The 55,980-nt window shown below is 62.5% G+C and carries 55 protein-coding genes and 1 tRNA gene (1 of these 56 only partly in view); 17 read left to right on the forward strand and 39 right to left on the reverse strand.

Going from position 1 to position 55,980, the window contains the following annotated elements:
- The 5 genes from ftsH to ptsP form a co-directional block, all read right to left on the reverse strand.
- Positions 1 to 1,762 carry the 5' portion of an ATP-dependent zinc metalloprotease FtsH gene (ftsH, locus tag QMG56_RS05410; RefSeq protein ID WP_230187892.1) on the reverse strand. 188 nt of this gene lie to the left of the window's left edge, so the window shows 1,762 of its 1,950 coding nt (coding positions 1-1,762); it begins with the start codon at positions 1,760 to 1,762; its stop codon lies beyond the left edge, outside the window.
- Between the two features lie 144 nt (positions 1,763 to 1,906).
- Positions 1,907 to 2,842 carry a tRNA lysidine(34) synthetase TilS gene (gene tilS / locus QMG56_RS05415; protein ID WP_281821558.1) on the reverse strand — a complete coding sequence of 312 codons (936 nt, stop codon included), beginning with the start codon at positions 2,840 to 2,842 and terminating at the stop codon, positions 1,907 to 1,909.
- Positions 2,843 to 2,959: 117 nt separating this feature from the next.
- Positions 2,960 to 3,871, reverse strand: a complete 912-nt coding sequence (locus QMG56_RS05420; RefSeq protein ID WP_281821559.1) for a tol-pal system YbgF family protein — start codon at positions 3,869 to 3,871, stop codon at positions 2,960 to 2,962.
- Between the two features lie 66 nt (positions 3,872 to 3,937).
- A complete protein-coding gene (locus QMG56_RS05425) occupies positions 3,938 to 4,795 on the reverse strand; it encodes a RodZ domain-containing protein (RefSeq protein WP_281821560.1) in 858 nt (285 codons plus the stop codon).
- A gap of 152 nt (positions 4,796 to 4,947) precedes the next feature.
- Positions 4,948 to 7,221, reverse strand: coding sequence for a phosphoenolpyruvate--protein phosphotransferase (gene ptsP / locus QMG56_RS05430; protein WP_281821561.1), 2,274 nt, complete (start codon positions 7,219 to 7,221; stop codon positions 4,948 to 4,950).
- Positions 7,222 to 7,372: 151 nt separating this feature from the next.
- Here ptsP and QMG56_RS05435 point away from each other — a divergent pair, with 151 nt between their 5' ends.
- Entirely contained in the window at positions 7,373 to 8,539 is a 1,167-nt protein-coding gene (locus QMG56_RS05435; RefSeq protein ID WP_281821562.1) for a pyridoxal phosphate-dependent aminotransferase, read from the forward strand.
- 141 nt (positions 8,540 to 8,680) lie between these two features.
- Here QMG56_RS05435 and QMG56_RS05440 read toward each other — a convergent pair whose 3' ends face one another.
- Entirely contained in the window at positions 8,681 to 9,694 is a 1,014-nt protein-coding gene (locus tag QMG56_RS05440; RefSeq protein ID WP_281821563.1) for a nitronate monooxygenase family protein, read from the reverse strand.
- Between the two features lie 127 nt (positions 9,695 to 9,821).
- Positions 9,822 to 11,081 (reverse strand): aspartate kinase, encoded by a 1,260-nt coding sequence (locus QMG56_RS05445; RefSeq protein ID WP_281821564.1) that lies wholly within the window; start codon positions 11,079 to 11,081, stop codon positions 9,822 to 9,824.
- Between the two features lie 95 nt (positions 11,082 to 11,176).
- Here QMG56_RS05445 and ubiG point away from each other — a divergent pair, with 95 nt between their 5' ends.
- Complete coding sequence (gene ubiG / locus QMG56_RS05450; RefSeq protein WP_281821566.1) at positions 11,177 to 11,938, forward strand: bifunctional 2-polyprenyl-6-hydroxyphenol methylase/3-demethylubiquinol 3-O-methyltransferase UbiG; 762 nt, start codon at positions 11,177 to 11,179, stop codon at positions 11,936 to 11,938.
- 120 nt (positions 11,939 to 12,058) lie between these two features.
- Entirely contained in the window at positions 12,059 to 12,421 is a 363-nt protein-coding gene (locus QMG56_RS05455) for a hypothetical protein (protein WP_281821567.1), read from the forward strand.
- 6 nt (positions 12,422 to 12,427) lie between these two features.
- On the opposite strand, the gene QMG56_RS05460 is transcribed toward QMG56_RS05455, so the two are convergent.
- The 4 genes from QMG56_RS05460 to QMG56_RS05475 form a co-directional block, all read right to left on the reverse strand.
- Positions 12,428 to 13,567 (reverse strand): ATP phosphoribosyltransferase regulatory subunit, encoded by a 1,140-nt coding sequence (locus QMG56_RS05460; RefSeq protein ID WP_281821569.1) that lies wholly within the window; start codon positions 13,565 to 13,567, stop codon positions 12,428 to 12,430.
- The gene (locus QMG56_RS05465; protein WP_281821571.1) at positions 13,564 to 13,953 is read right to left on the reverse strand and encodes an endonuclease domain-containing protein; all 390 of its coding nucleotides are present in this window, start codon (positions 13,951 to 13,953) and stop codon (positions 13,564 to 13,566) included. The genes QMG56_RS05460 and QMG56_RS05465 overlap by 4 nt, the downstream gene beginning before the upstream one ends.
- 57 nt (positions 13,954 to 14,010) lie before the next feature.
- Positions 14,011 to 15,591, reverse strand: coding sequence for a phosphoglycerate dehydrogenase (gene serA, locus QMG56_RS05470; protein WP_281821572.1), 1,581 nt, complete (start codon positions 15,589 to 15,591; stop codon positions 14,011 to 14,013).
- Positions 15,592 to 15,690: 99 nt separating this feature from the next.
- Positions 15,691 to 16,824, reverse strand: coding sequence for a phosphoserine transaminase (locus QMG56_RS05475; protein WP_281821574.1), 1,134 nt, complete (start codon positions 16,822 to 16,824; stop codon positions 15,691 to 15,693).
- A 183-nt stretch (positions 16,825 to 17,007) separates the two neighbouring features.
- On the opposite strand from QMG56_RS05475, the gene QMG56_RS05480 reads away from it, so the two are divergent.
- Complete coding sequence (locus tag QMG56_RS05480; protein WP_281821575.1) at positions 17,008 to 17,682, forward strand: extensin family protein; 675 nt, start codon at positions 17,008 to 17,010, stop codon at positions 17,680 to 17,682.
- 53 nt (positions 17,683 to 17,735) lie between these two features.
- The gene (locus tag QMG56_RS05485; RefSeq protein ID WP_281821576.1) at positions 17,736 to 18,614 is read left to right on the forward strand and encodes an LOG family protein; all 879 of its coding nucleotides are present in this window, start codon (positions 17,736 to 17,738) and stop codon (positions 18,612 to 18,614) included.
- Between the two features lie 9 nt (positions 18,615 to 18,623).
- On the opposite strand, the gene QMG56_RS05490 is transcribed toward QMG56_RS05485, so the two are convergent.
- From QMG56_RS05490 to QMG56_RS05505, 4 genes are all read right to left on the reverse strand, one after another.
- Positions 18,624 to 20,048, reverse strand: a complete 1,425-nt coding sequence (locus QMG56_RS05490; protein WP_281821577.1) for a UdgX family uracil-DNA binding protein — start codon at positions 20,046 to 20,048, stop codon at positions 18,624 to 18,626.
- Between the two features lie 58 nt (positions 20,049 to 20,106).
- Positions 20,107 to 20,463, reverse strand: a complete 357-nt coding sequence (locus tag QMG56_RS05495; RefSeq protein ID WP_230187876.1) for a hypothetical protein — start codon at positions 20,461 to 20,463, stop codon at positions 20,107 to 20,109.
- 104 nt (positions 20,464 to 20,567) lie between these two features.
- The gene (locus QMG56_RS05500) at positions 20,568 to 21,821 is read right to left on the reverse strand and encodes a putative DNA modification/repair radical SAM protein (RefSeq protein ID WP_281821579.1); all 1,254 of its coding nucleotides are present in this window, start codon (positions 21,819 to 21,821) and stop codon (positions 20,568 to 20,570) included.
- A 71-nt stretch (positions 21,822 to 21,892) separates the two neighbouring features.
- Positions 21,893 to 23,296 carry a methyl-accepting chemotaxis protein gene (locus tag QMG56_RS05505; RefSeq protein ID WP_281821581.1) on the reverse strand — a complete coding sequence of 468 codons (1,404 nt, stop codon included), beginning with the start codon at positions 23,294 to 23,296 and terminating at the stop codon, positions 21,893 to 21,895.
- Between the two features lie 122 nt (positions 23,297 to 23,418).
- On the opposite strand from QMG56_RS05505, the gene QMG56_RS05510 reads away from it, so the two are divergent.
- Positions 23,419 to 24,618, forward strand: a complete 1,200-nt coding sequence (locus tag QMG56_RS05510) for a serine hydrolase (protein WP_281821582.1) — start codon at positions 23,419 to 23,421, stop codon at positions 24,616 to 24,618.
- A 3-nt stretch (positions 24,619 to 24,621) separates the two neighbouring features.
- On the opposite strand, the gene QMG56_RS05515 is transcribed toward QMG56_RS05510, so the two are convergent.
- The 9 genes from QMG56_RS05515 to QMG56_RS05555 all read right to left on the reverse strand — a co-directional run bounded on the left by QMG56_RS05515 (position 24,622) and on the right by QMG56_RS05555 (position 32,032).
- A complete protein-coding gene (locus tag QMG56_RS05515; RefSeq protein WP_281821584.1) occupies positions 24,622 to 26,145 on the reverse strand; it encodes a fumarate hydratase in 1,524 nt (507 codons plus the stop codon).
- A 69-nt stretch (positions 26,146 to 26,214) separates the two neighbouring features.
- Positions 26,215 to 26,580 (reverse strand): DsrE family protein, encoded by a 366-nt coding sequence (locus QMG56_RS05520; RefSeq protein ID WP_281821585.1) that lies wholly within the window; start codon positions 26,578 to 26,580, stop codon positions 26,215 to 26,217.
- Entirely contained in the window at positions 26,573 to 27,334 is a 762-nt protein-coding gene (locus QMG56_RS05525) for a HesA/MoeB/ThiF family protein (RefSeq protein WP_281821586.1), read from the reverse strand. The genes QMG56_RS05520 and QMG56_RS05525 overlap by 8 nt, the downstream gene beginning before the upstream one ends.
- Positions 27,331 to 27,780 (reverse strand): dUTP diphosphatase, encoded by a 450-nt coding sequence (dut, locus tag QMG56_RS05530; protein WP_281821588.1) that lies wholly within the window; start codon positions 27,778 to 27,780, stop codon positions 27,331 to 27,333. The genes QMG56_RS05525 and dut overlap by 4 nt, the downstream gene beginning before the upstream one ends.
- Positions 27,761 to 28,987, reverse strand: a complete 1,227-nt coding sequence (coaBC, locus tag QMG56_RS05535; RefSeq protein ID WP_281821591.1) for a bifunctional phosphopantothenoylcysteine decarboxylase/phosphopantothenate--cysteine ligase CoaBC — start codon at positions 28,985 to 28,987, stop codon at positions 27,761 to 27,763. Before coaBC ends, dut begins: the two co-directional genes overlap by 20 nt.
- Positions 28,984 to 29,331, reverse strand: coding sequence for a DUF86 domain-containing protein (locus tag QMG56_RS05540; RefSeq protein WP_230187867.1), 348 nt, complete (start codon positions 29,329 to 29,331; stop codon positions 28,984 to 28,986). The genes coaBC and QMG56_RS05540 overlap by 4 nt, the downstream gene beginning before the upstream one ends.
- The gene (locus QMG56_RS05545) at positions 29,331 to 29,633 is read right to left on the reverse strand and encodes a nucleotidyltransferase family protein (protein ID WP_230187866.1); all 303 of its coding nucleotides are present in this window, start codon (positions 29,631 to 29,633) and stop codon (positions 29,331 to 29,333) included. Before QMG56_RS05545 ends, QMG56_RS05540 begins: the two co-directional genes overlap by 1 nt.
- Positions 29,634 to 29,637: 4 nt before the next feature.
- Positions 29,638 to 31,170 carry a 2-polyprenylphenol 6-hydroxylase gene (gene ubiB / locus QMG56_RS05550; RefSeq protein ID WP_281821593.1) on the reverse strand — a complete coding sequence of 511 codons (1,533 nt, stop codon included), beginning with the start codon at positions 31,168 to 31,170 and terminating at the stop codon, positions 29,638 to 29,640.
- 130 nt (positions 31,171 to 31,300) lie between these two features.
- On the reverse strand, positions 31,301 to 32,032 hold the full coding sequence (locus QMG56_RS05555; RefSeq protein WP_281821594.1) for a class I SAM-dependent methyltransferase: 732 nt from the start codon (positions 32,030 to 32,032) through the stop codon (positions 31,301 to 31,303).
- An 80-nt stretch (positions 32,033 to 32,112) separates the two neighbouring features.
- Here QMG56_RS05555 and mutM point away from each other — a divergent pair, with 80 nt between their 5' ends.
- From mutM to dnaA, 3 genes are all read left to right on the forward strand, one after another.
- Positions 32,113 to 32,925 (forward strand): bifunctional DNA-formamidopyrimidine glycosylase/DNA-(apurinic or apyrimidinic site) lyase, encoded by an 813-nt coding sequence (mutM, locus tag QMG56_RS05560; RefSeq protein ID WP_281821596.1) that lies wholly within the window; start codon positions 32,113 to 32,115, stop codon positions 32,923 to 32,925.
- A gap of 129 nt (positions 32,926 to 33,054) precedes the next feature.
- The gene (gene rpsT / locus QMG56_RS05565; RefSeq protein ID WP_230187862.1) at positions 33,055 to 33,318 is read left to right on the forward strand and encodes a 30S ribosomal protein S20; all 264 of its coding nucleotides are present in this window, start codon (positions 33,055 to 33,057) and stop codon (positions 33,316 to 33,318) included.
- A 449-nt stretch (positions 33,319 to 33,767) separates the two neighbouring features.
- On the forward strand, positions 33,768 to 35,198 hold the full coding sequence (gene dnaA, locus QMG56_RS05570; RefSeq protein ID WP_230187861.1) for a chromosomal replication initiator protein DnaA: 1,431 nt from the start codon (positions 33,768 to 33,770) through the stop codon (positions 35,196 to 35,198).
- On the opposite strand, the gene QMG56_RS05575 is transcribed toward dnaA, so the two are convergent.
- From QMG56_RS05575 to secB, 5 genes are all read right to left on the reverse strand, one after another.
- Entirely contained in the window at positions 35,195 to 36,454 is a 1,260-nt protein-coding gene (locus QMG56_RS05575) for an HD-GYP domain-containing protein (RefSeq protein ID WP_281821597.1), read from the reverse strand. The two genes, dnaA and QMG56_RS05575, sit on opposite strands and share 4 nt — an antisense overlap.
- Before the next feature lie 188 nt (positions 36,455 to 36,642).
- Complete coding sequence (locus QMG56_RS05580; RefSeq protein WP_281821599.1) at positions 36,643 to 37,305, reverse strand: DUF4136 domain-containing protein; 663 nt, start codon at positions 37,303 to 37,305, stop codon at positions 36,643 to 36,645.
- A gap of 141 nt (positions 37,306 to 37,446) precedes the next feature.
- Positions 37,447 to 38,451 carry a tryptophan--tRNA ligase gene (gene trpS / locus QMG56_RS05585; RefSeq protein ID WP_281821601.1) on the reverse strand — a complete coding sequence of 335 codons (1,005 nt, stop codon included), beginning with the start codon at positions 38,449 to 38,451 and terminating at the stop codon, positions 37,447 to 37,449.
- 8 nt (positions 38,452 to 38,459) lie between these two features.
- The gene (gene murJ, locus QMG56_RS05590) at positions 38,460 to 40,046 is read right to left on the reverse strand and encodes a murein biosynthesis integral membrane protein MurJ (protein ID WP_281821602.1); all 1,587 of its coding nucleotides are present in this window, start codon (positions 40,044 to 40,046) and stop codon (positions 38,460 to 38,462) included.
- A gap of 116 nt (positions 40,047 to 40,162) precedes the next feature.
- Positions 40,163 to 40,660 (reverse strand): protein-export chaperone SecB, encoded by a 498-nt coding sequence (gene secB, locus QMG56_RS05595; protein WP_230188015.1) that lies wholly within the window; start codon positions 40,658 to 40,660, stop codon positions 40,163 to 40,165.
- Positions 40,661 to 40,883: 223 nt separating this feature from the next.
- On the opposite strand from secB, the gene QMG56_RS05600 reads away from it, so the two are divergent.
- The 4 genes from QMG56_RS05600 (at position 40,884) to QMG56_RS05615 (ending at position 45,113) form a co-directional block, all read left to right on the forward strand.
- A complete protein-coding gene (locus QMG56_RS05600) occupies positions 40,884 to 41,540 on the forward strand; it encodes a Tim44/TimA family putative adaptor protein (RefSeq protein ID WP_281821603.1) in 657 nt (218 codons plus the stop codon).
- Positions 41,537 to 42,817 (forward strand): murein transglycosylase A, encoded by a 1,281-nt coding sequence (locus QMG56_RS05605; protein WP_281821604.1) that lies wholly within the window; start codon positions 41,537 to 41,539, stop codon positions 42,815 to 42,817. The genes QMG56_RS05600 and QMG56_RS05605 overlap by 4 nt, the downstream gene beginning before the upstream one ends.
- Complete coding sequence (locus tag QMG56_RS05610) at positions 42,792 to 43,331, forward strand: Smr/MutS family protein (protein ID WP_281821605.1); 540 nt, start codon at positions 42,792 to 42,794, stop codon at positions 43,329 to 43,331. The genes QMG56_RS05605 and QMG56_RS05610 overlap by 26 nt, the downstream gene beginning before the upstream one ends.
- Positions 43,332 to 43,439: 108 nt before the next feature.
- Complete coding sequence (locus tag QMG56_RS05615) at positions 43,440 to 45,113, forward strand: bifunctional diguanylate cyclase/phosphodiesterase (protein ID WP_281821606.1); 1,674 nt, start codon at positions 43,440 to 43,442, stop codon at positions 45,111 to 45,113.
- On the opposite strand, the gene dapE is transcribed toward QMG56_RS05615, so the two are convergent.
- Positions 45,089 to 46,243 carry a succinyl-diaminopimelate desuccinylase gene (gene dapE, locus QMG56_RS05620; protein ID WP_281821607.1) on the reverse strand — a complete coding sequence of 385 codons (1,155 nt, stop codon included), beginning with the start codon at positions 46,241 to 46,243 and terminating at the stop codon, positions 45,089 to 45,091. The genes QMG56_RS05615 and dapE overlap by 25 nt on opposite strands.
- 48 nt (positions 46,244 to 46,291) lie before the next feature.
- On the opposite strand from dapE, the gene QMG56_RS05625 reads away from it, so the two are divergent.
- Complete coding sequence (locus QMG56_RS05625) at positions 46,292 to 46,753, forward strand: cupin domain-containing protein (RefSeq protein WP_281821608.1); 462 nt, start codon at positions 46,292 to 46,294, stop codon at positions 46,751 to 46,753.
- A gap of 56 nt (positions 46,754 to 46,809) precedes the next feature.
- Here the strand turns inward: QMG56_RS05625 and QMG56_RS05630 are convergent, their stop codons facing one another.
- Complete coding sequence (locus tag QMG56_RS05630; RefSeq protein ID WP_281821609.1) at positions 46,810 to 48,246, reverse strand: FAD-binding oxidoreductase; 1,437 nt, start codon at positions 48,244 to 48,246, stop codon at positions 46,810 to 46,812.
- 74 nt (positions 48,247 to 48,320) lie between these two features.
- Between QMG56_RS05630 and QMG56_RS05635 the strand changes: the two genes are divergently transcribed.
- Both QMG56_RS05635 and QMG56_RS05640 read left to right on the forward strand, forming a co-directional pair.
- Positions 48,321 to 48,749 carry a hypothetical protein gene (locus QMG56_RS05635; RefSeq protein WP_309298541.1) on the forward strand — a complete coding sequence of 143 codons (429 nt, stop codon included), beginning with the start codon at positions 48,321 to 48,323 and terminating at the stop codon, positions 48,747 to 48,749.
- A 123-nt stretch (positions 48,750 to 48,872) separates the two neighbouring features.
- On the forward strand, positions 48,873 to 50,324 hold the full coding sequence (locus QMG56_RS05640; protein WP_281821611.1) for a DEAD/DEAH box helicase: 1,452 nt from the start codon (positions 48,873 to 48,875) through the stop codon (positions 50,322 to 50,324).
- Between the two features lie 21 nt (positions 50,325 to 50,345).
- Here the strand turns inward: QMG56_RS05640 and QMG56_RS05645 are convergent, their stop codons facing one another.
- A complete protein-coding gene (locus QMG56_RS05645; RefSeq protein ID WP_281821613.1) occupies positions 50,346 to 51,344 on the reverse strand; it encodes an NADP-dependent oxidoreductase in 999 nt (332 codons plus the stop codon).
- A gap of 116 nt (positions 51,345 to 51,460) precedes the next feature.
- Between QMG56_RS05645 and QMG56_RS05650 the strand changes: the two genes are divergently transcribed.
- Positions 51,461 to 51,536 (forward strand) — tRNA-Ala (locus QMG56_RS05650).
- A 16-nt stretch (positions 51,537 to 51,552) separates the two neighbouring features.
- Here QMG56_RS05650 and QMG56_RS05655 read toward each other — a convergent pair.
- From QMG56_RS05655 to argB, 7 genes are all read right to left on the reverse strand, one after another.
- Positions 51,553 to 52,089, reverse strand: a complete 537-nt coding sequence (locus QMG56_RS05655; RefSeq protein WP_281821614.1) for a type 1 glutamine amidotransferase domain-containing protein — start codon at positions 52,087 to 52,089, stop codon at positions 51,553 to 51,555.
- Positions 52,090 to 52,170: 81 nt separating this feature from the next.
- The gene (locus QMG56_RS05660) at positions 52,171 to 52,788 is read right to left on the reverse strand and encodes a MarC family protein (protein WP_230187846.1); all 618 of its coding nucleotides are present in this window, start codon (positions 52,786 to 52,788) and stop codon (positions 52,171 to 52,173) included.
- Positions 52,785 to 53,450 carry a YybH family protein gene (locus tag QMG56_RS05665; RefSeq protein ID WP_375713646.1) on the reverse strand — a complete coding sequence of 222 codons (666 nt, stop codon included), beginning with the start codon at positions 53,448 to 53,450 and terminating at the stop codon, positions 52,785 to 52,787. The genes QMG56_RS05660 and QMG56_RS05665 overlap by 4 nt, the downstream gene beginning before the upstream one ends.
- Positions 53,447 to 54,340, reverse strand: coding sequence for a bifunctional methylenetetrahydrofolate dehydrogenase/methenyltetrahydrofolate cyclohydrolase FolD (folD, locus tag QMG56_RS05670; RefSeq protein WP_281821615.1), 894 nt, complete (start codon positions 54,338 to 54,340; stop codon positions 53,447 to 53,449). Before folD ends, QMG56_RS05665 begins: the two co-directional genes overlap by 4 nt.
- Positions 54,337 to 54,648 carry a DUF167 family protein gene (locus QMG56_RS05675; RefSeq protein WP_230187844.1) on the reverse strand — a complete coding sequence of 104 codons (312 nt, stop codon included), beginning with the start codon at positions 54,646 to 54,648 and terminating at the stop codon, positions 54,337 to 54,339. Before QMG56_RS05675 ends, folD begins: the two co-directional genes overlap by 4 nt.
- On the reverse strand, positions 54,645 to 54,944 hold the full coding sequence (locus QMG56_RS05680) for a YggT family protein (protein ID WP_281821616.1): 300 nt from the start codon (positions 54,942 to 54,944) through the stop codon (positions 54,645 to 54,647). The genes QMG56_RS05675 and QMG56_RS05680 overlap by 4 nt, the downstream gene beginning before the upstream one ends.
- A 109-nt stretch (positions 54,945 to 55,053) precedes the next feature.
- Entirely contained in the window at positions 55,054 to 55,956 is a 903-nt protein-coding gene (gene argB / locus QMG56_RS05685) for an acetylglutamate kinase (RefSeq protein WP_281821617.1), read from the reverse strand.
- Between the last annotated feature and the right edge of the window lie 24 nt (positions 55,957 to 55,980).

Genomic DNA, 55,980 nt, shown 5'->3' on the forward strand with positions numbered 1-55,980 from the left:
CCAGCAGGTGAAGCTGATCCTCATGCTTGGTCAGCAATTCCCTCGCCCGGTTATAGCCTTGCTCGACCAGCGTGCGGATTTCCTTGTCGATCAGCTTGGCGGTCTCGTCCGACATGTTGACGCGCGCGCTCTGCGAATAGCCAAGGAAGGTTTCGCCCTGCTGCTCTTCATACTGCAGCGGGCCGAGCTTTTCGGACATGCCCCATTGCGTGACCATGTCGCGGGCCAGCTTGGTCGCATATTGAATATCGCTCGATGCGCCCGACGATACCTTGTCGTGGCCGAAAATTACTTCTTCGGCGACGCGGCCACCCATGGCGACGGCCATGTTCGCGTGCATCTTGTCACGGTGATAGCTGTAGCTGTCGCGTTCCGGCAGCCGCATAACCATGCCCAGCGCACGACCGCGCGGAATGATCGTCGCCTTGTGGATCGGGTCCGAAGCGGCTTCGTGGACGGACACGATGGCATGACCCGCTTCGTGATAGGCGGTCATCTTCTTCTCGTCGTCAGTCATGACCATGGAGCGGCGTTCCGCGCCCATCATGACCTTGTCCTTGGCCATTTCGAACTCGTCCATCGCGACCAGACGCTTGCCGCGACGCGCCGCCATCAGGGCCGCTTCGTTGACGAGGTTGGCGAGGTCCGCGCCGGAGAAGCCGGGCGTACCGCGCGCAATCGTGCGGGCATTCACGTCGGGGGCCAACGGCACCTTCTTCATGTGCACGGCAAGAATCTTTTCGCGGCCTTCGATGTCGGGGCGCGGCACCACGACCTGACGGTCGAAGCGGCCCGGACGCAGCAGTGCAGGATCGAGCACGTCAGGGCGGTTGGTCGCCGCGACGATGATGATGCCTTCATTGGCTTCGAAGCCGTCCATTTCGACCAGAAGCTGGTTCAGCGTCTGTTCGCGCTCATCATTGCCGTTGCCCAGACCCGCGCCACGATGGCGACCGACGGCATCGATTTCGTCGATGAAAACGATGCACGGTGCGTTCTTCTTAGCCTGCTCGAACATGTCGCGCACACGGCTTGCGCCAACGCCAACGAACATCTCGACGAAGTCCGAACCCGAAATGGTGAAGAACGGCACACCGGCTTCGCCCGCAATGGCGCGCGCCAGCAGCGTCTTGCCTGTACCCGGCGAACCGACCAGCAATGCGCCCTTCGGGATCTTGCCGCCCAGACGCGCGAACTTGGTGGGGTCTTTCAGAAACTCGACGATTTCTTCCAGCTCTTCGCGGGCTTCATCGATGCCTGCGACGTCCTGAAACGTCACCTTGCCGTGCTTTTCGGTGAGCAGCTTGGCCTTCGACTTGCCGAAACCCATCGCGCCGCCTGCGCCGCCACCCTTCTGCATCTGGCGCAGAACGAAGAAGGCGATGCCGAGGATCAGCAGGAATGGCAGCGATTGATAGATGAGGATCATCCAGAAGCTGGGCTGTTCTTCGGCCTGACCGCTATATTTGACGCCATAATCGTCAAGCAGGCCGGGCAGGCTGGGATCGGCCACAGGAACGGTGGAGAAACGCTGGTCGTTGGTCAGCGTGCCGGTGATCTTGTCCGGCGCGACGGCCACTTCCTTGACCTGACCGTCCTGCACCTTCTGCCGGAATTCGGAATAGGCAATGCCGGTGCCCGATGTCGCGGCCGTGCGGCTGTCGAACAGGGACACGAAGAGCAACAGGGCGACAATGACGCCCGCCCAAATCATCGCGCTCTTGATCCAGGGATTGCCCTGCGGTTCCTTATCGTCGTTCATGACATCTCGCTTTCATCGACCAAGATAGGGTGTGGGGAACAAATGGCAATATGACTCCGCCCCGTCGCCCGTTCCGGCTGCAAAAGAGTTAGACCAGCAGGTGTTTCACTATGGTGAACGGCGCGCGGATTGCTGTGCTGCGGGTCACTGCCCCGAATGTCTGCGGGGCGGGGCGGGGCGGAGCGTCCACGACTCGCCGCCGGACAGTATCCAGTCGCCCAGCATCGCCTTGCCGCCGACGATAAGCTGGGCCAGCGCCCCGTCGAGCGCATCGCCACGCGGCGCAGGCGCGTCGGGCGCAGCCAGCGCCAGCATGTGCAGCACGAGACGCCGCTGCACCTCGCGCGGGAAATCGGTGGCCGTAAGGCGCCAGCCTTCGCCATCGGGCACAACATGCCGTGCGGCAAGATCGGCGGTCAGCCATTGCAGCGCGTCCGCCGCTTCCGCCAGCGCCGCAGCGCTGCGGGTCGCGGCCGCAGGATCGAGCCAATCGGTTTGTGCAAGACGCTGGCGCAACGCTGCCCGGTCGAAACGGTCGTCGGCGTTGCTTGGATCGTTCACGAACGGCGCGCCCTGTTCCCTGGCCAGCGCCAGCAGTTCCGCCTTGCGCCAGCCGAGCAGGGGCCGCAGCACCGCGCCATTGCGCGCCCGAACGCCCGCCAGACCCGATACGCCCGAACCCCGATTAAGTCGCATCAGCAGGGTTTCGAGCTGATCGTCGGCATGATGTGCAGTCAGTAGCCAGTCGATGTCGCGCTCGCGCCGCCAATCGTCGAGTAAGGCATAACGAGCCTTGCGCGCCGCCGATTGCAAGCTGCCGGTAATGGGGCTGGCGGGGCGCAGGATGCGATGAGGGATGCCCTGTGCGGTGCAATAGTCCGCCACCATCGTCGCTTCGTCGGCGGATGCAGCGCGCAGCCCATGGTCGACGGTCGCAGCCTCCACTTGTCCGGGCAAAGCCTCATGCGCCAGCCACAGCAACGCCATGCTGTCCGGACCACCGGACACGGCAATGCCGATGCGAGCGGGCAGGGGAACCAGTCGGGCAAGGTCTTTCAGGAAACGGTCCGCTAGCACCATGATCTTCACGCCAATTTATGCCGAGCCGTTGTCCTGCGAAAGCAGGAGTCCAGGAGGCTTGGCGCGGTGCCTGACGCCCTGGGTTCCTGCTTTCGCAGGAATACGATCAGCAGGTCGTTAAGCCGCGCACTTTGCCCGTTCGCGGCCCTTGGTCATCATGCCGCGCAATGTGGCACTCATCGTTGCGCCGTACATCTGCTCAAGCTCGCTATACACTTTGCACGCATCGGCAGGCTTTTTAAGCTGGATCAGCGCTTCGCCGAGATAGGTCAGGCTGTCGGCAGCGCGGTCGCCCTTGGGCCGCTTCTGATAATTTTCGTAGAACGCCACCGACGCCAGCGCCGGCTTCCCATCGTCCAGATAGGCGCGACCGAGCAAGTTGGCGGTGCGGCTGGCCAGCGGGGAGGTGCCGAATTTGTCGAGCGTTGCCTTCAACTGCGTCTGCGCCTCGGGATAGAATTTCGCATCCCACAGCCGATAGCCATAAGTGTAGGCATCCATCGGAGCATCGCCGGTGTCGGGCAATTCGATGGCCGCCACCGCTGCCTTTCGCGCGGCACTGGCAGCGGGGGTTGCGGCCGGGGTGGATTTTACGGGCGATGCTGCGCTGCTTCCGCCCTGCGTCGCGCCCATCGCGGGCGGTGCCGCATCGGCGGGTGTCAGCTTCGCGTCGGTCTCCGCCTTGTATTTCGCAAAGGCGTCCTCAAGCTGCTTGATCTTGAAGCTGTTCTGTTCGGCCTGACCGGTCAAAGTCGCAAGCTGTCCCTCCAGCGCGTCGACGCGCGCGATCAGGTCCGACACGGGCGTTGCGGCGGGGGAACCGGGCGCGATCACGGGCGTGGGTGCGCGGGTGATATCCGGCTCGATCGGGGTGCCGCCGGGAAACACCTTGCGCTGGACTGCCTTCATTTCCTTTTCCAGTCGGTCGACGCGCGTCTGCACTGATGGCGCGACGGATTGCGCAGCGGCCGGCGCAGCAAAGGTGATGGCCGCCGTCAGGACGGACGCTGTAACGAGCAGGTGACGCATGAAGGATCCCCAGGCAATGAATATGCCGTCAATCATAAGAGCTTTGCAGCGGCGGTAAAGCGCCCTTCACTCCTGAACGGTTGGAACGGGCGCAGGGGAGGCCGGTGCGGGTGCGGCGGGCGTTGCCGTCGCTCCGGTCGGCGAGGTGGCGGTGGGAGCCGTGGCGGGAACAGTCGAGGCAGGCCGCGCCAGCAATGCCGCCGCACTGATCGGGACATCCGAAATCGTCCGTTCCGGGGCGCCCAAGGGCGGCACGGGCCGTCCGCCGACCGTCACGGCAATGGCATTGGGGCGACCGGTCAGGATCATCGGGTTATTGGCATCGGCGGGCACCGTGAAGGTCTCGCCCTTCTTCATCTGCTTTTCCAAAAGCCGCTCGCCGGTGCCGTCGTAAATGCGCAACCACACTTCATCCACAGCGGTCAGCACGACCGGCCCCTGCGTCGGCGGCAAGGTGGGTCGGGCAGCAGGTGCGCCGTTGCCGGTGGCGGGGCGGGTGGATTGGGGATCGACTTGCGCGGCGATCTGTTCTTCGCTGGGCGGGGTGAACATCTGCGTGCGCCACACGCCATAGCCGACCGCAAACAGCAGCGCGATTGCCGCCGCCGTCCAAGCCAGATAGCGGGGCGGTACGCGTGCGGGATCGGCCGGTTCGAACATTTCGTAACGGGGCGCATTCATCACATCGGCATCGACCAGCTCGCGGCGGACACTTGCGGCAATCACCGTTTCGTCGGCGCCCACGGCACGCGCATAGGCGCGCGAAAAGCCGATGGCATAAGGAATGCCGGGCAATGCCGCATATTCGTGGTTTTCGACCAGCGCGAGTTGCCGCATCGGGATACGCGTACGGGTTGCGACGTCCTGCAACGACAGTCCCTGCGCCTCGCGCGCCCGGCGTAACACGTCGCCGGGTCGATCCATGTCCAGAGACCCTTGTTCCATCTCTTCCATCTGTTCCGTATTGCCCCTCTCGCGGGGGCCGCAAATGCGACCTTGCGATGCTCTTGTCTCATTCCCGCGCGCCTGCTGTCAACGCCGCACCCTAAGGAAATGCGATCAGTTTCAGCTTGATGTCAGTTGAGGTCGATCCGTCGCTCCTGCGCCCAGGCCAGCAACGCCGCGCGCGCATTGGGTGTACCGTCCGTCAATAGCTTTGCCATTTCCTCTTTCAGAGGCGCAAGATCGAGCGACCGGATCATTGCCTTCACCGGACCGATGGAAGCAGGCGTGATGGAAAGGCGGCGGATGCCCAGCCCAAGCAGCGCCATCGCTTCCAAAGTCCGCCCGCCCATTTCGCCGCATACACCCACCGGCACCTTATGGGCCTCGCATGCTTTCACGATCCGCGAGAGGAAGCGCAGGATGGCGATACTGAGCCAGTCGTAGCGTTCGGCGAGCTTGGGATGCGCGCGGTCGGCGGCGAACAGAAACTGCGTCAGATCGTTGGTGCCGATCGACAGGAAATCGAGGCGCGGCAATAGCAGGTCCAGCACTTCGGCCAAGGCAGGCACTTCCAGCATCGCGCCATAGCGTACGGCGTTGGGCACAGCCTTACGCTGATTGACCAGCCACGCTCGCTGCTTTTCGATCAGCGCCTTGGCTTCGTCGAATTCCCAAGGCTCGGAAATCAGCGGGAACATGACATATAACGTCTTGCCCGCTGCCGCTTCCAGCAACGCGCGCGCCTGCGCCTTCATCAGCCCGTCGCGTTCCAGCGCAAGGCGCAGCGCCCGCCAGCCCATTGCCGGGTTTTCCTCGGTATCCTCGCCTTGCCGCATATAGGGCAAGGCCTTGTCACCGCCGATATCGACGGTGCGGAAGATAACCGGACGATCCCCCGCCACGTCCAGCACATCCTTGTAGAGCCGCTGCTGGCGTTCCCGCTGCGGCATGGTGGCGGACACGAGGAACTGGAACTCGGTGCGAAAAAGCCCGATGCCATCAGCGCCGGTCACGTCCAGCGCAGCGGCATCGTCACGCAGCCCGGCATTGACCATCAATTCGATGCGCTCGTTGTCCTTCGTCACCGGCGGCAGGTCGCGCGCGGCGGCAAAGGCGGCGCGGCGTTTTTGGGTGAGGTTCAGCTTGTTTTCGAACGCTTCTTCCATGTCCGGGCTGGGGCGCACGAACACGCGGTTTTCGATGACGTCCATCAGGATCAGGTCGCCTTCGTTCACCTGATGCCGGATGTCGCGCAGGCGGCCCAGCACCGGCACGCCCATGGCGCGCGCGACGATGATGACATGCGCGGTCAGCGATCCTTCTTCCAGGATCACGCCTTTCAGCCGCCGCCGGTCATATTCCAGCAGCTCGGCCGGACCCAGATTGCGCGCGATCAGGATCGCGTCCTGCCGCAAGCCCAGTTGTGCCGCCGTACCCAATTGGCCCGACACGATGCGCAGCAGCCGGTTCGCCAGATCCTCCAGATCGTGCATCCGATCCTGCAGCAAGGGGTCCTGGATCTGCCGCATCCGCATACGGGTGCGTTGCTGCACGCGCTCGATGGCCGCTTCGGCGGTCAGACCGCTGTCGATCGCTTCGTTGATCCGCCGCGCCCATCCTTCGTCATAGGCGAACATCTTATAGGTTTCGAGAACCTCCTGATGCTCGCCATCGACCCCGAATTCGGATGCGCCGGCCATCCGGTCGATCTGTTCGCGCATCTTGGTGAAGGCGGAATAGACACGCTGCCGCTCTGCTTCGGTATCTTCTGCAACGGTATGTTCGATGTGGATGCGGGGCTGGTGGAAGACCGCATGACCCCGCGCCATGCCCATCACCAGTTGCAGGCCGGTGAGCATGTTCGATCCGGTGCCGGTTACACGGTCGTCGGTCCGGGTGTCGTCGACCAGTTCGGCATTGGCGATCAGTTCGGAAAGGACCATGGCCACCGTTTGCAATGCTTCGATCTCGACCTCTTCATAGCGGCGGGGATCGACATGTTGCACGCACAATACGCCGACTGATTTCTCCCGTCGGACGATCGGAACGCCCGCGAAGCTGTGGAACAGTTCTTCACCGGTTTCAGGTAGATAGGCGAAGTCGGGATGAGCGGCGGCTTCGTCGAGGTTCAGCGTTTCGACATTGCCCGCGATGGTGCCGACCAGACCTTGCCCCAACGCCAGCTTGGCGACGTGCACCGCTTCCTGCTTCAGTCCGCGCGTGGCGTAGAGTTCCAGCAGACCCTCACGCAGCAGGTAGATGGAGCACACTTCGCTGTGCAGTTCCTCGCCGATGATCTCCACGACCTTGTTCAGCTTTTGCTGCGCAGCAGAGCGCGAAGCCATCAGCTCATGCAGGCGGCTGAGAATTTTGCGGGCGGCGGTGGTGGCTGGCGTAGTGACCATGTGGAACCGCTATCAGAAACAGGCTGCTGCTTCCAACAAGGAACTGCGCGTTTCTCATATTGCTGCAAAATGTCGGGGCGGATGGCGGGTCTGGCACGCCCATTCGTTGCGTCATTGCAGTAGAGATGTATTGTTCGGAGGGCGGCAGGATATGAGCACTGTGGGTATCGACGCGACGGCGCGAAACGACCTTCTGGATCGCGGCTATTCCCGCCGCCAGATCGGGCAGGTCGCAGCTCTTCTGGGCGCTGCGGCAAGCATCACCGCCTTCAAGCCAGCCTTCGCGCAGAGCCAGGCGGCGCGCGCGGTGGCGGGCGCGGTACAGATCGGCGCGAACGAATGCTGGACCGGGCCGTTCCCGGTGGCGGCCGAAGCTGCTGCCAAGGTCGTGGCGCAAGGCAACCGCTACGATCCGGGCGATCTGCGCGGGCAGTTTATCAAGACAGTGGCGCAGGTCGAAGGCGTTGCCGAAGATCGCATCCTGCCCTGGCCGGGTTCGGGCGACCCGTTGGTCCGCTCGGTCATTGCCTTCTGTTCGCCGGAAAAGGGTCTGGTCACACCCGATCCGACCTTCGAATCGGCGTGGCGCGCGGCGGCGTGGCTCAAGGCGCCGGTTGCCAAGGTGCCAATGACACCGGGCAAAGGCGCCGACGTGAAAGCGATGCTGGCCGCCAATCCCGCTGCGGGCCTGTATTACATCGTGTCGCCCAACAACCCCACCGGCACGGTCACGCCGCTTGCCGATCTGGCATGGCTGGCCGCGAACAAGCCAGCCGATTCGGTGCTGCTGATCGACGAGGCTTATCTTCATTTCTCCGAAGCGCCGAGCGCGATGGCGCTGGCCAAGGATCGCAAGGACGTGATCGTCATGCGGACCTTTTCCAAAATGTTCGGCATGGCCGGGATGCGCCTTGGGCTGACGTTCGCGGACCCAGCCTTGCATAAGGCGATGATGCGCTACGATGGCTATCAGGTGACTGGCACCCTGCCGGTGACGGCGCTGGCCTGCGGGACGGCGGCTTATACCGCAGCGGACGCGATCAAGGCGCGCCGTGCGCAGATGATCGGCGTTCGGGAAGAAACGTTCGCGCATCTCGCAAAGCGCGGGATCGCGTATCACCCCGGCAGCGAAGCCAATATGTTCATGCTCGACTGGAAGACCAGGCCGGCCAAGGAAATGCAGGCGAAGCTGCTGGCGGAGAAGGTTCAGATTGGCCGGTCGTGGGAAATCTGGCCCACCGTGTCCCGCGTGACAGTGGGATCGTCCGAGGAAATGGACAAGTTCAAGATCGCGCTGGACAAGGTGTTGATGGCGTAGGCGTGACTGTTACCCGGCCCTTCGACAAGCTCAGGATAGACTTCAGCTTAAGCTGAAGACCGGGGTCCAGGAGTCGTACGCGCCGTGCTTCGTGGCCCTGAACCCCGGCCTGCGCCGGGTAACAGTGTAGGGGAGAGCGCCTTAAGCGGCCCGCGCCGTCAGCGCCGCTTCCGCTTCGTCCATCAGCGTGGCAAGGATTTCGCGGACCGGTTCTTCCTTCATCACCATGCCGACCGACTGGCCCGCCATCAGGCTGCCGCCTTCGACATCGCCGTCGATCACCGCGCGGCGAAGTGCGCCTGCCCAGTAATGTTCGATCTGGAGCTGCGCTTCCATCATGTCCACCGCGCCGGTGTCGAGCAGATTGGCGACTTCGCGCTGCTTGGCGGTGAAGTTTTCGGTGCCGGGATTCTTGAGCGCGCGAACGGGGATCACCGGCAGGCGCGGGTCGATCTGTACACTGGCAACGGCATCGCGGGCCGACGCGCGCAAGAAAGCCTTCTTGAAGTTAGGGTGCGCGATGCTCTCTGTCGCGCATACGAATCGCGTGCCAAGCTGCACGCCCGCCGCACCCATTTCCAGATAAGCGGCAATGGCTTCGCCCCGACCGATGCCGCCCGCGACGAACACGGGAAGCTGCGGCGCCATTTCAGGCAGGATTTCCTGCGCGAGCACGCTGGTCGATACCGGGCCGATATGACCGCCCGCTTCCATCCCCTCGACCACCAGCGCGTCAACGCCCGACCGCGCCAGCTTCTTCGCCAGCGACAGCGCCGGGGCGAAGCAAATCAGCTTCGCACCCTTTGCCTTGATCGCTTCGATGCTGCCCTTGGGTGGCAGACCGCCAGCCAGCACGACATGCGTGACATCATGTTTCGCGCATATGTCGATCAGGTCGAAGAGCTGCGGGTGCATGGTGATGAGGTTCACGCCGAAGGGCTTGGCTGTCAGCGCCTTCGTCGCGGTGATTTCTTTATCGAGCAGTTCAGGCGTCATCGCCCCACAGGCAATCACACCAAAGCCGCCAGCGTTGGAAATGGCAGACACCAGATTGCGCTCGCTCACCCAGCTCATCGCGCCGCACATGATCGCCGTCTCGCAGCCGAAAAATTCGGTGCCGCGTTGCATGAGGGTGGCGAGTTTGGGGTGAGTCATGTTTTTTCTCCGTCATTCCCGTGAAAGCGGGAATCCATCTCCTGCCCTCTCCCTTGGCGAAACGTCGGGAGATGGATCCCCGCCTTCGCGGGGATGACTGCGTTAGTAAAGTCCTGCCTGCGAAATTTCACGCAGCAGGCGCGTCGGCGTCCAGGCCATAAGCCGTGTGCAGCACGCGCACCGCCAGTTCGGTTTCGTCCTCGTCGATCAGCACGCTGACCTTGATTTCGCTGGTCGAGATCGCTTCGATGTTGATCCCGCGATCCGCCAGCGTCTTGAACATCGTCGCCGCGACACCTGCGTGGCTGCGCATCCCGACACCCACAACACTGATCTTCGCGACTTCGACATCGGTGATGATGCGATAGAAACCGATCTGATCCTTCAACGATTCGAGCAGGTCGACGCTGCGAGCAAGATCGGCGCGCGGCACGGTGAAGGTTACGTCGGTTTCTTCCTTATCCTTGCTGTCATTCTGGATAATCATGTCGACGTTGATGCTGGCTTCGGCAAGCGGGCTGAAGATGCTGGCGACCGCGCCGGGCCGGTCGGGCACGCGCGTCAATATGATCTTGGCTTCGTTCTTGTCATGGGCGATGCCGGTGATGAGCTGACGTTCCATCTTGCTTTCCTCCAATTCTTCTTCGCTGACGATCAGCGTACCGGGCAGGTCGTCCTGTGTGGGGTCGTCGAAGGAGGACAGCACCTGAACGCGCACCCCTTCCTTCATCGCGAGGCCGACCGAGCGGGTCTGCAACACCTTCGCGCCGACCGACGCGAGTTCGAGCATTTCCTCATAGGTCACCATGTCGAGCTTGCGCGCGCGGGCAACGATGCGGGGGTCGGTGGTGTAGACGCCATCGACATCGGTGTAGATGTCGCAACGGTCTGCGCCGATCGCAGCAGCCACGGCAACGGCGGACGTGTCCGATCCACCGCGGCCCAGCGTCGACACGCGGCCATCCTCCATCATTCCCTGAAAACCGGGGATGACCGCAACCTGGCCCGATGCCATTGCGGTAAGCAGCGCGTCCGTCTCGATGCTTTCCACCCGCGCCTTGGCATGGGATTCGATAGTGTGGATCGGCAACTGCCACCCGAGCCAGCTCCGCGCGTCCACGCCCATGGCTTTCAGCGTCATGGCCAGCAGGCCGCTGGTGATCTGCTCGCCCGCCGCAACGACGACATCATATTCCGCCGAATCGTAGAGCGCGCTGGCTTCGCGGCAGAAACCGACGAGCCGGTCGGTCTCCCCCGCCATTGCCGAAACCACGACCGCGACTTCGTTACCCTGGCTCACGACATGCTTCACACGCGCGGCAACATTGCGAATTCGCTCCATCCCCGCCATGGAGGTGCCGCCGAATTTCATCACGATGCGCGCCATATTTGCTGTCAGCCTTGCCTGTGGGTAAGATTATGTCGGAAAACGGGTCCGCGAGGGGTGCAAAAGCGGGCCTCCCTTAGTAAGTTGGAACAGATATGGCAAGCAATGTGGCCCCTGAAAGCATCACGACCATCGATCCGGCAGAGGCCGCGCATTTCGGTACGATGGCCGCCGGCTGGTGGAACCCCAAGGGCAGCAGCGCGATGCTGCACAAGCTGAACCCGGTGCGCCTGTCCTATATCCGCCACGCGGTGGACGCGCATTGGCGTGGCGACATCAAGACGCTGCGTCCCCTGGCCGGAAAACGTGCTCTCGATGTCGGGTGCGGCGCGGGCCTGCTGTGTGAACCGCTGGCGCGGATGGGCGCGCAGGTGACGGGGATCGATGCAGCGCATGAGAATATCGCTGCGGCACAGACCCACGCGGCAGGGCAAGGCCTCACCATCGATTATCGCGCGGTCGGCGTGGAGGCGCTGGGCGAAACCGGCTTCGATCTGGTGACGAGCATGGAAGTGATCGAGCATGTCACCGACCCCGCGTTGTTCCTGCGCGGGCTGGCGGATGCGCTGGCGCCCGATGGGCTGCTGATACTCTCGACACCCAACCGCACGCCCTTGTCGCGGCTGGCGATGATTACGCTGGGCGAAGGCCTGGGCCAGATTCCGCGCGGCACGCACGACTGGAGCAAATTCCTGACGCCCGAGGAAATCGAACCGATGCTGGTGGCAGCGGGGCTGGAAGTGACGGGGTGGAGCGGGATCGCGCTGGACCCGGCGAAGGGATTCGTGCTGTCGGAGAAGAAGGGGTTGAATTATCTGCTGACGGCGAAGCGGGCGGGCGAGTTAAAGGATGGATGAATCACTAAATATCTACTTAAGTAAATCGTACTTATCTATTATTAGGCTTAATCTGTTTTTGTCATAATTTCAGTATTATCATTTGACGGGGTAAATGTATTCGAATTTATTGCAATAGTGATGTTGATAGCTTCTTTGATTAATAAATTACACGGCATTATTGGTTTCTTTTATCGAGAATCAATAATGACTATTAGCCGGGACGGCATTCATCTCCCCTGCGCCGAAAATGCATTCTTGCCTTATGACATTGTCGATAATTATTGGATTACTAAACACCAAATATATAATGATATTTGGAATACATTCTCTATTCAATGCTCCCCACGCCAGTCTTTAAATACTAAATTATGGTACAAGATAAATGGAATAAAAGTAGATACTCTGTTAGAAGGCGATATTGTTTTCATCGATAAACACCTTGAATGCAAATTCCAAGATATTGCTGAAACAATAGATTTATACCGTGAAATGCCAGTCTGACTATTTCTAATACCCCCGCGCCGAATCCCCATCCAGCCAGTGCGAACATCCCAGGGCCGCGCCGTCATCCACGTCGGACAATGCCGCAACCGTCCGCCAGCCTTCACCGCGTAACGTCTTCGCCACCACCGCATCATGTCCCAGCGGCAGGAACAGCCGCTTGACCGGCATCGCGCCGAAGCCTGCGTCGATCAGCGGGTCGGGGTAGAGGGAGAAGCCGATGGCGGGTTCTTCGCTGCCGTCGCTGCGCAGGATAGCATAGCTGCCGCCGCGCCCGATTTCGCCGACGAACCCTTCGGCGAAAACGGAAAATCCGAACCAGCTTTGATATTCGAAGCCATGGCGTTCGGTCGGGTCGAGCGTCAGGGTAATGTCCCAGCCAATGGGCTTGGCGATGGCCCGCAACGCAGCGATGCGGCTGGCAATCGCGCCTTGCCCGGTGGCGGCGTCGATGGCTTCCAGCTTGTCCATCGCGGCATGGAACGGCCCCGCCGCTTCGATCAGCGGCAGATAGGACGCCGCGCCTGCACCCAGCGCCACGAGCGCGCCTGCATCCTTCGCGTCCAGTTCGGTCCGCACCGCTTCCCGCTCTGAATCGCTGAGCGGCATCGGTCCGGCCGCGAGGGTATCGATCAGGTCGGGCAGGGTGAAATCGATGGTGATCCCGGTGACGCCCGCTGCCTGCAACGCTTCGATGGCGACGTTGACGATCTCGACCGCTGCGGCGACGCTGTCCGTTCCGATCAGTTCCGCGCCCACCTGCAACTGTTCGCGCTCCGGCCGCAACTGATTGGCGCGCAGTTTCAGCACCGGGCCGCCATAGGACAGCCGCAATGGCCGCGCGGTGGTGGCGAGACGGGTGGCAGCGATGCGACCGACCTGCGCCGTCATGTCGGGGCGGATCGCCAGTGTCCGCTGCGACACGGGATCGACGGCGCGGAGCAAATCCTGCGCGCGGGCCGATTTAAGCCGCTGCGTCAGCGTCTCCTCGAACTCCGCAATCGGCGGCATCACGCGGGCATAGCCATGCGCTGCTACGGTATCCAGCACGCTGCGCGCCAGATGCGCCGACGCCTCCGCCGCAGGGGGGAGACGGTCGGACAATCCTTCGGGCAGAAGGCCGGTGATGGCGTTGGGCTGGGTCATTCTGACTCCCTCCCCCCTGGGGGGGAGGGCTGGGGAGAGGGGGGAACGCGCAAAGCTTGCAAAATCGCGCCCAACACACTTTCCAGGTTACCCAGCACATCATGATTGGCGAAACGGATCACGCGGTATCCCAACGATTCAAGAAATTCGGTTCGCCTCGCGTCATAGCGATCTTCGGCAGAATGTGTATCCCCATCAACTTCGACGATGAGGCGGTCTGCCTTTGACGCAAAATCGACAATGTACGGGGCAATTATACTCTGGCGCGTAAACTGCTGATCCTCAAAGCGGTTTGCGCGAAGGGCGAGCCAGAGTTTCTGTTCGGCGGGGGTAGGGTTGGCGCGCATCGTTCTGGCGCGTTCCTTCAGCGTTGGATCAACACGCATCCTTGCCCCCCCTCTCCCAAACCCTCCCCCCGAAGGGGGAGGGCTTCTCGTCATACATCAAGCAAAGCGCAGCAGCTTCACGGTCTTCACGCCGTCGAGCTTGCAGATGTCCCACAGCAGCGGCTCGGTGACCACGCCGTCGACCGACAGCAGCAGCACCGCTTCGCCACCCTGATTGCGGCGACCCAGATGGAAGGTGCCGATGTTCACGTCCGCATGACCCAGCGTCGACCCGATACGACCGATGAAGCCGGGCGCGTCCTGGTTGACGATGTAGAGCATGTTGCCCGCCAGATCGGCTTCCACCTTGATGCCGAACAGTTCGACCAGACGCGGTTGCTCCGGTCCGAACAGCGTGCCGGCGATGGAGCGTTCGCCGGTCGGCGTTTGCACCGTGACGCGCACCAGCGTCTGATATGCGCCTTCGCGATCGTGGCGCACTTCGCGCACGTCGAGGCCGCGTTCCTTGGCGAGATACGGCGCATTGACCATGTTCACCGTGTCGGAATAGGCGCGCATCAAGCCCGCCAGCACCGCTGCCGTGATCGGCTTCTGGTTCAGTTCCGCGGCATGGCCTTCGACTTCGATCGAAATGCCCTGCACCTTGTCGCCTTCAAGCTGCCCCAGCAGGCTGCCCATCTTTTCGGCGAGCGCCATGTAGGGCTTGAGCTTGGGCGCTTCCTCTGCAGACAGGCTGGGCATGTTGAGCGCGTTGGTCACGCCGCCGTCCAGCAGATAGTCGGACAGTTGCTCGGCCACCTGCAGCGCGACGTTGACCTGTGCTTCGTCCGTGGACGCGCCCAGATGCGGAGTCGAGATGAAGTTGGGGGTGCCGAACAGCGGGCTTTCCTTGGCCGGTTCGGTCACGAACACGTCGAGCGCTGCGCCGCCGATATGGCCGCTGTCGAGACCCGCCTTCAACGCCGCTTCGTCGATCAGACCGCCGCGCGCGCAGTTGACGATGCGCACGCCCTTCTTGGTCTTGGCGAGTGCTTCTGCCGACAGGATGTTGCGCGTCTGGTCCGTGAGCGGCGTGTGCAGCGTGATGAAGTCGGCGCGGGCGAGCAGTTCGTCCAGCGTTACCTTTTCCACGCCCATGTCGATGGCGCGCTCAGGCGTCAGGAACGGATCGAATGCGACGACCTTCATCTTCAGGCCGCGTGCACGGTCAGCGACGATGGAGCCGATATTGCCTGCACCGATCAGGCCAAGCACCTTGCCGGTGACTTCGACGCCCATGAAGCGGTTCTTCTCCCACTTGCCCGCCTGCGTCGACGCATCGGCTTCGGGCAATTGGCGGGCGAGGGCGAACATCAGCGCAATGGCATGTTCGGCGGTGGTGATCGAGTTGCCGAACGGGGTGTTCATGACCACGACGCCCTTGGCCGAGGCAGCGGGGATATCGACATTGTCGACGCCGATGCCTGCGCGACCGATAACCTTCAGGTTGGTCGCCGCGTCGAGGATCGCTTTCGTCACCTTGGTCGAGGAGCGAATGGCGAGGCCGTCATACTGACCGATGATCGCGATCAGCTCTTCGGGTGTCTTGCCGGTGATTTCGTCGACTTCGACGCCCCGGTCGCGGAAGATCTGGGCGGCGCGGGGGTCCATTTTATCGGAAATGAGAACTTTGGGCATGATATATACTCCTGTCATCCCAGCGAACGCTGGGATCTCCCTTGTTTTTCAAGGGAAGTGAGACCCCAGCTTTCGCTGGGGTGACGAATTACGCAGGTGTTAAGCGGCAGCCTTCGTCTGGGCATAAGCCCAGTCGAGCCAAGGGCCGAGCGCTTCGATATCGGCGGTGTCGACAGTCGCGCCGCACCAGATGCGCAGGCCGGCGGGGGCATCGCGATAACCTGCGATGTCGTATGCCGCGCCTTCCTTCTCCAGCAGTCCGGCGAAGCTCTTGATGAACGCTTCGTCGGCGCCTTCGACGGTCAGGCATACGCTGGTCTTGGAGCGCGACGCCGGGTCCGCCGCGAGATGGCCGAGCCAGTCACGATCCGCGACGATCTTGTCGAGCGCGGCGGCATTGGCGTCGCTTCGTGCGATCAGGCCCGCGGCACCGCCGATGGACTTGCCCCATTCCAGCGCGAAGATCGCGTCTTCGACTGCCAGCATGGAGGGGGTGTTGATCGTCTCGCCCTTGAACACGCCTTCGGTCAGCTTGCCCTTCGATACCAGACGGAACACCTTGGGCAGCGGCCATGCTGGGGTGTAGGTTTCGAGCCGTTCGACCGCGCGGGGGCCGAGGATCAGCACGCCATGCGCGCCTTCGCCGCCTAGCACCTTCTGCCAGGAGAATGTCGCGACGTCGATCTTCGTCCAGTCAATATCGTACGCGAACACCGCGCTGGTCGCATCGGCGAAAGTCAGGCCTTCGCGGTCATCGGGAATCCAGTCGGCATTGGGGACGCGCACGCCAGAGGTGGTGCCGTTCCAGGTGAACAGCACGTCGGTCGAGAAATCGACGGCGGAGAGATCGGGCAACTGGCCGTAATCGGCGCGCACGATTGTCGGGTCGATTTTAAGCTGCTTGGCGGCATCCGTCACCCAGCCTTCGCCAAAGCTTTCCCACGCCATCGTGGTCACCGGGCGCGCACCCAGCATCGTCCACATCGCCATTTCAAAGGCGCCCGTGTCCGACCCCGGCACGATGCCGATGCGGTGCGTTTCGGGCAGGTTCAGCAATTCGCGCATCAGGTCGATGCAATATTGCAGACGTGTCTTGCCGATCTTCGACCGGTGCGAACGACCCAGCGATTGGGTGGCGAGTTTTTCGGGGGTCCAGCCGGGCGGTTTCGCGCAAGGGCCGGAAGAAAAGAAAGGACGCGCAGGCTTAGAGCCCGGACGGGTAACTTCAGTCATGTAGTCTCTCCTCACAGAGAGCACGCGCGGCGTTGGGACCGCGTGGCCCGTCGGCGGCCCTACAGGCGGCAGCGGATTAGTCAAGTGCGATGAAGGTCGCTGGCCAGTCGGTGCGCAGGGCGCGACCGACTGAAACGCAAAGCCGTTGCCACAGGTTCAGCATTGACGGATATACTGGCCCCGATGAGCGGGCGAGACACAAAAGGCGGGTTTTCAGGGCGTTGGGTTGCGAGCCTTGCCCTGTTGGCGCTCGCGAGCGCTTGCGCCGGGCCATCGGAAAAGCGGCGCAGCGTACGCCCGCGACAACCCGCCAGAGCCGCCCCGCCACAGGTCGATATCAAGCAATGTGTGGCCGATTTGCGACGGTTGGGCGTTCAGTTCTCTACCTTGCCTGACCGCAGTTTCGGCGGCGGTTGTTCGGCCGTCGGGTCGGTCAAGCTGCTCGACACCGGCGTGCCGACGACCAATCTGGGCGCCATGACATGCCCGTTGGCGGAGAAATTTTCCGCATGGACACGCTACGCCGTACAGCCTGCTGCGCGACTGTTCCTGGGGAGCGAGCTGGTGCGGATCGAGACGTTTGGCACCTATTCCTGCCGTCCCATCGCCGGATCGGGGCGATTGTCCGAACATGCGCGCAGCAATGCCGTGGATGTGTCGGCATTCGTGCTGGCGGACGGGCGCCGCATTTCGATCAAGGGCAACTGGAACGGCGACAGTCGTGAGCAGCAATTCCTGCGCACCATCCGCGGCAGTGCCTGCAAGCGTTTCCGCACCGTGCTCAGCCCCGATTACAATGCCGCGCATCAGGATCATCTGCACTTCGATCTGGGGGGCAAGGGGCTGTATTGCCGCTAAGTCTCGGGCGGTTGCGTCTTGGCAATGTCATGCCCCTTGGCTAATGGCCGTCGATGACCAAGAAAGAGATTGAAGAGCGCAAGTTCCGCCCTGCCAAGCAGGAAGCCAAGGACGCCGCCAAAAACCTGCACACCCCGCAAACCATGAGCGCCGCGTACAAGCTGGCGTTTCAGGATACCGATTTCCTGCTGCGCGAGGATTTGCGCCCCATCCGTTTTCAGCTTGAATTGCTCAAGCCCGAATTGCTGATGAACGAAGCGAAGATCGAATCGACCTTCGTATTCTATGGCTCGGCCCGCATTCCCGAACCGGATCGTGCGCAGGAGCGGATCGACGCGGCGACCACCGACAAGGAGCGGGAGATCGCGCAGCGCCTCGCCGCCAAGTCGAAATATTATACCGAAGCACGCAAGCTGGCCGGGATCGCAGCGCGTTATCCTGTGGACGAACATGGGCATCAGAATTTCGTCGTCTGCTCGGGCGGCGGCCCCTCGATCATGGAAGCGGCCAATCGCGGCGCAGCCGATGCGGAAGCGCCCTCCATCGGCATGAACATCGTCCTGCCGCATGAGCAGGCGCCCAATGTCTATGTGACACCTGAATTGTCGTTCCAGTTTCACTATTTCGCACTGCGCAAGATGCACTTCCTGCTGCGGGCGCGGGCGCTGGCGGTGTTCCCCGGCGGCTTCGGCACGTTCGATGAAATGTTCGAATTACTGACCCTCGTCCAGACGGGCAAGATGAAGCCGATCCCGATCCTGCTGTTCGGCAAGGAATTCTGGACGAAGGTCGTCGATTTCGAAGCCCTTGCCGACGAAGGCGTCATTGCGCATCGCGATCTCGACCTGTTCACATGGGTCGAAACGGCGGAGGACGCATGGTCGGCCGTCTGCCATTTCTACAAGGACGACAATCTGATGGGGTGCGAATAACCCGGACGATCAGACCGTCGCCAGCCGCGCCCCGTCCAGCCGCGCCCTGACCAGCCGCAGATCGTCCAGAAAGCGTGCGCGTTCCTCCTGGGCTTTTTGGGCGTCGGGAATGCGCCGCAAATAGCTGGGATGGACGGTCACCCATAATTCCTGACCCGTGGGCAGCGGGATCGCAGCGCCCCGCACCTTGCCAATGGTTACGGCCTTGCCCAGCACCGCACGCGCCGCCGTCGCTCCCAGCGCAAGGATCACCGGCGGGCGGATAGCGTCGATTTCGCGGCCCAGCCACCATCGGCAGGCTTCGATTTCGGGGGTTTGCGGCGTCTGGTGAATACGTCGCTTGCCGCGCAGCTCATGTTTGAAATGCTTCACCGCGTTGGTCAGATAAGTGCGAGACCGATCTATGTCGGCTTTGGCCAACGCGCTATTCAGCACTTGCCCCGCCGGACCGACAAAAGGCCGCCCCGCCAGGTCCTCCTGATCGCCCGGCTGTTCTCCGACGATCATCAGGCGCGAATCGGTCGGACCTTCGCCGAACACGGTTTGCGTGGCGGTGCAGTGCAAGGCGCAGCGGGTGCAGGTCATCGCCTCGGCGCGTAGTTCAGTCCAATTTTCCCTCGCGCTTGGGATCGCTTCGATATTCTTACTGGGCACCGGGCTAGCGGCGATCATGGCGGACTCGCGCGCCTGTGCGCCTGCAATCAGATCCGGGATCAGCGAAGCCTCCGGCAAGTTGCGCCAGTATTTCTTCGGCATCTCCGACATCATCGCACCGACCTTCAGCCGCGCCGGATTGAAGATCGCGCTGTAATAGCCTTTCCAGATATCCTCGACCGGATCTTCGGCAGGCGCGTCGCCCCGTTCGGCACCCGGACCTTCGCGCAAAATGTTCCCGTCCCAATGGATGCTGCATTCCGGCGTCAGGATCGACCAGCACATATTGGCGAAGCGGCGGATGAAAAATCCGGCATTGGCGCGGACAATGTGATGATCCGGCTCGAACCACGCGACGAACCGGGCGGGCGCGCCATCAACCGCTTCGATTTCGCGGAAGCGGACGAAGGCATGCATCTTGTGAATGTCGCGGCGCACTGCCTTCGCCAGCATATCGACCCGGCGCAGGAGGGGGTCGGCTCGATCCTGCACGACACCGGGACGGGCCCGGACGTGCAGCAACAGCGCGTACAGCAAGGCAAAGCGTTCGGGGTCGCTGTGCAGTATCGCCGACTGCGCAAGATCCACAAAGGGCTGGGGCACGGCGAAAGAGGCGGAAGGATCGACGTGCGGTAACGGTGCACCGCCGAACAGATCGCCGCTCGATGCACCTACGTGCCAGCTAACTTCCTGCGCAGGCACCTTGGACAGCGCCAGATTGCGCGCTGCATTGCGCCACCCATCGAAATCGTCCGGCGCGTCGAGGGTTACGCAGAACATGCGCGTACACCGTCGGCAACCGCACCGCCGTCGTCTATGTTAGAAAAAAGGGCTGTTGCTAGTTGAACATGAGCCCGAACATCATCCCGACCGGTATCCAAAGGAACGGGGCGACGAGGCTGGCGGCCCAAAGCGGAATTATATCCGCGCGGAAACAGCGCGCCAATTGATCTGTATCCGACTTTTCCGAAAGAGCGATCCAGCGACTTTCCAGGCTGCGGGCCGCAATCGCAAAGCCGCCAATTGCGATGAATATGCCAAGGTGCATGACGAGCGATCCGCCCAGCTTCGCTACGACAGCGATCTGCAACACGGCGAAGATCACCAGCGCTGCTGCGACATGGCTGCTCATCCGTCGACCATAGTCGACCGACTGAACATTGTCCGCCGTGCGTGTCGGAAATATCGAAGCCATCGCAATCCCCTTTGCCCATTGAAGGCACAGCGAAGGTTTCATGAGAACGCCACAGAATCAATCGGAAAAGTGCAAAATGGGCCCAAAAACGTGACATTTCCGCTTCACGTGCCGAATAAATCGAGTTGTCGGGGTTTGGGCGCAAGCAGCGACCGTAAATCGGCCCGATCCGCCAGCATGACGGGGCGCCAGTCCGACGCGATCAGAAACGGACGTATCTTCACGATTGATGCCGTCAAACGTGCGACATCGCTGAGCCGCAGCGTGCGGAAGCGGCGCGACTGCAAGATCGCATTGACGGCTTTCACCCCCAGCCCCGGCACGCGCAATAACTTTTCCCGTGGCGCACGGTTCACATCCACAGGGAAGTCCGCGCGATGCTTGAGCGCCCAGGCCAGCTTTGGGTCGATATCCAGTGGCAGATTGCCCGTCACGCTGTCCGCCGCATCGGCAATCTCATGCGCGGCATAACCGTAAAAGCGCATCAGCCAGTCGGACTGATACAGCCGATGCTCGCGGATCAGCGGCGGGCGTTGCAACGGCAGCACCGCACTGGCCGAGGGAATGGGGGAGAACGCGCTATAATAGACGCGCCGTAGCCCGAAGTTGCCGTAAAGCCCGCTCGCCCGTGTGACGATGGCCGTATCGCTGGCGTCGTCCGCGCCCACGATCATCTGCGTCGACTGGCCGGCCGGTGCGAAACGCGGCGCGTGGCGATAGCGTTTGCGCGCGTCCTTGTTGTCGATCATTTCCGTCTGCATCGACCCCATTGCGCCTTCGATGCGATCGGTGTCTTTTTCCGGTGCCAGCCGTTTTAGCCCCGCGCGTGTCGGCAATTCGACGTTGATCGATATACGGTCGGCATGAAGCCCCGCCTGCCGGATCAGTTCCGGATCGGCATCGGGTATGGTTTTCAAATGAATATAGCCGCGAAAGTCATGATCCTCGCGCAGGCTGCGCGCCACTTCCACGACTTGCTCCATCGTATAGTCCGGCGAGCGGATGATGCCGGATGAGAGGAACAGCCCCTCGATATAATTGCGACGATAGAAGGACAGCGTCAGATCGACGACTTCCTGCGGCGTGAAGCGCGCGCGGCGGACATTGCTGCTCTTGCGGTTGATGCAATAATGGCAATCGAAGACGCAACTGTTGGTCAGCAGGATTTTCAGGAGCGAGATGCAGCGGCCATCGGGGGCGTAGGCATGACAGATGCCCATGCCTTCGGTCGATCCGATCCCGCCCTTCGGGCCGCTGGTGCTGCTGCGTTTGGATGTTCCCGACGACGCGCAGGACGCATCGTATTTCGCCGCATCGGCAAGGATTTCAAGTTTCTGCCGAGTGTCGAGCCATGCCATATGTTCTGTCTATGTTCTTTGACAGCGCTTGCCAAGGCATTTTTATAACAGGATTTTTTGCGGAAGGTCGTTCAGCTCTGGTCGGCGTAGGCGATCTGCAGAATGCCCCAGTGGCGACCGCGAATATGGATCGAGGCAATAACCTGTTTCAACAGGATCACGCCGCCGCCGCTGATCGGGCGGCGATAGGCCTTGATGCAGAAAGGCTGCGTGGTCTTCACTTGCTCGACCGTGTCCGGTGTATCGAAAATCTGCCCGGCCCGCGCGAACTCCGCGTTCCAGATCGGATCGTTGGGTCGCTGCGGCAGCGATCTTTCGGGCATGGCGACACCGCCCCAGGATGTGCGGTCGGTGCAGGTCATGCCGAAAAAGCCCGGCAAGGCCCGCGCCTGTTCCTGCAACGGACGTGCCGCAGCCGTTATGAACGGCTGAATGGGGTGCGTAAACAGTTTGGGATCGGAGAACGCGACCGGCGCATAAGTGTCGCTGAATGCGTCCGCCTCTGCAATCCGGCCTTCGCCGATATCGCGTTCGAGCTGCTCGGCAATGGCTTCCGCAGCCCGCAATCCGAAGTGGATATACGGCGAATCGGGTATTTCGACGCCGCTTTCGGCGAGATACTGCAACAGGATGTTGGTGTCGTCGCTGACCGTGCTGACCCGGCCTGACAGCCTTTGCAGGCCCAGGGCATTATCGGTCGAAGTGGTCGACAACGCGTCGAGACCGCTGTGGATTTCGCTTACCGAACTGACCATCGAGCTGATGCGGTTCGCCACCGACGCGCTGTTTTCCGAAAGCCCACGCATCAATGTCGCCAGTCGATCGACCAGCGCTTCGATATCGCGCGTACCTTTGTGCGCGGATTTGGCCTTTTCCACGCCCTTGCCGATGCGGCTGAGCATGCCGTCGGCTTCACCCGCCAGCGCACGGATCGACACTTCGATCGTCTTGGTGGCGGCGGCGGTTTCCTGCGCCAGTTTTTTGACTTCGCTGGCCACCACGGCAAAGCCGCGCCCCGCGTCGCCCGCACGGGCCGCTTCGATGGTCGCGTTGAGCGCCAGCAGGTTGGTCTGGCTGGCAATGCCACTGATCACGCTGGTGACATGGCCGACCTTGGTCAATGCTTCGGTGAAGCCGCCCAGACTGTCATGGATGCGGCTGACCTGTTCGATCATGTCGACGACATCTACGGTCGCTTCGGAAAGCTGGCGATTGGAATCGCTGATCACGGCATGGGCAGCGGTCGCCTTCTGCTGTGCGTCATTGGCTGCATCGGACACGTTGGCGCTGTCGTGGGCCAGTTGGACCGCTTCGCTGCCAATGACGTCAATGGTTTTCGCCTGCGCGGTGACGCGACCGGCCAGTTCCGCGATGTCCGCCTGAAGGTCGAGCGTCCGCAGCCCCAGATCGCCTGACAGCTTTGCGGCCTTGGTTATCGTTTGATATATGTCAGTCGTGAGCGCGGCGTGCTTCATCCTTTCCTGCGTAAACCCTTGTGGTTAAATAAGGATTAGTGACATATCCGAGGCCGAACCCCGGCTTGGCAAAAAGCGTCCGGGCGCGCGGGAGGTGCAGGGCGGTGCAAGCGATACGGTCCATGAAACGACCCTTCCCTCTATGGGTGGCGATGAGCCTTTCGGCATGGGCAATTTCCCCGGCATCGACTGCCAATGCCGCCGCCGAAGTCACCGAACCGGCATCCGCCTGGGCGCGTTTCGACGTGCGACAGGTCACGGCCAGCGGCGCACAGGGCATGGCCGACCGTAGCGCCGGTCGTCATGCAAAGGCCGACGATCCCGTCCGGATCGCATCTATCTCCAAACTGGCAACGGCGCTGGCCGCCATGCGGCTGGTGGAGCGGGGTGTGCTCGATCTGGATCGGGACGTGTCGCAGGTACTGGGCTGGCCCCTGCGCAATCCCGCGTTCCCGGATCGCCCGATCACGCTACGGTTGTTATTGTCGCATACTGCCGGAGTGCGGGACGGCGTGGAGTACGCGCTACCTCTCGATGCGCGGCTGGACACCGTGATGCGCGATCCCAAGGCGTGGGACAGCGCGCATAAGCCGGGCGGATACTTCACTTACTCCAACCTCAACTTCCCAATTGTCGCGGCGGTGATGGAGGCCGCCACGGGTGAGCGTTTCGACCGATTGATGCAGCGTGAAGTCTTTGCACCGCTAAAGCTCGACGCCTGCTTCAACTGGACGACTTGCTCATCGCGCACGGTGCGCCACGCCGTCGTGCTGTATAATGCCGACGGCACCGTGGCGCGCGACGATCTGCATGGCACGAAGCCTGATTGCCCGGTCGTGCCTGCGAGCGACGGTAGCTGCGATCTCACGCGCTACCCACTGGGTCGTCACGGCGCGGCCTTCAGTCCGCAAGGTGGCATGCGGATCGGCGCGCGTAGTCTGGCAAAGCTCGGCATGGTGCTGGCGGGCAAGCGCCCCGATTTCCTAAAAGCCGCTAGTCTTGGGGAAATGACCCGCGCGCAGTGGACCTATGATGGCACCAATGGCGACACCGAAGGCGGCTTTCACTGCGCCTACGGATTGGCGGTGCAGATACTCGCGCTGCCGGGGCGCAACGCGGCATGTCGCGACGATCCCTTTGGCGACGGGCGCACGCGGATCGGCCATGCGGGCGAAGCCTATGGCTTGCGCTCAGGCCTGTGGGTCGATCCGGCGTCGGGCAAAGGGCTGGCGTTTTTCGTAACCGCCATTGCCGCCGACGCGCCAAAGGGCCGCTCCGCCTTCACCGCTGCCGAGGAAGCGATGATCGCGGCCCACCATTAGCGATCAGGCGCGCTCCAGCAGCTTCTCCCGCTTGATCTTTTCCTGCCAGACCAGCGGCGCGAGATGGTGGACCGACTGGCCTTCGCTATCCACGGCAACCGTCACCGGCATGTCCTGCACTTCGAATTCGTAGATCGCTTCCATGCCCAGATCGGCAAAGCCCACGACCTTCGATCCCTTGATCGCTTTCGCCACCAGATAGGCCGCGCCGCCGACTGCCATCAGATAGGCGCTCTTGTGGTCGCGAATCGCGTCGATGGCCATCGGTCCGCGCTCTGCCTTGCCGACCATCGCCAACAGGCCTTCTTCCAGCATCATGCGTGTAAACTTGTCCATGCGCGTGGCGGTGGTGGGACCGGCAGGGCCGACTACTTCCTCACCCACCGGATCGACCGGCCCGACATAATAAATGACGCGACCCTTGAACTCCACCGGCAACGGTTCGCCCGCATCCAGCATATCCTTGATCCGCTTGTGCGCGGCATCGCGCCCGGTCAGCATCTTGCCGTTGAGCAACAGGCGGTCGCCATGCTTCCAGCTTTGCACCACTTCCGGCGTCAGCGTGTCGAGATCGACGCGGATCGCGGCTTTGTCCGGCGTCCAGTTGACGTCGGGCCATTCGCTGAGCTTGGGCTGTTCCAGATAGGCGGGTCCGGAGCCGTCCAGCGTGAAGTGCGCGTGGCGCGTCGCGGCGCAATTGGGGATCATCGCGACCGGCTTGCCAGCGGCGTGGCAGGGCGCGTCCATGATCTTCACATCGAGAATGGTCGAAAGCCCGCCCAGACCCTGCGCACCGATGCCCAGCGCGTTCACCTTGTCGAAAATCTCGATACGCAGCGCTTCGATGTCGTTCTGCGGTCCGCGTGCCTTGAGCGGTCCCATGTCGATCGGGTCCATCAGCGCCTTCTTCGCCAGCAGCACGCAGTGTTCCGCCGTGCCGCCGATGCCGATGCCCAGCATCCCCGGCGGGCACCAGCCAGCGCCCATTTGCGGGATCATGTCCAGCACCCAGTCGACGATATTGTCGCTGGGGTTCATCATCTTGAACTTGGACTTGTTCTCGCTGCCACCGCCCTTAGCCGCGACATCGACGCTGACTTTCGACCCCGGCACCATCTCGACATGCAACACGCAAGGAGTGTTGTCCTTGGTATTGCGGCGGGTGAAAGCCGGGTCGGCGAGGACCGAAGCGCGCAGCTTGTTTTCCGGGTGCAGATAGGCGCGGCGCACGCCTTCGTCGATAATCTCCTGCATCGACTTGGCGGTGTCGTCCAGGCGGCAGTCCATACCCCATTTCACGAAGACATTGACGATGCCGGTATCCTGACAGATCGGGCGATGCCCTTCGGCACACATGCGGCTGTTGGTCAGGATCTGCGCGATGGCGTCCTTGGCGGCGGGCGACTGTTCCGCTTCATAGGCTTCCCCCAGCGCGCGGATATAATCCATCGGGTGGTAATAGCTGATGAACTGAAGCGCATCGGCCACGCTTTCGATCAGATCCGCTTGGGTGATGGTGACGGTCATGGCCCGGAAATCCCTGCTCTGCTGCCTGTTTTGCGGATCGCTATAGTCGCTTTGGCCCTTGTGTCCAGATTACACGAAAAGCAGCCGGTCGGTATCGCCGACGCCTTGCAGGAAGCCGACCGACCCTCCGGTCGCGATGCGTGAGTCCAGCGTGGCGGCATCCATTCCGGCAAGTGCCAAGCCGCTCTGACAGGCGATCAGGGTCACGCCCAAACCCAGTGCCTCTTCGATCAACGCGGCAAGGCGCGGCATCCCCGCAGCGACGTGGGCTGCATCGCGCGGAGCGGACGCAGCGTCAGAAAGAAGCGCCACGGCATCTATCTGAAAAAACATCTGCGCCGCGCCCCCCAATGCCGCGTGGGCCGCCGCCATCGCCAGCGCGCCGCGCAACCGCTCCGGGTCGGCGGTCAGCACGACGATCTTCATGTCACGCATGGGCCAGCGCGCAACTCGGACAGGCGGGATCTTTCGGCACCGTCAATGTCCGGAACCGCAGCGACAGCAGATCGGCGATCAGCAACTTGCCTGCACTGTCGTCCCCGAACGGCACCATCGCGCGGATCGCTTCCAGCGCGGCAAGGCTGCCCATCATCCCCGTCAGCGCACCCATCACGCCCTGCTCGGCGCAGCTTGCTTCGGCGCGCCCCGGATCGCCCCCCACCAGGCAGCGATAGCACGGCTTGTCCGCTTCCCACCCGCGATAGACGGCAAGCTGCCCCTCGAACTGCCCCACGGCCGCGGACACCAGCGGAATGCGCAATCGCTGCGCCGCATCCGCCACCGCCAGCCGCGTTTCAAAACTATCGCTGCCATCGATAATGACATCGACATCCCGCAGCATAAGTGCAGCATTGTCTGCGGTAAGGCGCTGAAGAATGGGAATAACATGCACATCGGGCGTCAATCGCGCAACGGCGGCGACGGCAGCCTCCGCCTTGGGCGCATCGATGTCCGCCGTCCCGAAAAGCACCTGCCGCTGCAGGTTCGACAACGCCACCGCATCGTCATCGATCACCCGCAAGGTGCCGACACCCGCCGCCGCCAGATACTGGATAGCCGGACTGCCGATCCCGCCCGCACCGACCAGAGCCACATGCCCCGAAAGCAACCGCGCCTGCCCCGCCCCGCCAATTTCCTTCAGCACGATATGCCGCGCATAGCGCTCAAGCTGGGCGTCGGTCAGGGTCATTGCCCGGTCGAACCGAACCCGCCTGTGCCGCGCGCAGTGTCGTCCAGTTCATCGACTTCGGTAAAGCGTGCCTGCTGTACGGGCGCCGCTACGATCTGCGCAATCCGGTCGCCTCTGCGGATCGGAAAAGGCGTGTCGCCATGATTGATCATGATGATTTTCAACTCGCCACGATAATCGCTGTCGATCGTGCCGGGGGTGTTGGGCACGGTAACGCCATGCTTGAGCGCCAGACCGGAGCGAGGCCGCACCTGCACTTCATAGCCCGTAGGAATGGCCATCGCAAAACCGGTGGCGACCGCATGGCGCGCGCCGGGGGCAAGATCGAGTTCTTCGGCCGCCACCACGTCCATCCCCGCAGCCCCTGCGGTCGCATAAGTGGGCAGGGGCAGATCGGCACCATGGGGCAGGCGCTTTATGGCAATCTCAATCGACGGCAAGGACATGGATGACTTTCTCGATCAGGCGGTTGGCGACGGCACCTTTTGGCAGGCGTTCCCATGTGTCGATGCCTTGCGCGGTGACGATATGCACGCTGTTCGCGTCCCCGCCCATCACATCGCCTGACACGTCATTGGCGACGATCCAGTCCGGGCCTTTGCGCGCCAGCTTGGCCTGCGCATGGTCCGCCAGCTTCTCGGTCTCCGCTGCAAAACCGATCAGCAAGCCGGGGCGCTTGGGGTGCTTGCCCAAAGTGGCGAGAATATCCGGATTCTCGATCAGCGTCAGCGGGGCAGGGCCATCGCCCGATTTCTTGATCTTCTGCGCGGCTTCATCCTGCGTACGATAATCGGCGACGGCGGCAACCATGAAGGCCACATCGGCTGGCAGCGCCGCTTCGACCGCCGCCAGCATTTCCCGCGCTGTCTCGACATCGACCCGCGTAACCCCGCGCGGCGTGGGGAGCGCAACCGGCCCGCTCACCAGCGTTACCCGCGCACCGGCATCGGCGGCGGCGCGCGCAATGGCAAAGCCTTGCTTCCCCGAAGAGCGATTGGCGATGTAGCGGACTGGGTCGATGGGTTCGTGCGTCGGTCCGGCGGTGACGAGGACATGCTTGCCGTGAAGAGCGCGCGAATGTCCCTCGACTTCGCTCGGGACGAACGGAGAGGGGGCGGAGAGGAGGTTTCTAATTTCCGCCGCCACGACTTCCGGCTCAGGCAGTCGCCCCTTGCCCCATTCGCCGCAGGCCATGCCGCCGCTATCCGGCTCCATGATCGTGATGCCGTCGGCGCGGAGCTGCGCCAGATTGCGCTGCGTCGCGGGATGATGCCACATCCGCACATTCATCGCAGGCACCGCCAGCACTGGCGCATCGGTGGCAAGCAGGATGGTCGTCGCCAGATCGTCGGCAATGCCTGCCGCCATCTTCGCCATGATGTTGGCGGTGGCGGGACAGATCACGATGAGATCGGCTTGGCGGCTGAGCTGGATATGCCCGATCTCGCTTTCTTCCTTCAGGTCGAACATATTGCCGTACACCTGATCGCCCGTCAGCACGCCCAGCGACAAAGGCGTCACGAACTGGCGCGCGCTCTCCGTCATCACTGCCCGCACCGCGATATCTTCGCGCCGCAACAGCCGCACCAGCTCCAGCGCCTTATACGCCGCGATACCGCCAGAGACGATCAGGAGGATGCGCGGGGTCTTCATATATCGAATTTCGCCAGTTCAATGATGCAGGCCCGGTGCAGCGCAGCCAGATTTTCCGTTGCCGCTATCCAGATACGCTCCGGGTCGATAGCCAGATAATTATGCGCCACGACATTGCGAAGGCCGTAAATGGCTTGCCAGGGAAGATCGTGGCGGCCCTTTATCGTTTGACTAAGTTTGTTGCACTCTTCGCCGATAACCGAAAGGCGATAGGATGTAAGGTCGATCTCGTCGCCATCGGCTACGAATTTCTCAGACGTTATCTGCGACAGCCGCCTGTCAAGCGCATCGATCAACTGAATGATGAGTTCGAGCCGACCGGCATCCCGGTCTTGGTCCTCCATCAAAACACCTGAACGGAGTCGTGGTGCATCGCTACCGCTACCCGTGGCCGTGCGCCCATCGCCTTGCGTTCCACCAGATCGACACGCGTGCCGAGCAGTTCTTCGAGTCGCTGTTGCATGGCGATGAATTCGAACAGTCCGATCTTGCGCGCGTTTGTAATGTCGCAGGCTAAATCAACGTCTGACTGCGGCCCTGCTTCGCCGCGCGCGGTGGAACCGAATAGATATAGCGCGTCCATTCCCGCCGCGCGCATTTCCTGTTCATGCGCCCTGATCCGTCCGATGGCTTCGTCGCGTGTCATGAGTCTATGATAATAGCAATGTGAGCAAAGCGCCACCGGCGGCGGCAAACACGGCCACGGCCCCATATTTCCATCCCGACCCCATCCCGATCAGCTTTATCTCGGTCAGCGGAGGCGGCAGCGGTGCGGCGCCCTTGGCCGGGTAATGTTCTTCGATCCGACGCACAAGATCGGGCAAGCGCTGCAGCGTGCGCCAGTTCTCGATCAGCGTGTCGGCGGCCTTGGCTTCCGGCCCCAGCTCGGTGCGCAGCCATTCCTTCACATAAGGGCCGCTCGTCTCCCACATGTTGATGTCGGGGTCGAGCGCGGTGGCCACGCCCTCCACCATCACCATCGTCTTTTGCAGAAGCAGCAGATGCGGCTGGGTCTGCATGTCGAAATCGCGGGTGATGGCAAACAGCCCGTCCAGCATCCCGCCCACCGACAATTCGCTGACCGGCTTGCCGCGCATCGGCTCACCCACTGCGCGCAGGGCCGTCGCGAACTCTGCGACATTGTGATGCGCGGGCACATATTGCGCTTCGAAATGGATTTCCGCGACCCGGCGATAATTGCCGGTAATGAGGCCATAGAGAATTTCGGCGAGCCACATCCGCGCCCGCCGGTCGATGCGGCCCATGATGCCGAAATCGATGGCGACGATATCGCCATTGGCCTTCACGAACAGGTTCCCCTGATGCATGTCAGCGTGGAAGAAGCCCTCGGCAATGGCTTGGCGCAGGAAGGCGTTGACCAGCCGCGCGGCAATCGCCTTGGTATCGTGGCCTGCCGCGACGATGGCGGCGCGGTCGGCGATCTTGATGCCGTCGATCCACTCCATCGTCATCACCCGGCCCGACGTGCGGTCCCAGTCGATTTCCGGAATGGTATAGCCCGGCTCGGCCTGCATCGCTTCGGCCAGTTCGGAAGACGAAGCCGCTTCGCGGCGCAGGTCCAGTTCGCGCGCGGTCCAGCGCTTGAGGTTCGCGATGACGAGGCGCGGGCGCAAACGCGCGACTTCGCCGCCCAGTTGCTCCAGATGTGCGGCGGCCCATTCATAGGTCACGATATCGCGATTGAACTGCTCGATCACGCCGGGGCGCAGGACTTTGACGGCAACGTCGCGGCCCTGGATGGTGGTGGCGCGATGCACCTGCGCGATGGACGCGGCCCCCACCGGCACTTCGTCGAAATGGCTGTAGAGCGCTTCGAGCGGACGGCCGAAGCTTTGCTCGATCTGCTTGCGGATCAGATCGAAGGGGACGGGGGGAAGCGCATCCTGCAAGCGCAGCAGATCCTTGGCCGCTTCGTCCCCGACCAGATCGGGCCGCGTCGCCAATGTCTGCCCCAGCTTGATCGCTGCCGGACCGATGGACTCGAACGCCTCGGCATAGCGCGGCTGTTTGGGCACCCGCGCACCAAAACGGGCGATGCGCGCCAGCCGTCGTACCGCCACCGGCGTCATCGGATCGCGCTCGATACCGCGCAAAGCGCCATGCCGCGCCAGCGTGCGCCCCCATGTCAGGAGCCGCCAGAGATGCGTCGCGTGGGATGTCATGCGGGGAAAGCCCCTCCCTTCAGGGAGGGGTTGGGGGAGGGGCTGTTCGTGATAATGCGAGGGGGGTAAGCGGCTGACATGCCCTCCCCCGACCCCTCCCTGCAGGGAGGGGAGAAAGCGATACGCATCCTCACGCCTTCCAGCCGCTGTGGATCGCGACCAGCCCGCCCAGTATCGGCTCGACCTTCGTCTGCGTGAAGCCCGCCGCGCGGATCATGCCTTCGAACTTCGCCATATCGGGGAAACGCCGAATCGATTCGATCAGATAGCGATAGCTTTCCTCGTCATTGGCCAGCAGCTTGCCCAGCTTGGGCACCAGATGATGCGAATAAGCGTCGTACACATCGGCAAAGCCGGGCCAGAGCGTCGTCGAAAACTCTAGGCAAAAGAACCGCCCGCCGAATTTTAGCACGCGGTGCGCTTCGGCCAGTGCCTTGTCGATATGGGTGACGTTCCGAATCCCGAAGGCGATGGTGTAGGCGTCGAACTGCCGGTCCGGGAAACTCAGCGTCTCGGCATTCTGCTCGGACCAGGCAAGGCCAGTCAGCCCCTTCTTTTCCGCGCGCTCCATGCCGACGGCCAGCATTTCGGGATTGATGTCGGACACGGTGACGTTTGCGCCCTTGGCATGCATGCGAAAGGCGATGTCGCCCGTGCCGCCCGCCATGTCGAGAATCGCTTCGCCCGGCTGCGGTTTCACCCGTTTGACGAACTGGTCCTTCCACAGCCGATGCGCCCCTGCGGACATCGCGTCGTTCATCAGGTCGTACTTGCCTGCGACGTTGGAAAAGACGCCTTTGACCATGCCGGTCTTTTGCGTGGCATCGACATCGCGATAGCCAAAGGAAACTGTGTCGTTCATGACCCTCGCTCTAGCCAGAGATTGGCGCGGGTTCCAGCAGAAGGTGGAAACGCGGCAGATCGCTTTTACATTGGTGTTCCATGCCCGAATTACCAGAAGTCGAAACCACTGTTACCGGACTTGCCCAGGTTCTCGACGGAGAGCGCCTGACGCTGGTCGAGCCGCGCCGCGCCGATCTGCGCTGGCCGATCCCGGTGGACCTGCGTCAGCGACTCACTGGATCGACCGTCACGGCATTGTGGCGGCGGGCGAAATATGGGCTGATCGGCACGGATCGCGGCGATACGCTGATCTTTCACCTTGGCATGTCCGGGCGATGGCGCGTCGATCCTGAGAGCATAGGCACGCACGATCATCTGGTGCTGGAAACGGCCAGCGGGCGGCGGCTGGCGCTCAATGACCCGCGTCGGTTCGGATCGCTCGATCTGGTGCGGACCGATGCGTGGGAAGTACACACGCCCTTCACCCGTATGGGGCCGGAGCCTTTGGGGCCGGATTTCACTGCAACCTATTTGCGCGGTGCGCTCGCGGGGCGGACCAGCCCGATCAAGGCCGCGTTGCTCGATCAGCGAATCGTCGCGGGGCTGGGCAACATCTATGTGTGCGAAGCGCTCAACATTGCGCGCATCGCGCCGGGGACGCTGAGCGGGCGAATCGGTGGGCCGCGGCTCGTGCGCCTGGTCGAAGCGATTCGCGCGGTCCTTATATCGGCCATCGCGGCAGGCGGATCGACGCTGCGCGATTATGCGCGACCTGATGGCGAACTGGGCTATTTTTCCAAGCAATGGCGCGTCTACGGGCGCGAGGGAGAGGCCTGTCCCTGTGGCGGCACGGTTTCGCGCCGTGTGGACGGCGGACGGTCGACCTTCTATTGCCCAACGTGCCAGCGATAATCTCGGGCGTCGCGATCGCCACAATGGTTGACGCATTGGGCGTTCCACGGTAAGGCGCGCTCCTTCACGGGCCGGCGGGCCGAATCCGCATGGCCCTTTTCTTTTTGTATATTCGGTTCGAGGACAGGCATGGCAAATACGCCACAGGCAAAGAAGCGCATTCGCCGCAACGCGGCTCGGGCAGTTGTAAACGGTAACCGCGTCGGTCGTATCCGTACGCTGGTCAAGAAGGTCGAATCGGCTCTTGCTGCCGGCGACAAGGATGCCGCTGCAACCGCACTGCAGACCGTTCAGCCTGAACTGGCGCGTGGCGTTGCCCGTGGCGTGCTTCACAAGAACACGGCATCGCGCAAATTCAGCCGTCTGACGAAGCGCGTTTCCGCTCTGGGCTAACGCCTTGCGCTTTGCGCATGTCAAATAGCTGCAATTCAAAAAACCCGCCGGGCACTGCTTGGCGGGTTTTTTGGCGTATCGGCGAGATGCTGCACCGCAGCGCTCCTTCGTCACTTTTATGTCATGAATCCGTAACTCTAGGATTTGTGCCGATTCGTGCAGTATGATTACTTAATTGGCCAAATAACTCATTGATTTATAACAGTATAAATTGAAGTCCAGTGATTCCGTGGGCTAAGCTGAGTCAACGTCTTTATTTCATTTATTTGACCCATAGCGGTCTTGATAGACTCCGGTCCTGCTGTCTAAGTCTTGTGTCTGGGTTGCGGACCGAATCGGTTCCGTAACATTGCAGTGTTTGTCAGGTGGTGAAAAGCGGGACGGTCGGGGGCGACTTTCCGCAAGTGTCTTCTGCGCGCTGCCGAAAATGGTTGGTTCGAAGGGGCGGAATGAAGACACAAGCGGAATCGGTATCGGGCCTTTCAACGGGCCACGAACAGGCGAGTGAATCCGCTGCCGACGTGACAGGTGGCTCCAGCCATCTGGAGGCCGCCTGGGCGCAATTGCGCGTGGGATTGCGCAGCGACATCGGCGCACGGATGTTCGACCAGTGGCTAAAGCCTGCGCGGCTTGGCGCTTATTGCGACATGACCGAAACGCTCGATATTCTGGTCGCGTCCGAATTTTCTGCTAACTTCGTGTCCGCGCAATTCGGTGACCGTCTGCGCCTCGCCTGGCGCAGCGCGCATGCCGGGGTCCGCGATATCCGCATCGTGCGCGCTCCCGATTCGACTGCACTGCGCGTGCTGTCCGCGCCTGCTCCCCAGGCGGCTGCGACGGCTCCGGCGGCACAGGCTGCGCCTTCCTTCCTGCCGCGTCATGATTTCGCCAGCTTCATCACGGGCGAAAGCAATCAACTCGCCTATTCCGCTGCGCAGGCAATGGCCGCGCCGGAGCAACCGCGTTTCAGCCCGCTGTTCATTCATGGCGGAACCGGGCAGGGCAAGACTCACCTGCTCCACGCGATTGCCGGGGCGTATCTCGCCCATGCTCCTGAAGCATCGGTTGTCTATATGTCCGCAGAGCGGTTCATGATGGAATTCGTGAACGCGATGCGCGCCAATGAAACGATGGCGTTCAAAGCGCGGCTGCGCGCCGTGCGCCTGCTGTTGATCGACGATATTCAGTTTATCGCAGGCAAGGGCGCAACGCAGGAGGAGTTTCTCCACACGATCAACGAACTGGTCGAAAGCGGCGCGCGGATCGTCATCAGCGCGGATCGCGCTCCGCAACAGCTCGATGCCGTCGATCCGCGGATTCTCTCGCGGCTGGCGGGCGGCCTTGTCGCTGATATTCAGCCTGCCGGTATCGACTTGCGGCTTGCCATCCTCGAAGCCAAGCGGCTGGTTGCGGGCGACCCGCCGGTGCCGGACGCCGTGATCGATTTCCTCGCGCGCTCCATCCGCAGCAATATTCGCGAACTGGAAGGGGCGTTCAACAAGCTGCTCGCTTATGGCCAGTTGACTGGACGCACCGTCGATCTGGAATTTGCGCAGGCGATGCTGGCCGATGCCGTGCGCGCCAATGCCCGCCGCATCACCGTCGATGAAATTCAGAAGGCCTGTGCCGCGCATTACCGGATCGATGCCTCGGAAATGCGCTCGAAGCGCCGCGCCCGCGCCATCGCCCGCCCGCGTCAGGTCGCCATGTATCTCGCCAAGAAGATGACGCCGCGTTCCTTGCCCGAAATCGGCCGGATTTTCGGCGGGCGCGATCATTCGACGGTGATCCACGCAGTCCGCACGATCGAGGCTTTGCGCGAATCGAATCCGGATATCGATGCCGACGTCCGCGCGTTGTTGCGGCAGTTGGAAGGTTAAGCGGCCGCGCTTTTGTCGACGGTGCCTTCTGCCATGATCGTTTCGCGCAGCACTGGCCAGCCACGCAAATCCCATGCAGCGGGGTCTTCCTCGCCCATGATCTGATTGGCGGTCTGGGTGTCGGAAATAATCACTTCGAAGGGATCGACGAAGCGTCCGTCGGCAATCACGTAGAACGCCTTTACCCGCACGCGGGAACCGCGCCGACCGTTGGGTAACACAACGGCCAGATGACCCGTTCCCAGACGGACCAGCATGCCCGGCGGAAACAAGGCCAGACTGCGCATGAAGCTGAACAGAAGGGCGGAATCGAAATGCCCTTCCCAGGAACGCATGGCCGGAAGCGTTTCGGCGGGCGTAAGCGGTGCCTTGTAACAACGCTGCGATGTCATCGCGTCGTACACGTCGCAAATCGCACCCATCCGCGCGTGCAGGCTTATTTCTTCGCCCGACAGCCCGTGCGGATAGCCGGTGCCGTCCATCTTCTCATGATGGTTGAGGCACACGTCCAGCGCGGCGGCGGGAATGGCGCTCCCTTTCTTGAGAAGGGCATGTCCGTCGACCGTGTGGCGCTGGATCTCTCCAAATTCATGGTCGGTGAGCGGACCGGGCTTGTTCAGTATCGCTTCGGCCACCACCATCTTGCCGACATCGTGCAGCAGGCCGGCCATGCCCGCATCCCGCGCCGCCGCATCGTCCAGCCCGATTTCCCGCGCCAGATTGACCATCAGCGCGCACACGGCCACCGAATGAAGATAGGTATATTCGTCCTTGGACTTGAGACGTGCGATGCCGAGCAGCAGGGAACGGTTTTGGGCGAGCGACGCGGATATATCCTCGACCACCGCGATCACGTCGGCGGATCGCACCGCTTTGCCCATTCTTATGCCATCGAATACCTGTTTGACGACTTGCTTGGCACGCAGCACAGTCTGCGCTGCGGCCCGTTTGTCGGTCTGGAGACGGGAAGGGGCCGGGAGCGCGCGGATGGCGGCCTCCCGCGCATTCTTGATTCGGTCGCCCACCGATTCGCTGATTTCGGGGGCCGGGGTGCGTTCCCGCCGGGCCGGTGCGATGGCGCTTTTCTCGTCGTCGATCCACACGGCATCGATGTCACTGTCGAGGATTTTCCGAAGGTCTTCAGCGTCGGAAAGAAGGAAACGCGCGCGCCAGAAAGGGTGCGACAGCCAGCCGCCCTCGAATTTCTGGATAAACATGCCGAGCCGAACTTGGCTTGGCGTGATGCGCCGCAACATGGATATGAATGGCCTTCTTTCTGCAGTGACAGAACACCATTGCGCTTGAGTAATTAAATTTTTGTATAGGCCGCAGAACCGGCGATGGCGGCACATCGCCAAATATAAAGAAAGCCCGACGATTCGAAGCGAACCGCCGGGCCACATTCAGGTGTGCTTGGGAGCCAACACCTAAACCATGTAACGCGCTACTTAGGCTCTGGTGCCACAGTAATCTTAACATTTTCACCGCTGCGACCCGGGAAATCTGTAAACATGGCTTCGACAAGGTTGGGAACCAGATAAGTCAGGCGATTGCTGAGCGACTGCGCCGACGCGGTGCCTTCGAACAACCGCTTGCCGCTGCCCGCTTCCTCGATCTTCAGCTCAAGCTGACTTGTATATACGGTGTAGCTGCTGACGTCGTTGAAGCCGGGGCCGAACAGGAACGGATCGTAGAAGCCATAGCCGAACCGGCGCGGGCCATAGAAACCGGCATAGCCGCCACGGCCCCAGCCGCCCCAGCCACCACCCCAGCCGCCGCCCCAACCACCGCCGGTGCTGCGGACCTTTTCACGGCCATTGTCGACATCGTACCGCATCCGCACGATCAGGTTCGCGGTCGCCGGATCGGCAGCGGGTACATAACCCAGCTGCGCCATGCGGGACGACACGACGCTCGCATATTGCGCGAATTCCAGACCGCCGGCCAAACGCGGGTCATCCGCTACCACAGCGAAGCTCTGCCCCTGCGGCGCGGGCAGTTGCTGGAAGCGCGCCACATTCGCGTTGAAATTCTGAGTGCAGCCCGCCAGCGCAACCAGCGCCAGAGCGGGGGCTGCGAGAAGGCCGATTTTCCGAAATCTAGACATAGATATGATCCTGCTTATGGCCGTTTCCGGCACTCCCCGCCTACATATGAGAGTTCGCATAGCAAAGCGCAACTGAACGGCGATTGAACGCCGATCAGAAACGTCTCATCGGGGAAAAGAGTTTTAGGAGCGGCGATCTACTCAGCGCATCAGGCCAACGGCGTCATAAGCCCCGCGCAGCGTGGGTTCTGCCGCAGCGCTCGCTTTCGCCGCGCCTTTCTGAAGAATGGCGTCCAGCGCCACGTCATCATTTTTCAGCGCTTCGAACCGCTGGCGGATGGGCCGCAGCGACTCGACCAGCACATCGGCCAGCGCAGGCTTGAGCGCGCCGAACCCCTGGCCTGCGAATCGGGCGCAGATCGCATCGGTGCTGTCCCCGGTCATCGCCGAGAATATGCCCACCAGGTTCTTCGCTTCGGGCCGCTCCGCCAGATCGGCATAGGTTTCGGGCAGCACATCCGCGTCGCTCTTCGCCTTGCGCACCTTGCTCGCGATGGTGTCGTCGTCGTCGGTCAGGTTGATGCGGCTCATATCCGACGGATCGGATTTCGACATTTTCGCGCTACCATCGCGCAGCGACATGATGCGTGCGGTTTCCTTGGGGATGATCGGCTCGGGCAGCGTGAACAGGTCTACGCCGAAATCGGTGTTGAACTTCACCGCGATGTCGCGGGTCAGCTCCAGATGCTGTTTCTGGTCCTCGCCCACCGGCACATGTGTCGCCTGATACAGCAGCACGTCGGCGGCCTGCAGCACAGGATAAACGAACAGGCCCACCGAAGCGCCTTCGCGATTCTTGCCTGCCTTGTCCTTGAACTGCGTCATGCGGTTGAGCCAGCCGATCCGCGCAGTGCCATTGAGCAACCAGGCCAGCTCTGCATGGGCAGGCACCCGCGCCTGATTGAACAGCACGCTGCGATCGGGGTCGATCCCGGCGGCGATCAGCGCGGCGGCCATCTCCCGCACATTCTTCAGTCGCTGGGCGCGCTCCTCATGCACGGTGATCGAATGCATGTCGGCAAGGAAGAAGAAGCACTGGCTCCCGCTGGCCATCTCATCCTGCATCTTCACCCAGTTACGGATCGCGCCGAGATAATTGCCAAGGTGCAGATTGCCGGTGGGCTGGATGCCGGAAAGAACGCGCATGTGTTGTCTCAGTTCGTCTTGCTGGGTCGCCGAAACAGCGACCGAAGTTCGGAAAGCGCATAGGTGCGAAGGACCAGCGCCGCCACCCCATAGACCAGCCCGCCGATCCCGCACAACAGCATCAGGGCAATGACTCGCTCGGTCACGCTCTTCGCCATGTACGGATCGAGCAACGGATTGAGGAACCACAGCGCCACGCCCATCGCGGCACTTGCACCGATGATCCGGATCGCCTTGGTCTTGAACCGTGCATCCATCCGCAACTGATCGCGGCGATGGAGCAGCCAGTAGAGTACCAGCACATTCACCCATGCGGCGACGGCGGTCGATACGGCCACGCCCACATGTCCCAGCGGCCAGATCAGCACCAGATTGCCGACAAGGTTGAACAGCATGGAGAACACCGCAACGCGCACCGGCGTCTTCGTGTCCTGCCGCGCATAGAAGCCGGGCGTCAGCACCTTGATCAGCACATAGGCCGGAACGCCCAATGCAAAGGCCGAGAGCGCGCCCGCCGTGCCGATGGTGTCGGCGGCGGTGAATGCGCCATGTTCCAGCAGCCCGCGGATCAGCGGCACCGCCGAAATGCACAGCGCCACGGCGGCGGGCAGCGCAAGGAACAGCGCCAGTTCCAGCGCGCGGTTCTGCGTGTGTGAGGCCGCGGCTTCATTGCCCGACCCGATCTGGCGCGAAAGCGCGGGCAGTATCGCGGTGCCCACGCCGATCCCGATCAGGCCCAGCGGCAACTGGTTCAGCCGGTCGGCATAGTAAAGGTAACTCACCGCGCCTTGCGGCAGAAACCGTGCAGCGAGCGATGTGGAGATCAGCAGGTTGAACTGAATAGCCCCCGCGCCCAATGCCGCCGGGCCGATCAGCGCCAGCATCCGCTTCACTTGCGGCGACAGGCGCGGCATGCCCAGTTTCAGCACGACCCCGGCCTGCCGACACGACCACATCAGCCACAGCAATTGCGCGAGGCCCGATATCGTCACAGCCACGGCCTGCGTATAGGCTGTCTCGACCGGCGTATCGCCCCGGAAGAAAATCACCGCCCCGATCATGCAGACGTTGAGCAGCACCGGCGCGGCGGCGTTGACCCAGAATCGGTCGAGTGAATTGAGAATGCCGCCCAGCAACGACACCAGACTGATGAGCGCGAGATACGGGAAGGTGATCCGGGTGAGGTTCACCGCCAGATCGAATTTCTCCGGCCCGCCATCGGGAAAGCCGCCCGTCATCGCCCACACGACCGGCGCCGCCGCGACCATCATGATGAGCGTGAAGACCAGCACGACCGGCAACAGCACGGACAATATCTGTCCGGCAAACGCCACGGCAGCGGCCTTGCCGCTCCCCGGCTCTAATTTGTCGCCTTCCGCCATCGTGCGATTGAACATCGGCACGAACACGGCGGCGAATGCGCCTTCGGCAAAGAGCGCGCGGAACAGATTGGGCAGCCGCCAAGCAATCAGAAAGGCGTCGGACGCCAGTCCCGCGCCCAGATAGCGCGCCACGAGCATATCGCGGACCATGCCCAGGATGCGGCTGACCAGCGTCAATCCGCCAATGGTGCCGGTGGCTCTTAACAGGCCCATATATGCACACCACCCATCAGCCGTTCGCCCTGAGCCTGTCGAAGGGCTTTTCTTCCTTGGAAAAAGGAAGGGGCTTCGACAGGCTCAGCCCGAACGGTATTAGAAGTGGTAAAGTCTTACGCATTCCCGACGGGTGCATCCACCAACTGTCCGGCGGCTTGCGCCTGCTGCAGATACAACGCCTGGAAATCGATGGGATCGAGCAGCAGCGGCGGGAAGCCACCGTCACGCACGGCATCCGACAGGATCCGGCGGGCGAAGGGGAAGAGAAGGCGCGGCGCTTCGGCCAGCATGAACGGCTGAATCTGATCTTCGGGAACGTTGCGCATCCCGAACAAACCAGCGTAGACCAGCTCGACGGCAAAGGCGGTGCCGTCGTCGGTCGTTGCCTTCACTTCGATCTTCAGCGCGACTTCATGCACGTCGTCGGCTACCTGATCGGCGCCGATGTTGAACTGCACGTCGATATTGGGCTGCGACTGCCACTGATACACGGCGGGCGCGTTCGGATTTTCGAACGACAGATCCTTCACATATTGGGTGATGAGCCCGATCTGGGGCGTGGTGTCCGCGCCATTGGCCAGTGCGTCGTGGGTATCGGCCTGATCCGCCATGATATCGTCCTTATTGTCCATGGTCGCCGCCACCGGAAAGCCCAGCGCACCCGGCGCGACAGTGATGCGGCCGCTTAGCAGGGGCCCGAACGCAGGGCAATGGCGACTTAAGGCGCAACTATACGGGCATGGCGTTTGTTATACCGGGTGATCGCCATTTGAATCTACGCCCGAACATGCCTATGTTGGGGCAACTCACGCTTGCGAAGGTTGTAAAAGCACAGTGTACGTTATTGTCATACTCGCTCTCGTCGCCGGCTTTCTGGCCCTGCGGCTCTATTCCGTGCTCGGCAAGCGCACGGGGCATGAGCAGCAACCCGCGCCGTTGCAGGCGGACGACCGGGCGAAAGTGTCCGTGCTTCAGCCGCGCAATGCCGGTGAACAGGGTACGGACAATGTGCGTCTGTCCGATGGCATGCTTGCGCCGGGTGCGGACGTTGGCGTTCGCGCGCTGATCGCGGCGGATCGTCGTTTCGACGTGCCGCAATTCATCGATGGCGCAAAGACCGCCTATCGCATGGTGCTCGAAGCTTTCTGGCGCGGCGACCGCGAGGATCTGGCATGGCTGTGCGATGCCGATGTGCTGGCGTCGTTCGAAGAAGCCATTGCCGCCCGCGAGGCTGCAGGCGAAACGCTGGAAAATCGGCTCGTCCGCATCGACAAGGCTATCATCACCGAAGCCGTGCTGAGTGGCCGCATCGCGCATGTCACCATGCGTTTCGATGCCGATATCGCTGCCATCACGCGCGACAAGGATGGCAACATCATTGCCGGGTCGATGACCGACGCCGTGCCGACCCACGATGTCTGGACGTTCAGCCGCGATCTGCGCGCTACCGATCCCAACTGGAAACTGACTGAAACAGACGAGGAAGCATGAGCTTCCTCCGGTCGGGTGCGGCGCTGCTCCTTGCGGCGGCGCTCTCCGCATGTGCGGGCGGCGTGATCCCGGCCAGTTCCAATCGCCCAGCGCCCGCTCGACCCTCAACCGATACTGCCGCGCGCCCAAAGCCCGCCACGCCTCGCCCGACTGTGCCAACGCCTGCCGTGCCCGTTGTCGCGGGCGACAACGCCCTTGGCGCAGGCCTCGTCGCCGGTCCGCCGATTGCGGACTTGCTCCCATCCGGCGAACGCTCGCGCTTGGCACTCCAGGCTTTCCGCATATCCTGCCCTTCGCTGCTCCGCCGCAATGACCAGAGCGGCCTGACACGCGGTGCCGACTGGCAGCAGGCGTGCAGCGCGGCGTCAAGCTGGCCCGACACGACCGCCACCGAATTCTTCTCCCGCTATTTCGAAAGCGCGCAGGTCGGCGACGGCAAAGCGTTCGCCACCGGCTATTTCGAACCGGAAATCGCCGGATCGCGCACCCAGCGCGCCGGCTATGCTGTCCCCATCTACGGGCGACCCGTCGATCTGATCGATGTGGATCTGGGCCAGTTCAGCGATGCGCTGAAGGGCAAGACCATTCGCGGCAAGGTCACCGGCAACACATTCGTACCTTTCGACGCGCGTGAGCAGATCGTCGAAGGATCGCTGGCCGGACGCGCGCCGATCGTCGCCTGGGCCGCCGATCCCGTCGAATTCTTCTTCCTTCAGGTGCAGGGCAGCGGACGCCTGCGCCTGCCCGATGGCGGCATCATGCGGATCGGCTACGAAACGCAGAACGGGCGCGATTACACCGGCATCGGCAAGCTGATGAAGGATCGCGGGCTTATTCAGGCTGGGTCGATGCAGGATATCATGGCGTATTTGCGTGCCAACCCGGTCGAAGGCGCAGCGATCATGGACGAGAACAAGAGCTTCGTTTTCTTCAAGGAACTGACCGGCGCAGGGCCGCTCGGCGCGCTTGGCCTGCCGGTTACAGCCGAAGCATCGGTTGCCGCCGATCCGCGCTATATCCCGCTCGGTGCGCCGATCCTGCTGTCGATGGATCGCGCCGAGCCCAATGGCATCTGGATTGCGCAGGATACCGGCGGCGCGATCAAGGGGCCGAACCGCGTCGATACCTTCTGGGGCGCTGGCGAGCGTGCCCGCGCGATAGCGGGCGGCATGGCGGCACGGGGCAGCGCTCTGCTGCTCCTGCCCATCGGCACCGTCGCACGGGTAACGGCGCAATCCACGATGATGAGTGATGGCCGGACGCCGCCTCTCCGCTGAGGAGCGCACGCTCTGGGCGCGGCTCGCACAAAGCGTGCGGCCCTATCGCACCGGCGCATCCATTTCGACACCGGAGGTGGCCTCTGCGCCGCCGCCGAAAATGGCGACCCATTCGTTAACACATTCGCCTGTGCTGCCCCTGCTTCCTCAACCTGCCAGACGCCCTGCCGCGGTGCTGGATGACCGCTGGGAAAAGCAGATCAAGCGCGGCGCGCTGGCACCGGAAATGGCCATCGACTTGCACGGCCACAGCCTGTCCGCTGCCCATGTCCGTCTCAATCAGGCACTGGCATCGGCGCGTGGGCAGGATGTGCGGATATTGCTTGTAGTCACCGGAAAGCCCCGCGCGAACAGGGAAAATGGCGGCTCCGGGCAGCGCGGCGCAATCCGCGCGGAGATCAATCACTGGCTCGATACCAGCCCCCATGCCGATGCGATCGCCAGTGTGCGCTCGGCCCATCCGCGCCACGGCGGGGACGGCGCGCTCTACATCATATTGCGGCGCAAAAAATAATCTGCCGATGATGCCGCCCTTGGTGGGATTTTCTTAACCAATGGGACTCATAACCGGCCCATTCCGCGCGGTATGCGGACCGATCCAACGGCAATATTTAGGGGACTGGTGCAAAGCATCACCTTCAGGAATCGCGCGGTCGCTTTTGCGGTTGGCGCTGGGGCGGTTGCCTTTATCCTGGCCTTGGTGGCGGGTGGATCGGCGCGTGGCGGCCTGCATCCGCTCGGCTATGCCCTGATCGCAGCGGTTCTGTGCGGTGTTTTGAGCTGGGCTTCGGCGCGTCGCAGCATGCTGGGCATCGCCGCATCCGTCGAAAGCGCGACCGAGCGTCTGGTCGCCGCAGCCCATGGCGATCTCCAGACGCCCGTGATTCAGGTCATCCGCCGCGATCTGCCGGATCTCGCTGTGGCGATGGACAGCCTCTTCAGCCAGGTACGCGCCAGTCTCGATAACATCCACCTGCTTGCCATGTTCGATGCCGTCACGGGCCTGCCCAATCGCATGAGCTTTTGCCGCCAGGTCGAAAGCCTGATCCTCGATCGCGCCATCGACCGTCCCGCCGCCATGTTCTTTCTGGATCTCGACGGGTTCAAGGCGGTGAACGACACCTTCGGCCATGCAACCGGCGATCAGTTGCTCGCCCGCGTCGCCGGTCGACTGCGGGAGGTGGTGGTCAGCCAGCTACAGGCCGGGGCAGGCGATGCCGTTGTCGGGCGGTTGGCGGGCGATGAGTTCACCTTGTTCTTCCCTGACATTCCCAGCCACGCCGCTGCAGAACGCATCGCGCGTGCAATCCAGTTTGCCTTGGGCGAGCCGTTCGACCTGGGCGGGCAGCAGATCGATCTGGGCGCATCTATCGGCATCGCTTATTATCCCGACCATGGCGAAACCCTGAGCGCCCTGCTGCGCTCAGCCGACATCGCCATGTATCATGCCAAGAGCATCGGCGGCGGCAAGGTCGAGACGTTCACCGCCGCACTGGCGCAGGAGGCAGCGGGCAAGGCCGAGCTGGAACGGGATCTGCGCATTGCGTTGGAGCGTGGCGAGTTCCTCCTGCAATTTCAGCCGCAGCTCGATGTCGGGCAGGGGCGCGTGGTCGTTGCCGAAGCACTGGTACGCTGGGCGCATCCCGACCGCGACATGCTGATGCCCGCCACCTTCGTGCAGGTTGCGGAGGAAAGCGGCGTCATCGTGGAGCTTGGCGACTGGATCATGGATCAGGTGTGCGAGACGGCAGCCCGCTGGGCGCGGCAGGGGCTGGATCAGCGCGTTGCCATCAACATCTCGACCCGCGAACTGTCACAGGCCGATTTCTTCCTGCGCCTGCGCCACACCATGGCGCGGCACGGCACGCCCGCCGATCGGATCGAGCTGGAAATCACCGAATCGCTTGCGATGGAAATGGACGAACGACTGATCGATCAGTTGCACGCCTTGCGCGACATCGGGGTGCGGATCGCCATCGACGATTTCGGCACGGGCTATTCCAACCTCGCGCGCCTGCGCGATCTGCCCGTGGACAGAGTGAAGATCGACCGCAGCCTCGTCCGCGATATCGCAAGCTCCGCCGAAGCGCGCACGATCTGCAGCGCCGTAATCGCGCTCATTCAGGGGCTGGGTCTCGAAGTCGTGATCGAAGGCGTCGAAAGTCAGGAGCAGGTCGATATCCTGCGCGTGGCTGGCTGCACGGTGTTTCAGGGCTATCATATCGCCCATCCCGCGAATGAGTCCGCCTATCTCGGACGTTTCGGTAATAATCAGGCCGAAGCGCGCGAAGCCTGAGCCGCGCGCCGCAGGATATCTGCGTAAATCGCCGTCAGCGTTTCTAGATCTTCGACAGCCACCGCTTCGTCCAGCTTGTGCATCGTCGCGTTGCACAGCCCGAATTCCACCACCGGACACAGGCGCGAGAGGAACCGCGCGTCGGATGTGCCGCCAGTGGTCGATAGCTCCGGCACGATGCCCGTCGCGCTTTCGATGGCATCGCTGATGAGAGAGGAAAAGGCGCCCGGCGGTGTCAGGAACGGCTCGCCGCTGATCTTCGCCGTCAGCGTCCCGCCTTCGGTCTGCACAATGGCCTCGATCCGCTCCACCAAGCCCGCGCCGCTGTGGCAATCGTTGAACCGGATCGACAGGCGCGCAGTCGCCCGGGCGGGAATCACATTGGTCGCGGGATTGCCCACGGTGATATCAGTAATCTCGATATTGCTCGGCTGGAACCAGTCGGTACCGCTGTCCAGCTCGACCGCTTCGATGGCGGACAGGATGCGGATCAGCAGGGGGATCGGATTGTCGGCCAGATGCGGATAGGCGACATGCCCCTGCGCGCCCTCAACCGTGATCCACATATTGACCGAACCGCGCCGCCCGATCTTCACCATATCGCCCAGCCGCTTGACCGACGTAGGCTCGCCGACCAGACACAGGTCCGGCACGATCCCGCGCGCAGCCATCCGCTCCATCAGCGCCACTGTGCCGTGCACCGCCGGACCTTCCTCATCGCCGGTGATAATCAGGCTGACTGTGCCGGGCAGATCGGGATTGCGCGCCAGCGCCGCCAAGAAGCATGCAATCGACCCCTTCATGTCCACCGCACCGCGCCCGTGGAGCAGATCGCCGCGCACCTCCGGCACGAACGGATCGCTGGCCCAGCCATTACCCGGCGGCACGACGTCCAGATGCCCGGCAAAGGCGAAATGCGCCCCCGGTCCATTTTCGCGCACGGCCAGCAGATTCTCCACTGGCCCGTCCGGCGCATCGCCCGCAACGAACCGTTCGACCGCGAAACCCAGCGGCGCCAGCATCGCTTCCATGCAGTCGAACACCGCTCCGGTGGCCGGGGTGATCGAAGGGCAGGCGATCAGCCGCTCGGCAAGAGCCAAAGGATCGGGAGTGGCACTGGTCAGGGTCATGCGCGTGCGTTAGCGAAGGTGACAGCGATTGACCAGATGGAGCGCCACATGCCCAAGATCGACCTCGATGCTCTCCCGCAGGCTAACCGTACCGGCTATCCGGCCGAATTTGCCGATGCGGTGGCCGGTCGCTGGTATCGGCGGCTCGCGCCCGCCACAGGCCTGACCGAATTCGGGATGAGCCATGTGGTCCTGAAACCCGGCGCATGGTCCGCGCATCGCCACTGGCATGTCGAGGAAGACGAAGTCGTCATCATGCTGGCGGGCGCAGCCGTGCTGATCGACGACAATGGCCGAACGGACATGCGCCCCGGCGACGTGGCGGTCTTCCCGAAGAACGACGGCAACGGCCATCACCTCGTCAACGAAAGCGACAGCGACTGCACCTTCATCGCCATCGGCCGCCCCGCGGAGGGCGAATGTCACTATCCCGATATCGACATGCACATCGGCCCCGATGGACGCTATCGCCGCAAGGATGGTACGGCGTTTGAGCAGGCATCAGGTTAAAAGGCGCGGTGTACGTACACATCTGTACGTACAAACGATAAATTTTACGTGTCGGGTTATTCGCCGGCCATCGGCACCAGCTTGCCCGGATTCATGATCCCCTTGGGGTCGAATGCTGCCTTGATGGCGCGGAGCGACGCCAGATGGGCGGGGCTGGAGAGGCGCGCAAGTTCGGTGCGCTTCATCTGTCCGATGCCATGTTCGGCAGAAATCGATCCGCCGGACGCCACCACCGCATCGTGGACGAAGGCATTGATGGTTGCGCCTTCCGCGGCGATCCACGCCGGGCCGTCGGTCGTGTCTTTGGGTGCACGGACATGGAAATGGACATTGCCATCCCCCAAATGCCCGAAGGACGACGCCGTCGTGCCGGGAAAGCGCGCTTCCGCTGCGGCTGCTGTGTCGATCATGAATGCGGGCATCCGCGCCACGGGCACGCTAACATCATATTGCAACGCCGGACCCTGCGCCCGCTCGGACTCGGATAGCGACTCCCGAATCCGCCAGAAGGCTTCCGCCTGCGCTTCGTTGGCGGCGATGGCTGCATCCTTGGCAAGTCCCGTCTCCAGCCCTTCGGCCAGCGCCGCTTCCAGTTGCTCGGTGGCCGACGGCGTCTGCACATCGGGCAGGTCGACTTCGATCAGCACATGCCAAGGCGTCCGCGTGTCGATGGGGCAGCGGGTGGCGGGAATGTGGGAGAGGACATGGCCCAGCCCGTCGTCGGCAATCACCTCGAACCCCTCGACGATATTCCCCAGCCGCGTTTCCAGAAGGCGCAGCAGCGCCAGCGCGTCCTGCGGGCTGTCCACCCCGATCCAGCCGACGGCCCGGTCGGCAATGGCAGGGACGAGGCGCAGCGAGGCCGCAGTGACGATGCCGATGGTCCCCTCTGCACCGACCAGCAACTGCTTGATGTCATATCCGCGATTGTCTTTTTTCAGCGCGGCCAGCCCGTCGAATATGCTTCCGTCAGGCAGGACCGCTTCGATCCCTTCGACCAGGGCCCGCATCGTCCCGTGGCGCAGAACCTGCGTACCCCCGGCATTGGTCGACACCAGCCCGCCGATCGTCGCCGATCCCTTCGCGCCCAAACTCAGCGGAAAGCGCCGGCCGATCCCCTCGGCGGCATCGTGCAGCACCGACAGAATCACCCCCGCTTCGCACACCGCCAGATTATCGTCTGATGAGATGCTGCGAATCGCGTTCATCCGGCGCAGCGACAGGATCAGCGCGCTTCCGTCCATCGGCGGCGTCGCGCCCCCGACCATCGATGTGTTCCCCCCCTGCGGCACCAGCGCGATGCCCAGTTCGGACGCCAGCGTCATGCACGCGGCAACCTCCTGCGTGCTGGCAGGCGACAGCATCGCTACGGCATGGCCATGATATCGCCCGCGCCAGTCGGTCAGCCACGGCGCGATATCGTCGGCATCGTCGGTAAAACCCTTGGGGCCGAGCAGGGCCGCAAAGCGCGAAAGGCTATCGGAAGAAATCATAGACTCGTTATGCCCCGGAATTCATCGGTTGTTCAACCGCCGCTGCGTAGGGCATGATATTCCCCAGGGGGACTATGTTGTTTCATTCTGCCATTGCCTTGTTATTGGCCCCGGTCGGTGCGCCTGTCGAATTCGCTCAGCTTAGAATCGAGCAGCGGGTGATCATTCGTGTGCCTCTCGTTCGTCAGCCGCGCGCAGGCCAACCGACTCCGCCCCCTGAGCCTCAGGAGTGGGATGAGAAGAAAGGGCCGCGCTGTGTCGCGATCAAGTCGGTGCGTTCCGCGGCCTTGGGTGGGCGCAACAGCGTCGACCTGATCCTGTCGAACAATCAGCGTTTTCGCGCGCGTTTCGGCAAACAATGCCGGGCAGCGGATTTCTACGCTGGCTTCTATATCGAACCGACCGACGATGGATCGCTTTGCGCGGGGCGGGACTATATTCAGGCGCGCAGCGGCCTGACATGCGAAGTGGAGAGTTTCAAACGACTGGTCCCGGAGCGATAGAATAGCGTAGGATCGGGCGTCGCAGCCCGGATTTTCTTGACAATCGGCCACTATTTCCGCATTGGCCAGCCAGCTTTGACCGGGCCCGCACACTCGCGTGGCCCTCTTATTCCGGACATATGAATGAATTTTGCCGATCTCGGCCTATCCGATGAATTGTTAAGGGCGGTCACAGAGGCCGGCTACGACACCCCGACGCCTATTCAGGCGCAGGCTATTCCGTCCGTGCTGATGATGAAGGACATCGTCGGCATTGCCCAGACGGGCACGGGCAAGACGGCCAGCTTCGTGCTGCCGATGATCGACATCCTGGCGCATGGCCGCAGCCGCGCGCGGATGCCGCGTTCCCTGATTCTTGAGCCCACGCGTGAACTCGCTGCGCAGGTTGCCGAGAATTTTGAGAAGTACGGCAAATATCACAAGCTTTCGATGGCGCTCCTTATCGGCGGCGTGTCGATGGGCGATCAGCTTGCGGCGCTTGAAAAGGGCGTGGACGTATTGATTGCGACGCCGGGCCGCCTGATGGACCTGTTCGGTCGCGGCAAGATCATGCTCAACGGCTGCTCGCTACTCGTCATCGACGAAGCCGACCGTATGCTCGACATGGGCTTCATCCCCGATATCGAAGAAATCTGCACCAAGCTGCCTGCCCAGCGGCAGACGCTGCTGTTCTCCGCAACGATGCCGCCGGTTATCAAGAAGCTGGCCGACAAGTTCCTCTCGAACCCCAAGTCGATCGAAGTGGCGCGGCCCGCGTCCGCCAGCATCAACATCACCCAGTGGCTGGTGAAGGTCGAATCGCGCAAGAAGCGCGACATGATCGCCCACATGCTCAAGGCCGAGGATGTGACCAACGCGATCATCTTCTGCAACCGCAAGACCACTGTCCGCGACTTGAACAAGACGCTGCAAAAGAGCGGCGTGCGGTCGGGCGAAATTCATGGCGACATGGATCAGGGGTCCCGCATCGCCGAACTGGATCGGTTCAAGCGCGGCGACGTGAACGTCCTCGTCGCGTCGGACGTTGCTGCTCGCGGTTTGGATATCAAGGGCGTCAGCCATGTGTTCAACTATGACGCGCCCTGGCATCCCGACGATTACGTCCATCGCATCGGCCGCACCGGCCGCGCCGGGGCAACCGGCGTTGCCTACACCTTCGTCACGCCGGAAGACGCCGAGGCGCTGGACAATATCCAGAAACTAATCGGTACGAAAATCCCGATCTTCGGCGGTGAAAAAGCCGCCGCCGTTGCTGCCGAGGTCGATGGCGAAGATGCGCCTGCCGCGCCCGCCAAGAGCAGACGCGCGCGCAAGCCTGCCGCCAAAAGCGAGAAGCCCCAGGCTGCTCCGAAAGCCGAGCCCAAAGCCGAACCTGTATTGGCGACGGAGTCCGAACCGGTCATCGCTGCGCCGCGCACCGAAGCACGTCCGGCTCCCGCACCCCGCGCTGAGCCGCGCCGCGATGCGCCACCGTCGCGTCGTCGCGATACCAATCAGGATGACGGTCCCGACGACGGCTGGAACGGCCCGATGCCGGACTTCCTGGCTTTCGGGTTTAACAGCAGCGCCGCTTAAAACAGCGCTGCCGTCAAACGGTCAAAGCCTGACCAGCATCTTGCCCATGTTGGCGCCGTTGAACAGGCCCAGAAAAGCCTCCGGTGTCCGCTCCAGCCCGTCATAGACGGTCTCGTGCGACACCACTTGCCCGGCCTTTATCATCTCTCCCATGTCCGCCTGAAAAGCGGGCAGGTCCGCCATATGATCGGAATAGAGAAAACCGGCGATGCGGATGCGGTTGATGATGATGAGGTTCGCGAACTTCAGCGTCAGTGGCGTGCCGCTATTATACCCGTCGATCATGCCGCAAATGGCAAAGCGCGCATCCTTGGTCGACATGGCCAGCGCCGCATCCAGATGATCGCCACCGACATTGTCGAAATACACGTCGATCCGGCCGCCCACGTCGCGGGTCGCTGCACGCAACTGGTCCAGCACCGGACCGGCGCGGTAGTCGATCATTGCGTCCGCCCCCAGTTGCTTGACCCAGGCGCATTTGTCCGGACCGCCGGCCGATCCAATGACCGTCATGCCCTTGGCCTTCGCGATCTGCACCGCCACCGATCCGACTGCGCCTGCCGCTGCCGACACGAACACCCGGTCGCCTGCCTTTGCCTGCGCGATCTTCAGCAGACCGATCCACGCCGTTGCGCCGGTCAGCCCCATGATGTGCAACCACGATTCGACTGGCAGGTCGCTCTGCGGCAGTTTCACCGGCGTCAGGCCCGCATCGACGATTGCTTCATCGCGCCAGCCGCCCATGTGCAGCACCCGGTCACCTACGGCAAAGCCGCCGTTCCGGCTCTCGATCACTTCGCCCAGCGCGCCGCCGGTCATCGGCGCATCGATTTCGAACGGCGGGACATAGCTTTTAATGTCGTTCATCCGCCCGCGCATATAGGGATCGACCGACAGCCAAAGGTTGCGGACGCGGATTTCCCCTTCGGCCAGCGCGCGGTCGTCAATCGCCTTCAGCGCGAAATTGTCCTGCGTCGGCAGACCTTGCGGGCGGCTGGTCAGGCACCATGCACGGGCCATAAACGTCTCCTTTGATCGTAACTGTGAGCGCGCTTTATCTTAGCACGACCCGGCTATTCCATTGCAGGAAAAGGGCGTTGCAACGCCGCATCGCCCCGCTTATAGCCAAACGCGTTGGGGCCGTAGCTCAGTTGGGAGAGCGCGTCGTTCGCAATGACGAGGTCAGCGGTTCGATCCCGCTCGGCTCCACCAACCTCGCCAATATAAACTACGACTTTACAGCCGCGACGATAGCCTTGTTGAAGGCCGGGATGTCATCCGGGTTGCGGCTGGTGATGAGGTTGCCGTCGATGACCACTTCCTGATCGACGACCTGCGCGCCTGCATTGCGCAGATCGGTGCGGATCGATGGCCAGGATGTTACCTTGCGCCCATCCAGCACATCGGCTTCGGCAAGCAATGACGGCGCATGGCAGATGGCCGCTACCGTAGCATCGCGGTCGAAGAACGCCTGGATGATATCGATGGCGTCCTTTTCCATCCGCAGCGTGTCGGGATTGGCCACGCCGCCGGGCAGGACGAGCATATCGTAATCGTCCGGCTGCACGTCGGCCAACACGATATCTGGCGTGATCGTGTCGCCTTTCTCGTCATGCTCCATGCCCTGGATCGGGTCGAGCGCAACGGACGCCAGCGTAACGTCATAGCCAGCGTCGAGAAGGGCCTTGCGCGGTTCGAACAATTCGGACTGCTCGAAGCCGTCGGTCGCCATGATCAAAACCTTGGCGGGTGTCTGGTCTGTCATATCTGCTCCTGTCTTTGGATGCAGAGGTAACAGGTCGGCGGGATAGCTGTTCCAACCGGCACCGAAAAATTCACGGCGTTGTCAGAAACTCGCCTTCAATCCGTCGATCACGAATTGCGCCGCCAGCGCCGCCAGCAACACGCCCAGCAACCGCGTGATAACCGCTTCGATCTTCTTGCCGAGCAAGTTCATCAGCGGCCCTGCAGCCACCAGCGCGACCAGCATCATAAGCAGCACCGTGGCCAATGCGCCAAGCACGACCATCCGCTCGCTCAGACCGTTCGCCCGCGCCATCAGCAGCATGACGGTGGCGATCGATCCCGGCCCGGCGATCATCGGCATGGCCATCGGGAAGACCGACACGTCCTCGATCTCCGGCGTATCGGCGATCTTCTGCGCGCGGTCCTCACGGCGTTGGGTGCGCTTTTCGAAAACCATGTCCATTGCTATCAGGAACAGCATGATGCCGCCCGCTATACGGAAGCTGTTGAGGTCGATCCCCAGCACGCCCAGCAGTTGCTTGCCCCAGATCGCAAAGACCAGCAGGATGCCGGTCGCGATCACGACCGCGCGGATCGCCATCGACCGCCGCTGCAGGTCGCTCGCGCCGCTGGTCACGCTGGCGTAGATCGGTGCGCAACCGGGCGGATCGATCACCACGAACAGCGTGATGAAAGCGGATATGAACAATTCCATCATGATGCCGGGGCCGCCACGTCGTTAATCAAGGCCTCTTCATAGGCAGCATTGTTCATAAGGGAAATGGTGATGCGGCGCGATTTGTCGGCACGCACTTCGGTTGTCCATTTCAGGCTGCCGTCTTCGGACGCACCGATGCCCGGTGTGGCGACCGGCTTTACGTCCGCAGCAGGCGGTGGCGGCGGACGCATCCCGCGCGGACAGATCGCAAGCCGCGTCGCTATGAAATCGGGCGCAGGGGGCGGCGCGGCCACGGCATCGCCATGATCGAGCACCCATTTCCAGCGGCCCTTTTCGTCGCGCCGCCAGATCGTCGTGAAATAGCCTTGGGTGCCATCGGGCTGCTGCCAGCGTCCGGTGGTGACGCCGATGCTACCGTCGCACGACATCAGCACCTTTTCCGGCTGCCACTTGACCGAAGCGGGCGGATCCTTGCGGCCTTTCAGCCAGGCTTGCGCGTTCACCATGTCCGGCACGAACATCACGGCATCCTTGGCGGCGGTCTCGCGAAAGGCGGTCCATTGCCCCTTGTCCTGTGCCAGCCGATTGAACGCGATCTCTGCGGCGACGACAGCGCTGGGGTTGGCGGACAGGCGCATCGGCGGCTTCGCAGCCTGCGCCCCGCCCGCCATCAGCACCAGCGCCAGAGCGATACGCTTCACAAGCCTTCAGGCGCAGCCAGGCCCAGCCGCGCATGGGCCGCCACCAAAGTATTGCGCAACAGCACCGCAATCGTCATCGGCCCCACGCCACCCGGCACCGGCGTAATCGCGCGCGCGTGGAGGATCGCTTCAGCCGTCGCCACATCGCCGACGATCTTGCTCTTGCCCTCTTCTGCTGCCGGAACGCGATTGATGCCCACGTCGATCACGGTCGCGCCCGGCTTGATCCATTCGCCCTTCACCATTTCCGCGCGCCCGACGGCGGCGACCACGATATCGGCGCGATGCACGACGGAGGCGAGATCGCGCGTCTTGCTGTGCGCGATGGTAACGGTGCAGCTTTCGTTGAGCAGCAACTGCGCCATCGGCTTACCGACAATGTTCGACCGCCCGATGACCACCGCTTCCAGCCCGGAAAGATCGCCCAACTCGTCCTTCAGCAGCATCAGGCAACCCAGCGGCGTGCAGGGGACCATGCCCGGCTCGCCCACCGCCAGCTTGCCGCTGTTGATGACATGAAACCCGTCGACATCCTTGTCCGGGTTGATTGCCGCGATAACAGCCGCTTCGTCGATATGCTTGGGCAGGGGCAGTTGTACGAGAACGCCGTCGATCCGGTCGTCGCCGTTCAGTTCTTCGACCAGCTCCAGCAACTCGTCCGCACCGATGGTGGCGGGCCGCTTGAACTCGAAACTCTCCATGCCCGCTTCGACCGTCATCTTGCCCTTGTTGCGGACATAGACGCTGCTCGCCGGATCTTCGCCGACCAGCACGACGGCCAGCCCCGGCTTGCGACCCTGCGACGCCACGAAAGCCTCGACCCCCAGCGCAACCCGCGCGCGCAATTGCGCTGCAAAAGCCTTGCCGTCGATAGTCCTGCCGATCGTCATATCTCGTCCATCAGTTGAGAGAGGCGCGCGATGCAGTCCGCGCCGCCGGTTATCCGCAGCCGCTTTAGACGGTTGGTGTCACCCGCTTCCAGTGAAATCGCCCCGGCGGGGATTTTGAGTGTCTTCGCCAGCAAGCCAATCAGCGCAGCATTGGCCTTTCCCTTTTCGGGCACCGCGCGCACCATTGCCTGCAACCAGACTGCGCCATGTTCGTCGGTGCGAAGGCCTTTGAAGCCCTCAGAGGCACTGCGCGGCGTCAGGCGAACGGCCAGAACAATGCCGTCACCATCCTGCCGCCAGGGGATCATCCCACGATAAGCGGGTTGAAGATCGCTGGCAAAATAACCCGCTGCAGAATATAGACGGCCAGCAACACAACCATCGGCGACAGGTCGAGCGCACCCAGATCGGGCAGTATCTTGCGGATGGGGCGATAGATCGGCTGCGTCATGCGGTCGAGTGCATAGAGCGCGTTACGCACGAAGTCGTTGTAGGTGTTGATCACGTTGAACGCGATCAGCCACGACAGGATCGCCTGAATCACGATGATCCACCACACCACGTTCAGCAGGATGTTCAGGATCTGATAGATGACGAGGGCCATGCGGTCTCCGATATGAACTTGCGTGCGCCAATCGGCGTGTTGCTTGTTGCTTTACGCGACGGGGCATCATCGGGGCAAGCGTGGCCCCCGATTATTCCACCAACGCCTGTTATGCGCGCACCAATGTCCCTGCGCCGCGCTTGGTAAAGATTTCCAGCAGCATGGCATGCGGCACGCGCCCGTCGAGGATGACGGCAGCATCCACGCCCGCTTCGACCGACAGGACACAGGTTTCCAGCTTGGGGATCATCCCGCCGGAAATCGTCCCGTCGCCTTGCAAAACCTTGATCTGCTCCGGCGTCAGGTCCGTCATCAAATCGCCTGCCTTGTCCAGCACACCCGGCACATCGGTCAGCAGGAACAGGCGCGCCGCGCCCAGCGCTGCCGCTACTGCGCCCGCCATCGTGTCTGCGTTGATGTTGTACGTCGCGCCATCCTCACCGATGCCGATGGGGGCGATCACCGGGATCATCCCTGCATTGCTGATCGTGTCGAGGATCGTCGTGTCGATATGGCTGGGCTCGCCGACAAAGCCCAGGTCGACCGCCTGTTCGATCAGGCTGTCAGGATCCTTGCGCGTCCGCTGGACCTTGGTGGCCTTCACGAAGCCGCCATCCTTGCCCGAAATGCCGACCGCGCGGCCGCCCGCTTGCCCTATCCAGTTGACCAGTTCCTTGTTGATCGCGCCAGAAAGCACCATTTCGGCAACCTTGGCGGTTTCCGCGTCCGTCACGCGCAACCCGTCGACGAAGCTGCTTTCGACGCCCAGCTTCTTCAGCATCGCGCCGATCTGCGGCCCGCCGCCATGCACGACCACCGGGTTGATGCCGACCGCCTTCATCAGCACCACGTCCTCGGCAAAGTCGCGCGCCAGTTCCGGGTCGCCCATCGCATGGCCGCCATATTTTACCACGAACGTCTTGCCCGCATAACGCTGCATATAGGGCAGCGCTTCGGTCAGCGTCTCGGCTTTGGCCAGGAGTTCGGGTGCGGGATCGTGCTTGCTGCTCATGCCCGCGCGCATAAGCGAAAGGGG

Source organism: Sphingobium sp. BS19 (genome assembly GCF_027925545.1).
In the GTDB taxonomy this organism is placed as follows: domain Bacteria; phylum Pseudomonadota; class Alphaproteobacteria; order Sphingomonadales; family Sphingomonadaceae; genus Sphingobium.

Coding starts and splice junctions, on each gene's coding strand:
- QMG56_RS05480 (WP_281821575.1), top strand. CDS start 17,008: ATGAGCGGGCGAGACACAAAAGGCGGGTTTTCAGGGCGTTGGGTTGCG.
- dapE (WP_281821607.1), bottom strand. CDS start 46,243: ATGACCCTGACCAGTGCCACTCCCGATCCTTTGGCTCTTGCCGAGCGG.
- QMG56_RS05460 (WP_281821569.1), bottom strand. CDS start 13,567: ATGACCCAGCCCAACGCCATCACCGGCCTTCTGCCCGAAGGATTGTCC.
- QMG56_RS05555 (WP_281821594.1), bottom strand. CDS start 32,032: ATGAACGACACAGTTTCCTTTGGCTATCGCGATGTCGATGCCACGCAA.
- QMG56_RS05425 (WP_281821560.1), bottom strand. CDS start 4,795: ATGGATCGACCCGGCGACGTGTTACGCCGGGCGCGCGAGGCGCAGGGA.
- QMG56_RS05520 (WP_281821585.1), bottom strand. CDS start 26,580: ATGCGTGACATGAAGATCGTCGTGCTGACCGCCGACCCGGAGCGGTTG.
- QMG56_RS05500 (WP_281821579.1), bottom strand. CDS start 21,821: ATGGCATGGCTCGACACTCGGCAGAAACTTGAAATCCTTGCCGATGCG.
- argB (WP_281821617.1), bottom strand. CDS start 55,956: ATGAGCAGCAAGCACGATCCCGCACCCGAACTCCTGGCCAAAGCCGAG.
- QMG56_RS05505 (WP_281821581.1), bottom strand. CDS start 23,296: ATGAAGCACGCCGCGCTCACGACTGACATATATCAAACGATAACCAAG.
- QMG56_RS05605 (WP_281821604.1), top strand. CDS start 41,537: ATGAGCTTCCTCCGGTCGGGTGCGGCGCTGCTCCTTGCGGCGGCGCTC.
- QMG56_RS05495 (WP_230187876.1), bottom strand. CDS start 20,463: ATGGCTTCGATATTTCCGACACGCACGGCGGACAATGTTCAGTCGGTC.
- QMG56_RS05445 (WP_281821564.1), bottom strand. CDS start 11,081: ATGGCGCGCATCGTGATGAAATTCGGCGGCACCTCCATGGCGGGGATG.
- QMG56_RS05630 (WP_281821609.1), bottom strand. CDS start 48,246: ATGATTTCTTCCGATAGCCTTTCGCGCTTTGCGGCCCTGCTCGGCCCC.
- QMG56_RS05660 (WP_230187846.1), bottom strand. CDS start 52,788: ATGATGGAATTGTTCATATCCGCTTTCATCACGCTGTTCGTGGTGATC.
- QMG56_RS05455 (WP_281821567.1), top strand. CDS start 12,059: ATGTTGATAGCTTCTTTGATTAATAAATTACACGGCATTATTGGTTTC.
- ubiB (WP_281821593.1), bottom strand. CDS start 31,170: ATGACATCCCACGCGACGCATCTCTGGCGGCTCCTGACATGGGGGCGC.
- QMG56_RS05420 (WP_281821559.1), bottom strand. CDS start 3,871: ATGCGTCACCTGCTCGTTACAGCGTCCGTCCTGACGGCGGCCATCACC.
- dnaA (WP_230187861.1), top strand. CDS start 33,768: ATGAAGACACAAGCGGAATCGGTATCGGGCCTTTCAACGGGCCACGAA.
- QMG56_RS05675 (WP_230187844.1), bottom strand. CDS start 54,648: ATGATCCCCTGGCGGCAGGATGGTGACGGCATTGTTCTGGCCGTTCGC.
- secB (WP_230188015.1), bottom strand. CDS start 40,660: ATGGCGGATCAGGCCGATACCCACGACGCACTGGCCAATGGCGCGGAC.
- QMG56_RS05575 (WP_281821597.1), bottom strand. CDS start 36,454: ATGTTGCGGCGCATCACGCCAAGCCAAGTTCGGCTCGGCATGTTTATC.
- trpS (WP_281821601.1), bottom strand. CDS start 38,451: ATGCGCGTTCTTTCCGGCATCCAGCCCACCGGCAATCTGCACCTTGGC.
- QMG56_RS05465 (WP_281821571.1), bottom strand. CDS start 13,953: ATGCGTGTTGATCCAACGCTGAAGGAACGCGCCAGAACGATGCGCGCC.
- QMG56_RS05475 (WP_281821574.1), bottom strand. CDS start 16,824: ATGACTGAAGTTACCCGTCCGGGCTCTAAGCCTGCGCGTCCTTTCTTT.
- QMG56_RS05625 (WP_281821608.1), top strand. CDS start 46,292: ATGCCCAAGATCGACCTCGATGCTCTCCCGCAGGCTAACCGTACCGGC.
- dut (WP_281821588.1), bottom strand. CDS start 27,780: ATGTCCTTGCCGTCGATTGAGATTGCCATAAAGCGCCTGCCCCATGGT.
- QMG56_RS05540 (WP_230187867.1), bottom strand. CDS start 29,331: ATGGAGGACCAAGACCGGGATGCCGGTCGGCTCGAACTCATCATTCAG.
- QMG56_RS05485 (WP_281821576.1), top strand. CDS start 17,736: ATGACCAAGAAAGAGATTGAAGAGCGCAAGTTCCGCCCTGCCAAGCAG.
- QMG56_RS05510 (WP_281821582.1), top strand. CDS start 23,419: ATGAAACGACCCTTCCCTCTATGGGTGGCGATGAGCCTTTCGGCATGG.
- QMG56_RS05435 (WP_281821562.1), top strand. CDS start 7,373: ATGAGCACTGTGGGTATCGACGCGACGGCGCGAAACGACCTTCTGGAT.
- QMG56_RS05545 (WP_230187866.1), bottom strand. CDS start 29,633: ATGACACGCGACGAAGCCATCGGACGGATCAGGGCGCATGAACAGGAA.
- QMG56_RS05490 (WP_281821577.1), bottom strand. CDS start 20,048: ATGTTCTGCGTAACCCTCGACGCGCCGGACGATTTCGATGGGTGGCGC.
- tilS (WP_281821558.1), bottom strand. CDS start 2,842: ATGGTGCTAGCGGACCGTTTCCTGAAAGACCTTGCCCGACTGGTTCCC.
- QMG56_RS05680 (WP_281821616.1), bottom strand. CDS start 54,944: ATGGCCCTCGTCATCTATCAGATCCTGAACATCCTGCTGAACGTGGTG.
- QMG56_RS05580 (WP_281821599.1), bottom strand. CDS start 37,305: ATGTCTAGATTTCGGAAAATCGGCCTTCTCGCAGCCCCCGCTCTGGCG.
- QMG56_RS05655 (WP_281821614.1), bottom strand. CDS start 52,089: ATGACAGACCAGACACCCGCCAAGGTTTTGATCATGGCGACCGACGGC.
- QMG56_RS05525 (WP_281821586.1), bottom strand. CDS start 27,334: ATGACCCTGACCGACGCCCAGCTTGAGCGCTATGCGCGGCATATCGTG.
- folD (WP_281821615.1), bottom strand. CDS start 54,340: ATGACGATCGGCAGGACTATCGACGGCAAGGCTTTTGCAGCGCAATTG.
- QMG56_RS05610 (WP_281821605.1), top strand. CDS start 42,792: ATGGCCGGACGCCGCCTCTCCGCTGAGGAGCGCACGCTCTGGGCGCGG.
- coaBC (WP_281821591.1), bottom strand. CDS start 28,987: ATGAAGACCCCGCGCATCCTCCTGATCGTCTCTGGCGGTATCGCGGCG.
- rpsT (WP_230187862.1), top strand. CDS start 33,055: ATGGCAAATACGCCACAGGCAAAGAAGCGCATTCGCCGCAACGCGGCT.
- QMG56_RS05635 (WP_309298541.1), top strand. CDS start 48,321: ATGTTGTTTCATTCTGCCATTGCCTTGTTATTGGCCCCGGTCGGTGCG.
- murJ (WP_281821602.1), bottom strand. CDS start 40,046: ATGGGCCTGTTAAGAGCCACCGGCACCATTGGCGGATTGACGCTGGTC.
- QMG56_RS05640 (WP_281821611.1), top strand. CDS start 48,873: ATGAATTTTGCCGATCTCGGCCTATCCGATGAATTGTTAAGGGCGGTC.
- QMG56_RS05515 (WP_281821584.1), bottom strand. CDS start 26,145: ATGACCGTCACCATCACCCAAGCGGATCTGATCGAAAGCGTGGCCGAT.
- QMG56_RS05645 (WP_281821613.1), bottom strand. CDS start 51,344: ATGGCCCGTGCATGGTGCCTGACCAGCCGCCCGCAAGGTCTGCCGACG.
- mutM (WP_281821596.1), top strand. CDS start 32,113: ATGCCCGAATTACCAGAAGTCGAAACCACTGTTACCGGACTTGCCCAG.
- ptsP (WP_281821561.1), bottom strand. CDS start 7,221: ATGGTCACTACGCCAGCCACCACCGCCGCCCGCAAAATTCTCAGCCGC.
- QMG56_RS05440 (WP_281821563.1), bottom strand. CDS start 9,694: ATGACTCACCCCAAACTCGCCACCCTCATGCAACGCGGCACCGAATTT.
- serA (WP_281821572.1), bottom strand. CDS start 15,591: ATGCCCAAAGTTCTCATTTCCGATAAAATGGACCCCCGCGCCGCCCAG.
- ubiG (WP_281821566.1), top strand. CDS start 11,177: ATGGCAAGCAATGTGGCCCCTGAAAGCATCACGACCATCGATCCGGCA.